The following is a 43,186-nucleotide window of genomic DNA, read 5'->3' as shown; positions in this document are numbered from 1 at the left end:
CTTGCGGGAGGGGAGAAGCATCCACCAGCATCCCTTCCGCATCCGGCGTCGGCCTCGCTGTCAGCGGCAGCACAGTGTGGTGCACATCGATCATCCGGTCGCGCTCTTTGTGGATCAGCGGCGGCAGTTCGTGCATGTGATCGCGGTAATAGGCATCGTCATAGGGGTCAGGCTTTACCCATTCCCAACCGGCTGCGAGCAGCGCCGCCTCAACCTCCGGCAAATCCTGCCGCGCTACCAGAATGTCGAGGTCACCTATCGACCGCCCCTCGCCTGCCTTCAAGCCAGCCGCGACATAGGCGGTGCCCTTGAGCAACACGACCTTGCCGTCATAGCCCGCCAAAGCGCGCCGGGCGCAATCGGCCTCCCACAAAGCAGAACGCCGCTGATAGTCAGAATTGATCCGCGCTTCGGTAAGGATTTCTGAGACCCTTGACGGCACTGACTCAGATTTGAGTCTCACGGCCAGCGTGCCGATCAACTGTTCGGCGCGTGCCATCGAGAGCAATTCGGTCCAGCCCTGCGCATCCAGACCGCGCGTGGTTGCGGGGTCGCGCAGCGCATCGACCAGCAGCATCGCATCGCGGCTCATGCCAGTCGCTCCCACAACTTTTCGACCAGCGCGATCGCCTCTTCGCCCGACTGATAATCAATCGCGCGCGAGGGCACGGATTTGACGAAGCGGGTCAGCGTCGTGAACCCTGCTTCGCCCAGCGCGACATAGTTGGTCGACGCCTGGGTTAGCCGCATGAAGGTCTCGCTCGGGGCCACCTCACGCACCGCACCCGGATAGCCATAGCGCGGGAACAGCAGCAGGGCCGGTGCGCCACCTTGCGCCATTTGCGCAATCGCATCCGGCGGCGGCACCATGTGGCGAATATCGCCCTTCGGCGTGCCTGCGAGCAACGGCCCAAACCGCGCATCGCGCTGTGCCGCCTGCATCGCTGATATGGCGCTGTTCTTCAGACTAATAAGGCGCGGGAATGGGGCGACCTGGCCCGTCACCGGATCGAGCAACACAAATTCGTCACCCATGAAACGCCAGCCTTGCGAGCCCAGCAAGGCCGACAAGGTCGATTTGCCCGATCCCGATTGCCCGGTCATCACGAGCACGCGTCCATCGCGTTCAACCGCACTGGCGTGCAGCAACAAATGCCGTCGCCAGCCGAGCGCCATTTGCAGGTTCATCGCCATTTCGGCAGCCAGCAGGCCCTGCGCCAACGGCAAGGGCGCCGCATCGGGCAGCATATAATCGCCGCCAATCGCGATCGACGGCCGCAGCCAGCGGCGCAACCAAGTCGTCGGTTCCAGCCGGACGGTGAAGTCGGTAAAATCGGGCTTTGGATAGTCGCGATAAAGCTCCGCCATCTGCTCCAGCGGCGCGGACCATGCCGAACCGATGCGAAACGCCGCTGGCCCCACCTGAACGCGAAACTCAGGCATCCGAAATGCGCTCCACCAGCCCGAGTCCGGCCAATTCCTCCAGCCGTTCGGCAATCAAGGCAACCGCATCATCCTGCCCGCCCAGATCAAAACTCGCCGCCAGCCGTTCGGCGAGTGTTGAAGCGTCGACCGCGTCTCTCCCCATCTCCTCAAGCATCTGCGGCACCGGTTCGCCAACCATATGCGTGATGCCCGAACGCCGCTGATAAATCAGCGTCATCATATCGAGCGGTTCGACGATGCGGGCATCGGCGGGTTCAGCTTGGTAGTGGGTTTCGGATGCGGCCACAGCCAAGGCCTAGCGCAATGCTGTTAAATTTCAAACGCTGCAATGGCGGATGAGGCCAATCAAAAACTTCGTCATTCCCGCGAAGGCGGGAATCTATCATCTGAGCGTGATGTTCGAACGCACCTGCCGTTGAAACCTATGTGTCGGGAGATGGGGCCCCGCCTTCGCGGGGGTGACGAACGGGATGGAGATATCAGCGCGGCATTTGCAGAGAAGCGAAACAGGTGAACCCGCTCTGCCCGGCCTGCAGGCGGCGGATATAATTCACATAGGCCTGGCTCTGCTCATAGGTCGTGCCCGGCAGTGTCTGGCCCGAAAGCGCACGCTTCACCTCTTCACCGCTGAATTTCTGGCCCGTCGCGACAAAGGAGCCCGGCGTGTCGGGCGCTACCAGATTGCCGGTCGCGTCGATATTCATCCCCGTGCCATGCGGTCCTGGAACCGGAATTTCGCAGTTGAGCACCGAGCCAGCGGTCTGCGCCAGCGCAGGGCGAACCGAGACGACAGCAGCCACACCTGCGGCGCCCAGCATCAGCGCGCGCCGGCGCGTTGGCATCTGGATCGGATCGTTATTCTCGGATGGTTCGCCGCTCATTCACTGCCTTTAGCAAGATCGGCGGAGGAATCCATAACAGGAATTGTAAAGGCTGACCCGCGTCTTGGAACGGGACAGCCTTTGCGCAAAGGTTAAATGCAGTGCGTCAGAAATCGATCTGCGCGCGCATTCCGAACACATCCGCCGAATAATCACCGCTCCCGCCCGCGAGCACAGCCGCATCTGTCAGCTCAAGATGGCCGTAATTGGCCATGAAGCGCACATATTCCATCGGCGTCCAGACGAGAGACAGGCCGTAGGTTTGCTGCTTGCCGCCGACGATCAATTCATCTGACAGATCGATCCAGTCATAACGCGCATTGACCTGCCATGCGCCCATTCCGCCCTTGCCGAGCGGATTGGACGGCTTCGTGCGGTCAACCACGCCACCCTTATAGGCGAGCGAGTCTTTTGTCAGGAAATAGCCGACCTCGGCATAACCGCCGTTGAAGGTCGGGTCGGCAAAGGCGCCGATACGCTTTGCGGTCAGCCAATGGCTTTCCGCACTGGCGTGAAAGCGGCCATTGCTGACCAAGGCTTCAAGACCAAAGCTGTCCTCTCCGCTCGCCAGGAAACCGCGTGTATCGACAAAGCGGGTATCGGTGGTGCGGGTGAACGGGCGGGCGCGATAGCGCGCGGTGCTCGAAAAATCGTTGAAGCGGCGGCTGTGGCCCGATGCACCGAGGTGCAGCTGGGTATTGCCCAATTTGGGCATGAAGACGATGCGGCCATCAAAGCTGCGGCTGTTGTTGGAGCCATCGCCGTTCAGGTCGGCGGCATTGTCGGCAAAGATACCGCCCTGCAAGACAACATTCTTGCCCGCATAAGCGGCCGACAGGCCCACGCGGCGTTCGAAACCGAATGCACCATGATAGGCGGCACGCTCGTTAAAGCTGGTGAAAAGATCGCTGGTCAGCTCTTCCAAACCCCAGAAGGGCTTGTGCTGGCCGACTGTGATGGTCAGTTCCTTGTTCGCCTTATAACTGATGTACATGTCGGTCAGGTCGACGCTTCCGCTCGCAACATCGGCTTCAAACCGGTAACCGAAGCCGCCCGGTATTGTGCCGTCGAAACCAAACTGAGCGCGGCGAACGCGGGTTGCAGTTCCAAGGCTATTTGTTGCGATCGTGTCGGAAGGATTGACCGACGCTACGTCAAACTGGATGCGTCCACGCGGTTTGAAGCTCCAGCCGCCTTCGCCCTTGATTTCGGGTGCGCCTTTCCAAGAAATTTCGGCAGCGGGCTTCTTTTCAACCGCTGCGACCGCCACAGGCGCGGGAGCGGGCGCAGCGGCCACCTTTTCAACCTTGGCCGAAAGCTCCGCCAGTTGCGCTTTCAGGGCAGCGACTTCGGCGCGCAGCGCCTCCATCTCGGCGTCATTCGATTGCGCCAGCGCCGGATTGGACGCGAGCATGGCGGCTGTAGCGACGCTGCCGAGCAGCAATTTGCGTGCGAATTTCATGTCGGTCCCTTTTCCTTCCCCGAATCGCCATGACAAAAGGATTGCCAATTCGCGTCGCCTTTATGACGGCAATAAGTAGCTTTTGTTACAGTCACCCAATTTTGCCGCTTTACGCTTGCGTAAACGTAAGGGGCGTGCCAATCCGCGCCCCGCAAATTCCCGGGGGTTGGAGTCGCATTTGCGTATCACCAGTCCTCTTAAATCTGGAGCATGACAATGACCATCAACTTCAAGGATAAAGTCGCCATTGTGACCGGAGCCGGCGGCGGACTGGGCCGCGAATATGCGCTCGAACTCGCCCGGCGCGGTGCCAAGGTTGTCGTGAACGACCTTGGCGGTGCGCGCGATGGCACCGGCCATTCGGATGCCGCGCTGAACGTGGTTGAAGAAATCAAGGCCGCTGGCGGCGAAGCGATGTCGAACGGCGGCAGCGTCACCGAATATGAACAGATGGTCGAAATGGTCGCCAAGGCAAAGGAAGCCTGGGGCGGCGTCCACATCCTGATCAACAATGCCGGTATTCTGCGCGACAAGAGCTTCACCAAGATGGAAATGGCCGACTGGAAGCTGGTCGTCGACGTCCACCTCAATGGTTCGGCCAACTGCACCAAGGCAGTATGGGATCTGATGCGCGAACAGAATTATGGCCGCATCCTGATGACCGCGTCGTCGACCGGCCTGTACGGCAATTTCGGCCAGACCAACTATGGTGCCGCGAAACTCGGCCTCGCTGGTTTCACCAAGTCGCTCTATCTCGAAGGCGCCAAGTACAACGTAAAGTGCAACACACTGGCACCGATAGCCGCGACCCGCATGACCGAAGACATTTTGCCGCCTGCGGCTTTCGCAATGTTTGATCCGGTCAATGTCGTTCCAGCCGCCCTTTTCCTCGTTTCGGAAGATGCACCCGCCAATGTCATCATGGGTGCCGGTGCAGGCTTCTTCCACACCGCCAACGTCACCATGACGCAAGGGATGCTGCTGTCGGGTGAAGACCTGTCACCCGAAGGTGTTGCCGCCAATTTCGCGCAGATCAGCGACCGCACCGGCGAAATCGTCCCCCAGTCGGGTGGCGAACAGTCGATGCAGGCGATGAAGCTTCTGCAGGCAAAGGCAGGCTAAGCGAGCAAGGCCCGGATTGCCCGGGCCGCATCCTGCATTATTGACCGGCTATCGAGCTCGGGTTCGTCGAAGACGAGTTCGATAGCCGCATATCCCAGATCGACCGCCAGCCGCGCACGGCGCTCCAGACTGGCTCGATCCTGCCCCGGCTCCAGCGCGAGCGCGCGCTCCACCAATTCCACCGTCAGCGTCCGGTGCGACGCCAATCGCACCTCGGCCAATTGCGGCACTGCACGCAGCATCCGCATCACCCAAGGGCCGCCGGGGCTCTGCCGCGTCAGTTCGACATGATCGAGCAGCGACTTTGCAATCGCGCCCTCATCCTGCCCCGGGTCGAGCGGGACCAGCGCGTTCTGCGCCTCCATCAACCGCATACCCAGCGCCGTCAGCAGCGCATATTTGTCATCGAAATAATGGTAGAGCGTCGGCGGCGTCACCCCAGCCTTCGCCGCGACCAAATTGGTGCTGACGCGCTCCACGCCCACTTCCGCCAGCAACGCACCCGCTGCATCGAGCAGCTTTTCACGCGTTGCGATCGAACGTTTCTGAAGGGGCTTGCGCGGCACTGAGACATCCTGCTTGACGTAATATAGTTATAGCTATATTTCTGCGCATGGGAAGGGAAATTATGCGAAAACTTGCACTGGCGATTCTGGCACTGCCGCTCACGGCCTGTGGCAGCGGGGAAACCCCGCCCAAGCCGCTGACCGAGGCGGAGAGCGCGATGCTGTCGCCATCGGATCCAAAGCTCGCCGAACTTTATGCGGGCTCGTGCAAGGCGTGCCATACGGTCAAGGATTCGCTCGCGCCCTTAACCGGCGACCGCACGCTTTGGGATGCGCGCTGGGAACAGGGCGAAGACGCACTTCTCGCCGCTGCCATTCAGGGCAAGAAGGGCATGCCAGCCGGAGGGCAATGTTTCAGTTGCACGCCCGACGATATGAAAGCTTTGATCCGCTTCATGGCGGGACGGGAGGGCGAACAATGAAACTGGGCCGCCGCGCATTATTGGGAGGGGCCGGTCTGCTGGCGCTGGGTGTCGGTGGGCTGACCGGACGCCGCCTATGGCTGAGCCGTGAGCCTGAGCCGCCCGTCGCTATAGATGCCAAAGGCCGCGCGTTATGGTCGAACTGGGCGGGCAACGAACATGCCTATCCTGCGGCCCGCGCCGCGCCAGCAAACGAGGGGGAACTCGCCGCGCTGTTACCCAAGGCACAGAAACCCGTCCGCCCGGTTGGTTCGGGCCACAGCTTTACCGCGCTGGTGCCGACCGACGGTACTTTGCTCTCGATCGATCGGCTGAACGGGTTGGTCAGCCATGATGCAGCCGGACTGACCGCCACGGTGCGCGCAGGAACCAAGCTCTCCGCGCTTGGCCCGATGCTCGCCGGGATCGCTCAGGAAATGCCCAACCTGCCCGACATCAATAAACAGACGCTGGCAGGTGCATTGGCCACCGGAACCCACGGAACCGGCAAAGGGATAAAGGCGATTCACGGCGATGTCACCGCGATGCGGCTTGTCTTGCCCAGCGGCGAGGTCGCGGAATGCAGCCGCGATGTCCGGCCCGAATTGTTCCACGCCGCGCGCGTCTCGCTGGGCGCGTTCGGCGTGCTCAGCGAAGTGACGCTGCAGAACCGCCCGCTCGAGCGGGTCAAGAAAATCGTGTCGCTGGTCGATACCGAAGACATGCTGCGCCAATGGCCCGCGCTCGCCGAGAAGCATCGCAACGCCGAATTTCTGGTGCTGCCCTTTACCGGCAAATCCGCGCTGATCACCCACGACACCACGACCGAACCCGTCAGCCCGCGCGGCACCGATCAAGACAGCGATACGCTGATGGATCTCAAATCACTGCGCGACCTGTTCGAATTTGCGCCCGAACTGCGCAAAAAAGCGGCGCAATCGGCGATGGCCGATATCCCGCCCGACATCGCCATCGACGAAGGCTGGAAATTGCTTTCGAACGAACGCCCAGTGCGCTTCAAGGAAATGGAATATCACCTGCCGATTGCCGAACAGGTTGGTGTGCTGCGCGACATCATCCGCCGGATCGAAAGCGATGCGCGCGGGGTGTTCTTCCCCATCGAAGCACGCATCATCGCCCCCGACGATGCCTGGCTGTCGCCATTTTACGAACGCGAGAGCGGCTCGATTGCGGTGCATGCTTGGTACAAGGAGGATCATGACTGGATGTACAGCCTCGCCGAACCGCTGTTCCGAGAGGCCGGTGGCAGGCCGCATTGGGGCAAGCTGCACTCGCTGAAGGCAGAGGACTTGAAACGCCTCTATCCGCGCTTTGCCGAGGCAAACGCAGTCCGCCGCGCGGTCGATCCCGATGGCCGGATGCGCAATCCGTTCCTGCAGCGACTGTTCGGATGAAACGCCGGACATTCTTCATCGGCGGCGGTGCCTTGATTGCGGCGGGTGCGGGTGCAATGCTGCTGCGCCCGACAGAGGAGGGAGCGATGCACAGCGACTATTTCCGGAAACTGGCCGACGCGCTTGGCCGAGCGGGGTTGAACCGGCCAACGCTGGTGATTGATCGTCAGCGGCTTAGCGCCAATGTGAAAGCCATTCGGCAGAGTGTCGACAAGGCTGGGCTGCCGTTGCGCGTTGTCGCCAAATCCCTGCCATCGCCCAAATTGCTCGACGCCGTTCTGACGGGAATGGGCAGCGACCGGTTGATGGTGTTCAGCGCAGAAATGCTGCTGCAATTGCTGCCATTACGCCCCGATGCCGACTATCTGATGGGCAAGCCGCTGCCCGTCAGCGAATATGCGCGCGTTGCCGACAAGGCTGGGGCCGATGCCCTCGCCCGCGTGCAATGGCTGATCGATACGCCCTTACGCCTTTCGGAATATATGACGGCGGCCAAATCGCGCGGACTGCCCCTGAATGCCAGTCTGGAAATCGATGTCGGCCTGCACCGGGGAGGCTTTGCTGATCCAGCAGCGCTTTCCGCTGCGGTTGAGGCTGCCAAATCGGGCGGCGCGAAAATTTCCGGGTTGATGGGTTATGACCCGCACGTCCCCAAAATGCCCAGCCCCGAAAAGGCCTATGCGGCAACACAGGTCGCCTACAAAACCGCCATCGACATATTGAAGGCCGCCAATCTCGATGTGTCGGCTATGACCCTCAACGGCGCGGGCAGCCCCACATTCCGCCGCCATTGCAAGGGCACGGTGGCGAACGAAGTGTCGGTCGGCTCCGCCTTCGTCAAACCCGGCGATTTTGATTATGAGGATCTGGCCGACCTGACTCCAGCCGCCTTCATCGCCACGCCTGTGCTAAAGGCCAGCGGCGATCAGGAACTGCCCGGCCTCGAACCGCTGTCAGGTGCATTACAATGGTGGGATCGCAACACCGAGCGCGGTTTCTACATCCATGGCGGCCACTGGCTCGCCAAACCAGCTTCACCCGAAGGCCTGCAATATTCGAAGCTGTTCGGCCGCTCCTCCAATCAGGAATTGCTGACCGGATCGAACAAAATCGCCCTCAACCCCGGCGACACCATCTTCCTGCGCCCCGACCAGAGCGAAGCGCTGTTCCTGCAATTTGGGGATATCGCGGTGTTCGATGGGGGTGAGATAGCGGAAACCTGGCCCACACTGCCAGTGAGTGCTTAGCCCTCAACCAGCTTCAGCAACTTCCGCTCCACCGGTGCCAGCACCGGCACCAGTTCGTGCCCACGTTTGAGCACCGCGCCGCCTTCGCCGATCAGCGCCCACATGCCTTGCTTGTTGCGCAGCGACGGGTCCTTGACGATGCGATATTCGGGGCGCTCTGCGGTTCGGCGAAAGGCGGAGAAGATTGCTACATCGCGGCCAAGATCGATGGCGTAATCGCGCCAGTTGCCTGCCGCGACCATCCGGCCGTAGAGATCCAAAATGCGGGTGAGTTCATCACGTTCAAAGCCGATCTGGCGCGGCAGGCGCGCGGCAACCGGAAAGGGCGTGATGATTGCGCTCAAGCCGACTTGCTGCCCCCGCGCTTGCGTGCCGAACTTTTCGCAGCGGCAGCAGCATCGCGTTCCTCAAGCAGCTGCGCCAGACGCTTCTGCATGGTTTCCATTTCGCATTGCAGGATTTCCAGCCGCTGCGTCGCCGGATCGAAGCGTTCGCTGCATGGCGTACCATAGGGCACAAAATTCTGCGTTTCGGGTTTCACCTCGACCAAAGTCGGCTTGGCGGGAATGCCCACCATCGTTGCACCTTCGGGCACATCCTTGGTCACGACGGCATTGGCACCGATACGGCTGTTCGCGCCCACGGTCAGCGGTCCCAGAATCGCAGCACCCAGACTGACAATCACATTGTCGCCCAAGGTCGGATGGCGCTTGCCGCCCTGCCCGCTGGTGGGGTTGGTGCCACCCAAGGTCGCGCCTTGGTAGATGGTGACATTGTCGCCAATCTCGGCGGTCTCGCCGATCACGACAAAGCCGTGGTCGATGAAGAAATTGCGCCCGATCACCGCACCCGGGTGGATGTCGATAGCGGTCAGGAAGCGCGAGATATGGTTCACCAGCCGTGCGAGGAAATACATCTCGCCCTTGAACAGCCAGTGCGCAACACGGTGCATCCCGAGCGCCCAGACGCCGGGATAAAGCAATATCTCCCAACGCGTGCGCGGCGCCGGATCGCGTGCCTTTATCGAGTCGAGATATTCGACAAAATTTCCCAGCATGGCCTTTTACCTCCCGCAACCCGCAGTGCGAACTTCCCGTCCGCATCGGCCATTCGTTTGTTACGCCTGTAAAGTTAAGCGCTCGTACAAATAATTCCAGACCTGTTGACTTTGGTCAAAGGAAAAACATGGATTTTATCGGATGAGACGATTAATAATCGCATATTAATCGATTGGACCGTTTTATGTCGACCTATTTGCCCACCCTGAAACAGCTGCAATATCTGGTCGCGCTTGAAGAACATGGCCATTTCGGCAAGGCGGCCGATGCCTGTTATGTCACCCAATCGACGCTGTCCGCAGGGATCAGAGAGCTGGAATCGCTGCTCGGGCTGGTGTTGGTAGAGCGCACCCGCCGCGTCGTGCGCTTCACCCCATTAGGTAAGAAAATGGTCGCAAAGGCGCACCGCATCCTGCGCGAGGCGGAGGAACTGGCCGATATGGCGCGTGCGGCGGGCAAGCCGCTGGCCGACGAATTGCGGATGAGCGTAATCCCGACGATCGCGCCTTTCCTGCTACCACGCCTCCTACCAGCGCTGCGCAAGAAATATCCCGACCTCAAACTCTATCTGCGCGAAGAAACCAGTGCGGCGGCTTGCGAGGCGCTGCACCGTGGCCAGGTCGATTGCGTGCTTCTGGCTTTACCCTTCGCCGCTGGCGATGTGGAAAGCGCCAAATTGTTCGACGACCGGCTGTACGTCGCTTTTCCCAAGGGAGAGCCGGATAATCCGCCAAGCACCATCGTGCCCGAAATGATCGATGAATCGCGCCTGCTGCTGCTCGTCGACGGCCATTGCCTGAAGGACCATGCCCTCGCCGCCTGCAACCGACCCGAACTGCGCGCCTCGGCAACGATGTTGGGCACCTCGCTACACACGTTGATCCAGATGGTCGATAATGGCCTGGGCCAGACGCTGATACCCGAAATTGCAGTGAAGAACGGGCTGCTCAACGGCACCGAAGTGCTGGCCCGTCCGCTCGACGCGCCGCATGCCAGCCGCGAGATTGCCCTGGTCTGGCGCACCAACAGCCCGCGTCAGCCGGAATTTGAACTGCTCGCCGAAACCATGCGCGAGCTTGTCGAGCAGAGCTAGTCCCCCGACGGCCCCAGATATCCCGCACCATAGACCGCTTGCCGGATGTCATGGTGCAACGTGCCGTCGAACGGGCGCACTTGCACGAAATAGACCGCCGCCAGATTGTTCACCGGATCGACCCAGAACAAGGTTGTCGCCGCGCCGTCCCAGAAAAACTCGCCGGTAGCGCCGCGATTTTCCTCCGCGGTTTGCGGCGCCGATTTGCGCACGGCAAAGTCGAAGCCAAAGCCGACCGAGCCCTTGCCGGGCAGCCATTGCCGGTCGGTGACACGCGGATCGAGATGGTCGCTCGCCATCAAATCGATCGTTGACGGCTTCAAGAGGCGCACACCTTCCAATTGGCCCTTGCCGAGCAGCATGCGGGCAAACCGCATATAGTCATCGAGCGTCGAGGCGAGACCATAAGCCCCGGGCGTGAGTTTGTTGTCGTTGAAATTGAGCATGCGGGCAACGTCGTCGCTCTCGCGTTCCAGCTTGCCGCCCTTGTTCCAATACATAGCCGCGAAGCGCGCAAAATTGGCCTCGGGCTGGTGCCAGGCGGTGTCGCGCATCTTGAGCGGGGCTAGGATATGTTGCTGCACATAACCGGCATAAGGCTGGCCCGAAAGCTTCTCGACCAGCAGCGCCTGCACATCGACCGAAATGCCGTAAACCCAGCGCTCGCCGGGATCATGAAGCAAGGGCACACGCGCCAATCGCCGCCCCAGCTCCGCTAGATCATGGTCGAGCGCAGAGGGCTTGGCGAGGCTGAAGGCTTCATGCGCAGGCGTTTCATTGCCATCGCCGGCAAAGCCCGCGGTGTGCCGCATCAGATCGCGAATGCTGATCGGGCGCGCCGCTGGTCGATATAGGGCAACGCCATTGGCGTCCCGGCCCGCATAGACCTGCATATTGGCAAATTCGGGCAGATAGCGCGCCACCGGATCGTCGAGGCCGAACTTCCCCTTTTCCCACAATTGCATCAGCGCGACGCCGGTAACCGGCTTGGTCATCGAGAATATCTGCACGATCGTGTCGCGCGCCATCGGCTTGCCATTTTCGCGGTCGGCATGGCCCGATGCGCCGAAATAGACCTCGCGGCCATCCTTCCACACCAGCGCAGAAACGCCTGCCGCACGGCCATCGCGGACCATATCGGCCAGCGCAGCGTCTATGCGCGTCTTGCTGATTGAAAAGCTCGTTGAAGTCGCTTTGCTCTCTGCGGCATGGACAGGAGTATGAACCGTCGCGGCCAGCGCCAACGCAACCGGAATTAGCCTTTGCCGCAATCGCATGAAACTCTCCCTTACTCTGATGGCGTTACGCCAATTCAGCTATCCCAAATGTCGGCGCGTGCAATATCGCCCGACTTCTGTTCAACCCAATTCACAGCATCGCCCCGATATTCTTTCTTCCAGAAAGGGGCATCGGTCTTCAACCGGTCGATCAGGAAGGCGCAAGATTCGAGCGCGGCTGCGCGGTGCGGCGATGCCGTTGCGACCAGAACTATAGGCTCGCCGACCGCCATCCGGCCGACACGGTGTATGATGGTGCAGCCGGCAAGCTGCCACTGTTCCTGCGCCGCATCGCAAATATCGCGCAAGCTTGCCTCGGTCATGCCGGGATAATGCTCTAGCTCGATGGCTGTCACGCCATCATCGCCGCGCACTATTCCGGTGAATGTTGCAACCGCGCCAACGCCCGTTGCCTCCAGCGCCGAAGTTTCGGCGGCGATGTCAAATGCTTCGCGTTGAACCGAAACGCGGATCATCCGCCTGTGACCGGTGGGAAAATGGCAAATTCACTGGCACCCGCAATCGCCGCGTCGGCCTTCACCATGCGCTGGTCGAGCGCGAAACGCAGCTTCGACCGGTCGGCCAGGGCCTCTGCATGGAGCGGCGATTGGGTGGCCAGCCAGTCGAGCGCATCGCCTACCGTCAGCACATTCGCCGGAAAGTCAAAATCTTCATCATTGCGGCCCAGCGCCTCGCGCACACGGGCAAAATAGACCAGCTTCATGCTCAATCCATATGCTTGATGCCGACGCGCAGATAATCCCATCCGGTGATGATCGTCAGCACCGCCGCCACCCACAACAGGAACAGCGCGGCTGTTTTCAGCAATGTCCAATCGGGCAAAGCGCCCGCCAATATCAGCCCGCCAAAGGCGACCAGTTGCGCAGTGGTTTTCCATTTTGCCAGTTGTGACACCGGCACCGACACTTGCAATCCGGCAAGAAATTCGCGCAAGCCCGACACCGTGATTTCGCGCAACAATATGATCAACGCGGCAATCACATGCCAGCCATCGACGTCGCGGGTGAATACCAGCAACAGGATGACCGCGCCGACCATGATCTTGTCGGCGATCGGATCGAGGAACACGCCCAGTTTCGAAACTGTGCCCTGCGTGCGCGCCACATAGCCATCGAAATAATCGGTGATCCCCATCAAGCAATAGAGCGCGAAGGCGAACCAATAATCGATGGGCAGCGGTTGCACGCTATAGGGCTTGGTCCCCGGCCACAGCAGGAAGACAAGGATCGGCACCGCAAAAATGCGCGAGAGCGTCAGGATATTGGGTAAGCTCAGCATGACCATGATGTCCTAACGTTAAATCCTGCCAAAGACATCAGCTTATTTGCCCGCAACAGCAACTTCGGGATAACTCTGCCACAGTCCGCCCAGCGCATCCTTCAACGGATCGAGCCATTGCTCATACGGCTTCCATTGCTCAACCCCGTCGCGGTTGATCGGGCGGCGCACCTGTTCGCTCGATGCGGTACGCACCGCGCGCTTGTTCTGGTGGAAGTTGAGGCAGGCCTCTTCGAACGGCACACCCAGATAGTCGAGCATCGCGCGCACCTGCAATTCAGGCTCCTCGATCACCTGTTCGTGGATCACGCGGTAGACGCGGCCAGGCAGCACGGTATCAAAATGCGCCATCAGCCGGACATAATCGGCATAATAACGCCCCATATCAGACAGGCTGTAGCTGAACGCCTGTCCCTTGGCAAAATGCTGGCGGAAGTTTGAAAAGCAGCAATCGAGTGGGTGCCGCCGCGCATCGATGATCTTCGCATTGGGCAGGATCAGGTGGATCAGGCCGGTATAGATCCAGTTGTTGGGCAGCTTGTCGATATAGAAAGGCTTGTCGGTCTTGCGCTGCACCGCCGTGCGGTGCAGAAATTCCGCGCCCAGTTCCGCCAATCGTTCTGCGGGCATATTTTTGACCGCATCAACCCAGCCGCTGGGCGTCGCCTTGCCCTCGCGCAGCGCAATCGCAGGCAGGTCGGGCAGTTCCATCGTCCCTTCGATCAGCGAATGGCTCGCGAGGATCTGTTCGAGCAGGGTCGAGCCCGCGCGCGGCATGCCGAGGATGAAGATGGGGTCGGGCGTCGCTACGCCCTGCCCCGCCCGGCTCGCGATGAATTCAGGGGTGAAGGTTGCGATAATCTTGTCGACATGCCCCGACACGACCGTCGGATCATAATCGAGTTGGACGTGCCGGATTGCGTTCGCCCGGTCATAATGCCCGAAGGAGGTTTCCGCCTCGCGCCGGTCGTCAAACGCCTTGCCCAGCGCGAAATGCAGGTGCAGCCGATCGTCGTCCGAAAGGTCGGCCGTCCCAAGCGCCGCCTCCATCGCAGCGATATCGGCATCATCGAAGCGGACGGTTTTCAGATTGGCAAGGCTCCACCAGACTTCGCCCAAAGTCGGTTCGACTGCCAGCGCGCGGCGATAAGCAGCGATGCCTTCGTCCTGTTGGCCCACCGTTTTGAGAACATGCCCAAAACTCATCCACAGCTTGGCATGCTGCGGAAAGCGTTGCGTCAGCGCGCCGTAAAGCGCCAGAGCCTCATCATATTCGCCGATCCTGCCCAGTGCCGCCGCCATAAGGGTCTGCCCGCTGGCATCATCAGCCTCAACCTGCAGCACGCTATCAAGCAGCTCAACCGCCTCTTCAAAGCGGTTTTGGCGGTAAAAGATGCCTGCCAGATTGGACTTTGCGGCGATGAAATCAGGCGCGAGTTCCAACGCACGACGCAATAACGCCTCGCTATCCTTCAATCGCCCCAGCCGTGCTGCCAGTTGCGCCATCAGCCGGATCGCAGCAACATCGAAGGGGTTGTCGTGCAAATGCGCCCGCAGAATCGGCTCGGCATCGGGCAGCCGGTCTTCGTTGATTGCCAGCGCCGCCTCGATCAATTGCGGATTGCGCATGCCACGCGCGACATAATGGCTGGCTAGATCAGGGGCGTTCTGCGTCATGATGCTCCGCTTATCGCACTCACAGGTTTCAGCCAAGCGCGCTGTCGGCGATATACAGTCGCAAGGCGTCCGTCCCCGCGCTGTCGAACAGGCTTTCCTCGGTTCCGGTCATCCACACCTGGCTGCCGGTATCGTAGAGCCGCTCGAACAAGGCCTCGCGACGACCGGGATCGAGATGCGCCGCGACCTCATCAAGCAGCAGAATCGGCGACGCTCCACGCAATTCAGCCACCAGCCGCGCATGGGCAAGGATGAGCGAAAGCAACAACGCCTTTTGCTCGCCCGTCGAACAGCTTGCCGCTGGCTGGCCATGTCCGTCATGCCGAACCAGCAAGTCGTTGCGATGCGGGCCTGACAATGTGCGACCTGCCGCGCGTTCGCGTCCGCGGTTGGCTTTCCAACCAGCGGCCAGCGCGTCGGTATCGGGAATGCTTTCATCCTCCAGCGCCAGCAAAGGACGAGCAAAGGGTGAAGGCGGCATCGCAGCCAGTCGTTCGGAAAGCTGCGCCACTGTGCGCGTCCGGCTTTCGACAATCGCTGCGGCATATTGCGCCATGCTTGCCTCAACCGCATCGAACCAGGCGGCGTCGCCCTGCCCTTCGGACAGCATCCGGTTGCGCTGGCGCAGGGCATTTTCGTAACGGCTGCTGTTCAGCGCATGCGAAGGCTCGAGTGCCAGCACCAGCCGGTCGAGAAAGCGCCGCCGCGCGCCCGCCCCGTCCATGAACAGCCTATCCATCGCAGGCGTCAGCCACAGGATCGACAACCACTCGGCCAGATCGTTGATCGCCGCATTTGCACCATTGATATGCACGATACGGCGGCCCGGCGCCTCTACCGACACCGCGGTGCCGAGCGAAGTCTCGTCCAGCTTTGCCGCCACAGCAAAGCCGCCACCTCCGCCTTGCCGCGCCATTTCATGCAAATTGCTCCGGCGAAGTCCCCTGCCGGGCACCAGCAGCGAAACCGCCTCCAATATATTGGTCTTTCCCGCGCCGTTCGCACCATGCAGGATGATAAAGCGCCCCTGCGGATGCACGCTCAAAACCGCATGGTTGCGAAAATCTGTCAGGTCGAGCCTATCGAGCGCCATGCCGTCGCCCTATCCGAGATGCGGCCTGCGTCAATGTCGATTTGGACGTTTCGAACGCACAAGGTGCAATTTTCACCAACTCCATCCCAAATTATTGGTGTATTTTCCCAATATTCAGCTTTGTAAAATCATCTCCTCGAGACCTGCATTATATCAATATGTTGTTTTTATTATGTTTATCAAAACTGGCACGCCCCATGCTTATACCTTGGCATCCCCGGAACGATCCGGAACATGAACAAGGAAGGACTTTTAAAATGACCATTTCGACCCGCAATCAGTTCGCTTCGATCTTCGCAGCTATCGCATGTGCATTCCTGACCATCGGCGTCAGCGTTGCTCCCGCAGTTGCTCCTGTAGCCCCCTATCTCGCGTAACAGCGTCGCCTACGAAAGGAATTTGAAATGAACGCTTCGTCTCGCAACCAGCTCTTCTCGATCGCAGCCGCTCTGCTGTGCGCTTTCGTCACGGTCGGGATGAGCATCGCCCCCGCACTTCAGGGTGGTATGATCTGATGAACCCGAAATTCGATCTTCCTCCCGTCGTCACACCTGTTACTTCAAAGGAAAGCAAAATGACCAAATTGACGCTCGATCGCGCCAACAAGAAAATCTGGGGCGTGTGCGCAGGCCTCGCCAACTGGACCGGCGTCGATGCCACGGTAATCCGCATCGTTTTCGTGCTCGCCACGCTGTTCGGCTTCGGCTCCGCGCTGCTGATTTATGTCGCCTTGGGGTTGATCCTCGATTGACCCCAATCGACTTTGACCAATTTATACAATGTAAACTCTCCTATTTCGACTAAAGCATCTGCCGTTCACGTCGTTATTCCAATTGGACCTTAACTTTTGGCGTGATATACTGCGTTGCATACAAGCAACCGCTTGCAGGAAAGGCATTTTATGCCCGAAGACCCGATCAAACGGGAAGAAGTTGAAGATACTGGCGACGAACATCGCAAATATTCACGCGACGAAGTATATATAACTATTGATGTACGCGAGCATGGCGGGGGTCGGCATAGAGCCCTGATGATGGATCTGTCCCAGTCCGGCTGCCGGATTTCTTCGGTTACCTATATGGGTGAAGGCAAGAATGTCCATGTCACGCTCCCGGGCTTTGCGCCCTTGGAAGCGGTGGTCGTCTGGAAAAAGAATGACGAATATGGCTGTTCCTTTTTGCAGCGCCTGCATCCGGCCATCTACGATCACATCCGCGCCAAATATCCGTCGCTCGGCCATTTGTGACGCCTTTGCGTTTTCCGGCCAGCCGGATCTATCCCACAAGACGCCGCTTGGGCAGAACCTTGATCGCCCTGCTGTTGCTCGGCGCAATGTTTGCCCTTGCTTGGATATATGACCCCAGAGAGTCGATTTCCGCTGGCAGCTCTCTTGTCCGCACAGCCGATGGCGACAGCTTCACCATAGGCGTCAACAAATTGCGTCTCGATGGTATCGACGCTCCCGAATATCGCCAGACCTGCCGGGATGCGGCAGGAAGGGAATGGCTATGCGGCGAAGCTGCACGCGCAGCTCTCGAAAAGCGCCTGCTCGAACCCGGCCTTGTCTGCAAGGCGCAAACGCTTGATCACTACGCGCGGGCGCTGGCAACCTGTTCGACCGCACAAACAGCCGACATTGGCGCAGCACAGGTGCGCGACGGCATGGCGGTCAGCCACGAATATTATGGCGTGCGCGACTATCCGGATGAGGAGGATGCCGCGCGAGGAGCCAAAAGCGGTATCTGGCAGGGCAGCTTCACCCCGCCCGATGAATGGCGCGCTACCCAGTCACGCTAGAGTAGGGTCAAGCGACCTTGCGAACAAATACCGTGCCCGCCGAATAGCCCGCCCCGAACGAGCAGATCAGCCCGGTATCGCCCGCCTTCAAGTCTTCATTATGTTTGTGGAAGGCGATGATCGAACCCGCGCTCGACGTATTGGCATAGGTATCGAGCACGGTCGGGCTTTCATCCTCATTCGCCTCATGCCCCAGCACGCGCTGCGAGATGAGGCGGTTCATCCCCTGATTGGCCTGATGCAGCCACAGGCGGCGCAGCCCGCTGCTCTCAAGCCCCAGATCGGCGGCGTGATCGACGATCATATGGGCAACCATCGGCACCACTTCCTTGAAGACCTTGCGTCCTTCCTGCACGAACAGCTTGTCGGTCTTCGGGCCGCTCTGGTCGACCGGGCCCTTGCCCTCGGCGCGATTGAGGAAGCCAAAATTGTTGCGGATATTGTTGCTATACTGGGTCTTGAGGCGCGTGCCGAGAATTTCCCAATGCTTGGCTGGCGCCAAATCCTTGGCCTCGACGAGGATAGCAGTCGCGACATCGCCGAAGATGAAATGGCTGTCACGATCGCGCCAGTTTAAATGGCCCGAGGTGATTTCGGGGTTCACCACCAGCACCGAACGCGCATTCCCCGAACGGATATAATCAGCGGCAGTCTGGATGCCGAAAGTGGCCGAGGAGCAGGCAACATTCATGTCAAAACCAAAGCCGCGCTCCATCCCCAGTTCATGCTGGATCTCGACCGCCATTGCCGGATAGCCGCGCTGCATATTTGAAGCGGCGCACAGCACAGCATCGACATCAGCGATGTCGCGCCCCGCCTTGGCCAGCGCATCGCGGCAGGCGGCCACGCCGATTTCGGCCATTAGCGAAATCTGGTCATTGGGGCGCTCAGCATAGCGCGGTTCCATGATTGCGGGATCGATAATCGCTCTCTTGTCGATCACATGGCGCGATTTGATCCCGCTCGCTTTCTCGACAAATTCGACCGAGCTGTGCACCAGCGGTTCGGCATCGGGATTCTGCGCATTGTAGAGATCAACATAGGCGTTGAAGCTGGCGACCAGTTCCTCGTTCGAGATGGTATCGCTCGGGGTGTAAAGCCCGGTCGCCGAAATGACCGGAGTGTTGGCGTCTGACATGGCAATCCCGCATATATTATTGTGATGCCCGTCGACTAGCGCCCCCCAATACGGGAAACAAGCTAATTGCTTTTGATAAACCCCGCGTCCAATATCCCAAGCGAGAGGGGACCATAAAAATATGGCATTGGAGACGCGTAAACCCAGTCTGCTGTCGCGCGGCGTGCGGGCGTTATTGATGTGGTTTTACCGGCGACAAGGCTGGACAGCCTATGGCGAAGTGCCCGAACCGCGCCGCTTCATCATCATCGCTGCCCCACACACCTCCAACTGGGATTTCGTCTATTATATCGGCCTGACCCAAAGCTTGGGCGTGACACCACATTTCATGGCGAAAACTGGGCTTTTCCGCTGGCCTATGCGCAATTTCATGCTCGACATGGGCGGCGTTCCGGTCGACCGATCACAGGGCGGAAATTATGTGCAAGCGATGATCGACGAATTTGCCAAGCGCAAGGAATTCATGCTCACCATCGCCCCCGAAGGCACACGCGGCGCGGTGCGCAAATGGAAAACTGGTTTTTACCATATCGCGATGGGCGCCAAAATCCCGCTGGTTGTCGGGATGATGGACTATGCAAAAAAGTCGGGCGGGCTCGGCCCGATGCTTTGGCCCACGGGCGACTATGATGCGGACATGGCCAAACTTGCCGAGATCTACGCCGGGGTGACGCCAAGGCATCCGGGCAAGCAAGCGACCAACATCACAGAGGATAGCAAGACATGAGTGGCGCACTGACGATGCTGGCAATCAACCTTGGGGTGTTGATGGCCGCGATCCTGTTGCTTTGGGCCTATGCGGTCAAAATCCGCGATGTCTCTTTCATCGACGCCTTCTGGGCGTTCGGCATGGTGATCCTGGCATGGGCCAGCTGGTTCCAGATTGACGGCAATGGTCGCCGCGCCGATGTGCTGCTGGCACTGACCACCATCTGGGGCGTGCGGCTCGCCGCGCATCTCGTCACCCGTTGGCGGCGCGAGGGCGAGGACCCGCGCTACAAGAAAATCATGGGCCATGCGATGGAGACCAAAGGCTGGAGCTGGGCCAAGACCGCGCTGCTGATGGTATTCCTGACGCAGGCACCGTTACTGTTCATCACCTCGCTGCCCGCACAACTCGGCATCTGGGCGAGCGAAGGCGGGCGGACGATCATGGGGCCGGTGGCATGGACTGGCATCGCGGTAGCGCTGATCGGAATAGCGTTTGAAACCGTCGGTGATGCGCAGCTCAAGGCCTTCCGCAGCGATCCGGCCAACAAGGGCAAGGTGCTAGACACCGGGCTGTGGCGCTACACCCGCCACCCCAATTATTTCGGCGATGCCTGCACCTGGTGGGGCATCTGGCTGGTCGCGGCGGAAACTGGCCCTGCTGGCTGGGTGAGCATCATCGGCCCGATTTTTCTCACTTTCACGCTGACCAAATGGTCGGGCAAGCCTTTGCTCGAGCGCGGGCTGAAGAAGAGCCGTCCGGGCTATGCCGAATATGTGGAGCGGACGTCAGGGTTCATTCCCTGGCCGCCTAAGTCGTAATATCCTCTCCCATTGGGAGAGGATACGCAGCCTTGGGAGCACAGCGATCTAGGCGAAGTTGGTGAGGGACTCTGCGCTATCTGCAGGACACATCCCCTCACCCAGCTGCGACTAGCAAGCGAGCTTGCAAGTCTGCGCAACCCTCTCCCCATGGGAAAGGGAGAGGAACTACTTCACCAACCACACCTCGCCATAGCCGTTGAACGCAGGTGCAACCTTGTGCTTCACCTCGCGCCCCGGCGCGAAAGCCAAGTTGGGGAAACGCGCAAACAATAAGGGCAAAGCAATCTTCGCCTGCGCCTTGCCTAGCCCCGCGCCGAGGCAATAATGTGCGCCGCCGCCAAAGGCGAAATGCTGCACATTTTTGCGCTCGATATCAAAAGCATGTGGATCGGGGTTCATTTCGGGATCAAAGTGTACGCCAAAGAGCGACATGTGCAGCGTATCGCCCTTTTTGATCGACTTGTCGGCAACCTGCATATCCTCATGCGCGCTGCGCAGCACCTGCGACACCGGCGGTTCGACGCGCAGAATTTCGTCCATGGCATTATCATGCAGATCGGGTCGCGCGCGGAATTTGGCGAGCTGGTCGGGATGCTTCAGCAACTGCACCACACCCGCGCCCAGCATGTCGGTTGTCGTGGAATTGCCGGCAATCAGCAACAGCCGGATCAGCAGCACAATATCCTGCGTCGTCAGGCTGTCGCCCTCCTCCTCGGCTTGGGCAAGGCGGGTGATCAGGTCATCGCTCGGTTGGGTCCGCCGGATGTCCACCTCGCGCGCCAGATAATCGGCGAGCACAGTTGTCGATTCCTCATAAAGCGCTGTCTGTTCAGGTGTGCGAAACGGGTTGAGCGCCTGCATGCAGCCCAGCGACCAGCGGCGGAAATCCTTGCGGTCGGCGGGGTTGATGCCGAGCAGTTCCGCCATCACCGTAGTCGGCAAGGGCGAGCCGAACAGCTGGACGAAATCAAACTCACCTTCCGCAGCCTCAATATCGTCGGCCAGCCCCTTAGCGATCTCCTCGATCCGCGGCAGTAGCGCTTCGACCGAGCGTTTGTTGAACGCCTTCAACACCAGCGTGCGTTGCCGCTTATGCTCGGGATCGTCGAGCATCAGGATCGACAATTCCTTGCTGTTGTTGCCATAGAGCGTCTTCGAAAAGCTGCCCTCATTGGCCTTGCGCGGATCGGCGTTGAGTTCGCGGTTCTTGATAAGCTCCGAAACCTCTTGGCCCCGGGTCAGAAAGTATCGGCCAAGCTGCTGGTCATGATGCACCGGATCAGTCGCCCGCAACCGGTCCAGCGGCACCCACGGCGTTTCGCGATAAGTGGGGTCGAGCGCCGAAAGCTGGTAACCCGTTGGCAATGGCTGTTCTTCGTCGGACATGAAGTCGCTTCCCGCTATAAGTGTATCCACCCGCCGCGACGATACGCAGCAGGGGAGGCTTTACAAGCCCGGTTACCATTTTTCGCTGCAAGTTGTTTGCGCTGCATCAATGGCCACAAGGTTCGCATGCGGCTAATAGGCATCATGCTTCTGCACCTGACCGCGTCGACGATACTCGTCATCATCACTGTGCTGTTCCACGGCACCGGGCTAGCCCTGTTTGCGCGGATATTGCGTAAGGAACTGCGCGAGGAGCGGCTGCACCACATCCCCTCCTTCTCGCTCCGTTCGATGTTTTTCACGCTGGGTTTGGTTTTGGCGCTGTTCGTCCTGCACGGCATCGAAATCTGGCTCTATGCCTTTTTCTATCTGATCGTCGGCGCCATCGGAGACCTTGAAACCGCGGTCTATTTCTCGACGATCAGCTATGCGGGGATCGGCTATGATGACCGCTATATCGTCCCGGCCTGGCGTCTGGTGGCTGCCATCGAAGGGATTAACGGGTTGCTGCTTTTGGGTTGGTCGACTGCCTTCTTCGTCACGATGATCACACGGTTCAGCCGCTGATCAACGCACCGGCATTTCGCGGGTTAACGCCGCCATTGCGCGGTAAAGCGCGATCATCTCCGCAAAATCGAACGCCTGTTTGACGGATTGGCCTTCGGCAAATTTGGTCTCGATCTCGACAGGAACCGGGCCCTTCTGCTGCAGCAAAGCATCGGTGAAGCTCTTCCCTTCCAATATCGCTGTCCAGGCGGTGATATCTTCCGCGTCAGAGAGCGACTGGTTGACCCAGTCGATCGTGACGGCTGCATTCTCTCCGGCACGGAACTGCAGGGGCGCCGATGGTCTGCCCTTATGCTCGGGCCAATCATAGGCGCTGACCGAGAGGCCGAGCTGATATTCCTCATTCTGATTCTGCAGCACCAGCATGCTCGCGCCCTTTGCGCCAAAGCCGGTAGTGCACTGGACAACCGCAGCGGCCCCGCTCCGGTAACAGCGCATTTCACCTTTACGCGTCGGGTAGGTGGCGGCGGGTGTGGTGCCCGACAGCGAGAAGACAATGGTATCGCCCTGATAGAGCGCGCGCACCTTTTCGCCTTCGAGCAGGAAATCCTCAACCAGCGCAATGCCGATTGTTTTGGCAAAGCCGTCGAGCGTTCTCGCGCAACGCAGCCTCCCGCCAAATTGCGGTGTGGTTACCGTCGAAGGCATCAATTCTTCGCGCACATAGCCGAGTTCGCCAGCGCGCTTTGCCATATCGGCGGGCAGCGCATCCGAAATGCTGCAGGTCGGCACCGTCCCACGATCGGCGACCTCAAGTTCGGGATTTGCCAGTGCAGGAACAGCGCCGAACAGAGATGCGGTCACAAGAGCGCGGCCAATCATGGCGGAAATTTTCATCCCCTGCCGATAGCCACCGCGGCAATGCACGGCAAGCTTGCAAATCGCGTGCGCGGGGCGCACAGCGCGGGCAAGAAAGGCGGGATCATGTCCGACGAAGATTATGTCTATGATGAGGAAAGCGGCGAATGGCTGCCCGCCTCAGAGCTTGCGGCGAAGCAGGCGGCGGCCGGTGCGGTCGAAGTGCGCGATGCCGTGGGCAACATATTGCAGGATGGCGATCAGGTGACGCTGATCAAGGACCTGACCGTCAAAGGTGCGGGCCAGACGCTGAAGCAGGGCACGTTGATAAAGTCAATCCGGCTGACAGGCGACGCACAGGAAATCGACTGCAAATTTGAAGGCATCAAAGGTCTGGTGCTGCGCGCCGAATTTGTGCGCAAACGCTAATGCGGCGCTTGGCCATAATCGCTGCGCTTGCGCTTTCGGCTTGCGCGACCACCCCGGCCGCCAATCCGCAAGACGCCTTTTGGGCAAATTTGAGCGCGCATTGCGGCAAGGCGTTTCCGGGCAAGCTGGCCAGTGACGAAGCCGCCGATGCGGACTTCAAGGGCCGCCCAATGATGATGCATGTCCGCAGTTGCACCGACAGCGAAATCCGCATCCCCTTCCATGTCGGGCACAGGGAGGCCGACGGAAAATGGGATCGGTCGCGCACCTGGGTGATCACCCGCACAACAACCGGGTTACGGCTGAAACATGATCACCGGCATGAGGATGGCAGCGAGGACAAACTCACCCAATATGGCGGCGACACCGCAACCCCCGGCAGCGCCAATGCGCAAAGCTTCCCCGTCGACGCCGAAAGCATCGCCCTGTTCCGCCGTGAAGGGCGTGCAGCATCCGTGACCAATGTCTGGGAAGTCGAAATCAGCGACAAAAGCGCGGCAAATCCGCACTTTGCCTATGTGCTGCGCCGCACCGGCGAAAATGCCCGCTTCTTCCGTGTGGAATTCGATCTGACCACGACCGTCGTCGCGCCCCCGCCTTGGGGCGGCTGAGCGGACAATCGCGTCAGCTCAGCCCATCGGCTTGGGTTCCCACAGCTCGATCTTGCGGCCTTCAGGGTCCATGATGTGCGCAAAGCGACCGTTCCCTTCGTCGGGGAAGGTCTTGACCGGTTCCACCCCATGCTCGGCACAGCGGGTGAGAATGCCGTCCAGATCATCAACCATCAGGTTGAACATGAATTCCTTGTCCGAAGGCGCAAAATAGTCGGTGTCGGCCTTGAAGGGGGAAAAGACGGTCGCAGCCCCGGGATGTGCCGCCGCCGCATCAGGGGTGAAAATGATACCCCACGGCTCCACCTTGATGCCGAGAACCCGCGCATACCATTCGTTGGTCGCCGCCGGGTCCGCCGATTTGAAGAACAGCCCGCCCAGCCCGAGAACATTTGCCATATCACTCTCCTTTACCCGTCAATCTAGCTGCAAATAGCGCCTCGTAAAGCATCCGACGCACTCCACATGCGCTTTTCATGCCAGTGCGGCGGCAAAAAGGTGTAGGGCGCAGCCAGCGCTCCGAATGCCTTGGGTCAGTCGCATTTAGGAACCCGCCATGGAAACCCGTTTGATCATCGCCTATTCGCTTATCGCGCTGATGGTGGTCGCGGCTATCGTCGGTGCGGTTGCTATCCGCCGTAACAACGCCCGCAAGCAGCGACGCGACCAGGGCCTCGGGGACTATTGAAGCATTTCCTTATGGGCCTGCTTAACCGTTAAACTGAACCAGGTCCCATAAATTGCCATACAGATCGGCAAAGACCGCGACTTTACCATAGGGCTGAACCGCAGGCGGGCGGATCCATTCGACGCCGGCGGCGGTGAAGGCGGCATGGTCGCGTTCGAAATCGTCGGTCGCCAGAAACAGGAACACCCGGCCTCCAGCTTGATTGCCGATAAACGCCTCTTGCTCCGGCTTCGATGCGCGCGCGAGCAGGATGGTGGTCGCTTCATCAGTCGCGCCGGGCGGGCGGATGAGCACCCAGCGCTTGTCCTGCTCGGCCTGATATTCGTCTGCCACCAGCGTGAAGCCAAGTTTTCCGACATAAAAGGCGATCGCTTCATCATAGTCGCGAACGACAAGTGCGATATGGGCGAGATGCGGCATAGCAGAATTGGTGGCCTATACTGGATTGTATTCAGTTGAATTCAAACTTGCCCGGCAGCCCATCGTCCAACCGCGCTTTGTCGCGGTGGAACCAGCGTCCGGCGAGGAAGAAGGCCGGCAGCGCCAGCAAAGAGACCAGCGACATCGTCAGCGCGGCATGGGTATAAGGCTCTGCACTACCCGCCTGGCGGAACATGTCGATCAGCCAGCCAGTGCCTGTGATCCCGATGCCAAGGCCGATAGCGTTGAGGCAGAGAATGTTGAACGCGATCACCGTCGCGCGTGCCGAAGGCGGCGACAATTCCTGTATCGTCGAAATCGACGGCCCGTAAAATGCGCAGAGGATAAAAATGCCCACACCGATACCCGGCACAAACAACAGCGAATCCGCCGGTAAAATGCGGAAAATGACCGAAAACGGCCCGACAATCAGGAACATCCAAAACAGCAGCATTGCACGGCCCGACTTCCGGTATTTATACCACCAGTCGCCCGCAAAGCCGCCAAACAGGTTCCCTGCAATCCCGGCAACAACAGTGATATAGCCCGTAATCTTGGCGATTTCGGCGCGTTCATAACCGCGTTCCTCGACGAACCAGATCTGGTCAAAAGCCGCCGCCCCAACCGCGATATGCAGCGCAACCCCGCCGCCGATCATCATGCACAAGGCAGGGGATTGCCTGAGCGCGGCGGCCAGCAGCCGCAAATGCCCGCGCCAGCCGGGCCCATGTTTATGGACGTGGGCTGTGGGCACGCGCAAGTCGCGCACAAACAGCATGCAAGCGGCGAACAGCATCCCTGCTCCACCGAGCAGATAGAAGCAATTTCGCCAGCCAATCGTTGGCCCCAGATAGCCCGCAACCAGCAGGCTGAGCCCCGCCCCAATCGGCACGCCGAGATAATAGAGCGCCGCCGCCAGCCCAAGCTGCGACGGGCGGAACCGGTCAGCGAGCAAGGAGGTGGCCGCGGGCGTCAGCGCCGATTCCCCGACGCCGATCAGTGCGCGCGGCAGCGCCATCGAGACAAAGCCCTTTGCAGCGCCGCTGGCAGCGGTCAGCAAACTCCACAGCGCAATCGCCGCCGCGATCAGTTTCCCACGGTGCATCCGATCCGCCAAAACACCCATGAACAAACCGGCGACCGCGTAGAAAATGATGAAGAACAGCCCCGTCAGCAGGCCATATTGGGTATCGGTCAGCCCCAGTTCGGGCTTGATGAAATTGGCAAAGCTGGGGAGCAATTGGCGGTCGACAAAATTCAGGACATTGATGATGGTGAGCAGCATGAGCAGCCCCCATCGCGACGAGGAGTCCTGACCCGCCTTCTCTGCAACCTCGGCGGACATCGGACCTCCTTCCTTATCCCGTTGCACCACCATGGGTGAGCAAGCACGCGATGCCAAGGGCTATTATCGCTTCGAGCAAGTGCCTGACGACATCGCCTTGACAATATCAGTGTAATACTACACCAATACACTAAAGCGACAACGATAGAGATAAAATATGCCAAGCACTTCTGCCTCTCCTTTCCCGCCCGTCGCCACATGGCGGATCAACGCGATGCGTTTCCTGTTTTTGCTGATGGCGGGGATCATGGGTGCAATGTTTGTCTGGCCGCAATTGCTGTTTGAGAGCGCCGACTGGGATGTGATGCGCGGCCTCGCCAAATCGATGCTCGCCGCACTCGCGCTGATGAGCCTGCTTGGCGTGCGCTATCCGCTGCAGATGCTGCCGCTGATGCTTTATGAAATTGCGTGGAAGACGGTCTGGCTTATCCTGATCGCGGGCCGCGCCTGGATGGCGAACAAATGGACGCCCGATATCGAGGGGCTGTTCTACGACTGTATCGGTATCATCATCGCCTATTTCATCGTGCCGTGGCGCTATGTCTGGGCACGCTATTTTGCGCAGCCGATGGAGCCTTTGCGGCAGAAAGCCTAGCTATTTCGCCAGACGTTCCCGGTTGCGGCGCACGCGGCGGGAATAATGGGCGATGCTGCCGCTCATAATCTGTTCGGGGCTGGTACCGAGCTTGCCTGTCATCAAGTCAAAGCCCAGCGCCATATTGGCCGCGACCTTTTCCGAAACCATCCGCTCCGCCTCTTTGGCGGCAGCCGGGCCACCAAAGGCCAGCGCACCCAGCCGCATTGCAATCACCATATTGGACTCAGCAGCAAGCGCCCATGCGTCCATCGCGATGGTGAAATAATTGGGGCGTTTGCGGGAAAGGGATTTTGCAGGGCTGTTCATATGCCCCAGTCCTACCCGGCTGGGGGAGAATGTCACGCAGGGAATCGCTTTCATACGGTGGTTTTAGGCATTACATCTCTGAGAAGTTGAAGCGGCTGGTGGAGAAGTTGGTGCCGGGTAAAGTCTGACCGGGCTGGTGCCGTCGGAATTTCCTGCACATCTATTCTAACGGAAAAGCGCCACTACCCCCACCAGTTTTATCACCAACCGTCGGCAATTTTGCCCAGCAACGCGGTCCAATCGACATCGCCGCCGCTGCTGCCAAGCCGCACGATGACCAGCTTTTTATCAGGATCGACAAATATCCGCTGGCCAAAATGGCCATTGGCATAAAAGCGTTGCGTTTGGCCGGCGCGTCGGGCCGCACCCCACCACAGATTGTGATAATGGCCATCCGCATCGACGAACCGGTTCGGCATACCCTCGGCAGGCACGCTGCGCGATTGCGCCACCCAGTCGGCGGGCACAATCTGCTGGCCACGCGCCACGCCATTGTCGAGATAGAGTTGGCCAAAACGCGCCAGATCCATCGCCCGTGCGACAAATCCGCTTTCAACCTTCTCCATCCCATCACCCTTATGGTCGATATTCCACAGAGCCGGATATTCGGCGCCCAGCGGTTGCCAAAGCCGTTTTGCCGCGAAATCGGAGAGGGTTGCCTTGGGGTCATGCTTGCGCAACGCCGATTCCAGCGCATAGCCGACGAGCAACGGGCTTAAATCCTCCCCCTCAAACTTGCTGCCCGGCGGATGCGCAAACTGTGTCTGGCGCAGATAGCTTCGAATATCGGTGGAGTAATACATGCGGGGCTGTTGCCGCCACGGCATCCCCCCACGAGCATAGGCAAAGCCGCTGACATTATCGAGAAGCTGACCGAGCCGAACATCCGCCAGCTCCTTGTTCGAAAGGCCGGCGATATGGTCGCCAAGGCGGTCCTCGCGTTTGATGATCCCATCGGCGGCGGCGATGCCAAACATTGCCGACAGCACCGACTTTGAAATCGAGAAACTCTTGAACAGGCTGTCGCGCCGCGCACCATAATAATAACGCTCATCAACCAGCTTGCCGTCCGCAAGGATGATGAAGGCCGTGGTGCCGTTCTTTTCCGCAAAAGCATCAAAACCGGCAGGCTCGGCCAATTCACCGCTCAAAGCCCGCCGCATCCAGCCGGCATCCCGCGCTTCAACAAAAGGCGTGGCGCCCGGCGCGTTGGGCATCGATCGTGAGGGCAACTGCGTATAATCCTCGACATCGACACCGCGCAGCGAAAGCATCCGCCCAAGATAGGTGTCGGTGCAGGCCGTAATTCCCAGCATCATTATCAGTGCCGCACCTCCGACAACAGCCTTTCGCATCGCACTTCTCCAAACTTGACAGCGTCAAGATTGATCGGCAATAATCTTGACACTGTCAAGCGGCAACTTACTATTTCATCATGGCGGCGGCGAAACCAACCTATCATCATGACAATCTCGAGCAGAAATTGCTCGATGCGGCGGCGGAAATCGTTGCGTCGCAAGGTGTAGCGGCACTGTCTTTGCGCGCATTGGGTGAGGTGGCGGGCGTATCGCGTTCGGCGCCCTATCATTATTTTGCCGACAAGGATGCGCTGCTCCACAGCCTAGGCGAGCGCGGCTTTACCTTGCTCGCGGAAGCAACCGAAGCGGCGGAAGCGGGGCATGTCGATCCGGTGGCGCGTGGTCGTGCGGGCATGCGCGGCTATTTGCGCTTTGCACAGGCAAATCCGCAGCTTTTCCGACTGATGTTTGCAGGCGTGCTCCCCCGCCGACTTTCTCTGCCCCTTGGCGATGCAGGTTCGCACTACAATTTTTCCAGTAATGCAGCCGCCAAGGCCTTTGCACGAATGCAGTCAGGCGTCGCCGCGCTGCCCGATAGCGCGGGCCTTGATAGCCAAGCACTGATGCTTCGGACAAACACCATCTGGGCGGCGGTCCACGGGGTCGCCATTCTGGCGATTGACGAGAATCTGAAGCTTGTGGCCCCCGAATTGGTGATCGAAGCCTTGCTGGACCGGTTGATTAGCTAGGCTGCGTGGGGGCGGGCAACGGTTATTAGGAGGTGGTCGCGGGATACACGACGCCGAGCGAGTAAAGGCGGAGGCGAGAGAAGTTGGTGCCGCAGGGCTAAATTGGTATAAAGCCCCGAACAGAAATGATGTCCGACAGCCCCGATCCCCTGCCTAATGGCTCGCCCCGCATATTGGTCGATGCCGATGCGTGCCCAGTGAAGGAGGAGATTTACAAGGTCGCCTGGCGCCGCAATGTGCCCGTGGTGTTGGTCAGCAATGCGCGCTTTCGCATTCCCGACCATGTGCTGATTACGCGGCATATCGTATCGGACAGTTTCGATGCCGCCGATGACTGGATTGCGGAGCAAGCGGGTCCGCGCAGCATCGTGATCACCGCCGACATATTGCTGGCGGACCGGTGCCTGAAAGCCGGAGCAGTCGTCATCGGATATGGTGGCAAGCCGTTCACCAACGCCTCCATCGGCAGCGCCATCGCCACCCGAGCCATCATGGCCGACTTGCGCGCCGGGATGGACGGGATAGTGGGAGGGCCAGCGCCATTTGCCAAGGCCGACCGGTCAAGGTTTTTGCAGGCGTTGGATGAGGCTTTGGTTCGGTTGGGGTGACGTCGGCGGCTAATTAGTATCGTGTCCCAGGACTTCAGTGTTCTCGGAATTCAAACGTAACTCACTCGTTGTTATATTCATCTTCGTGATATTCACGAATTAGCTTGTCAATATCGACGTGCTCCTCTGGAACAATGCCGAAAAATTCTATTGGGTCTTCTTCTTCCATTGTGACGAAAGCTTTGCCCATCCCGGCGTGCAAGAGTTCCTGATAGCCATCAAGCTTAAGAGCGCAGACCGCACATCGGAAAGCATTGGGAAGCGCTCTTACTTCTCGTACGATTGTACCGTCATCCTCATCAATTTTGATCGGCCCGCGGTTTAGTGACTCGCCGGACAAGGCTCCCTTAAATCCACAAGAAGGACAATCTATTGCTTCACGAAGCGTGCCTGCTTTTACCCACGATTGAACAACTTCTTTGGCCTTTTCCGTACGTTCAGACTTCGCGTCGCCATCAATTTTATCGAATGCTTTTTTGGCGGATGATATCCGTTCTTTCACTTCTTTTAAAAGGTGTTCGTGCCTGTCCTTCAGCATTCCCTCGGCAACTTTAGCGTGCTGTTTCCCCAAAAAATCTTCGAAGCTAAGCCCCATATGGTTGAGGAGGACACTGAACACCTCGTATGTCTGAGGCAGCCAAGTAGAATTTTCGATACCCTCAAACGCAGCCTCACCGCTATGAAGCTCTTTATTTCGCCTGTCAGCCAATAACAAACAGTGGCCTGACATTTGATCAGTAAAGTCCTCGATAAAAACAGAGCATCGAGCAAATACAGCTTTCGCTGCCACAGATTTCGGATTCGCTTTTGGATTGATGCCAAAAGAATAATGAATATTCCCCTCCTGAGACGGGTCAGCGAGCAGAACAGGATGAATTTTTGCGAGAGCCGCGCGACCGAGTAATTCTATGCATAAGCTCATCCAAAAGCCAAATAATGCAGATTCAAAATCTTCATTATTTGCTCTTTCAGCATACAATTTTGCCTTCCCTAGCAACTCGTCCGTGGACCAACTCATCGTATCCCCCAATAGCTTCGCCGTAGTCGGCGATTTTTTGCAAAGTTTGCGCCATTACCTCTGCCGTGAAGCGCACGCCAATTGTCTACAATAAGCCAATCGCCTGTATTTAGAACAACTGAATTATGTGTTGCACCACTTTCGAGAGCTTCAGCAGCTAGTTCTATCGAATTCTCGATTGAAGGGTTTTTCATACAGCCTGGATCGAAGCGCAAGCGCCATGTGCCCTCGTTAGACTTCGCCAGGATTTGACAGTAAAATCGTCGATTTGGACCACGGTTCGCGATCCAGCCCGGATGAGTGAGCACGCGAGGTGGATTTACTTTCAAACTCTCTAGGTCGGGTATCAGAATTTCAGTGGCGCAGGGATTGTCCCCGCCTTCGAGACATTCGAGAAGTACAAATTGCGCAGGTTTGGCAATGTGCGCTTGATCAGTATGTAGGGGCTGACGATCAAAACCAGTAATGGCAGAAAGTGATCGTCGCGGCGCATCTTCCCGTGATTGAGGCCTTACGATTTGCGGTAAACCTTCGATCTGCAAACTAGACTTTAGAATTTGCAAAGACGTGCAAACATCTAGTGGTGCCAAAAACGTATCCTGAGAACTCAACCACCCCCGCTTAAATAGACGCGGAATGAAATTGTCAGTCGGCGAATAAATAGCCGTTCCCCTAGAATTTGTTATGAAAGCTATTCAAACAACCGAGCTTGTTCACGCTTTGGCACGCCCATCAATCATGCTCCCGATCACCAGCGCCCATATATAGCTCGCGCCCGGTCTCGTCATAGACCTTGCTCATCTCGGCCATGCCAGCCTCGGCTTCGGCTTCGGTCAATACCGTTCGTGCTGAGCCTGTCGAAGCACCGTTCTGAGACCCTTCGACAAGCTCAGGGCGAACGGTGGAGGAGGCGGCGATAAAGCCCTCCGCTGGCTGGTTCTGCAACCGCGCGAATTCCCGCACTTCCTGGCTGATCTTCATCGAGCAGAATTTCGGCCCGCACATCGAACAGAAATGCGCGGTCTTGGCGCCTTCCGCCGGAAGCGTCTGGTCGTGATATTGCTCCGCCGTATCGGGATCGAGTGACAGGTTGAACTGATCGCGCCAGCGGAATTCGAAGCGGGCTTTGCTCAGCGCGTCGTCGCGGACTTGCGCCGCCGGGTGGCCCTTGGCCAGGTCCGCTGCGTGCGCGGCCAGCTTGTACGTCACCACGCCGACCTTCACATCGTCGCGGTCGGGCAGGCCCAAATGCTCCTTGGGCGTGACGTAGCAGAGCATCGCCGTGCCATACCAGCCGATCATCGCCGCACCGATGCCGCTGGTGATATGGTCATATCCCGGCGCGATATCGGTCGTCAGCGGCCCGAGCGTGTAGAAGGGCGCTTCGCCGCACACCTCCAGCTGCTTGTCCATATTCTCCTTGATCTTGTGCATCGGCACATGGCCGGGGCCTTCGATCATCACCTGCACATCCTGTTCCCACGCGCGCTTCGTGAGTTCGCCCAGCGTGTAGAGCTCGGCAAATTGCGCTTCGTCATTGGCGTCGGCGATGCTGCCGGGGCGAAGGCCATCGCCGAGCGAATAGGCGACGTCATAGGCTTTCATGATCTCGGTAATCTCGTCAAAGCGTTCGTAGAGGAAGCTTTCCTTGTGATGCGCGAGGCACCATTTCGCCATGATGCTGCCGCCGCGGCTGACGATGCCGGTCACGCGCTTGGCCGCCAGCGGCACATAGGGCAGGCGGACGCCCGCATGGATGGTGAAATAATCGACGCCCTGCTCGGCCTGTTCGATAAGCGTGTCGCGGAAAATTTCCCAGGTCAGGTCTTCGGCCACGCCGCCGACCTTTTCCAGCGCCTGATAAATCGGCACGGTGCCGATGGGGACGGGCGAGTTGCGGATGATCCATTCGCGGGTGTCGTGGATGTTGCGGCCCGTGGACAGGTCCATGACAGTGTCCGCGCCCCAGCGGATGCTCCACACCATCTTGTCGACTTCGCTCGCGACGTCGGATGCGACCGCGCTGTTGCCGATATTGGCGTTGATCTTGACCAGGAAATTGCGCCCGATCGCCATCGGTTCGCTTTCGGGATGGTTGATGTTCGAAGGGATGATCGCCCTGCCCCGCGCGACTTCATCGCGGACAAATTCGGGCGTCACATAATCGGGGATCGCCGCGCCAAAGCTTTCGCCGTCGCGGATATATTCCTTGAGCCGTGCCCGGCCGAGATTTTCGCGCTCCGCCACATATTCCATTTCGGGGGTGATGATGCCTTTGCGGGCATAATGCATCTGCGACACGTTCGCGCCGGGCTTGGCGCGCAGCACCTGTTTGCGGACATTGGGGAACGGTGCGACGCCGCCGCTGCGGTCGGGGCCAAGCTGGCCATTATCTTCGGGGCGCACTTCGCGCTGGGTCACCTGCTCGACATCGCCGCGCGCGACAATCCAGTCACGGCGCAGTTCGGACAGGCCTTGGGCAATGTCGATCTGCGCCTGCGGGTCGGTATAAGGCCCGCTGGTGTCATAGACGCGCACCGGCGGCTCGCCGCTCGATGGTTCCAGATAAATCTCGCGCATCGCGACCTTCAACGGGCCGACATGGATCTTCTTCGAACCCCGGATCGGTCCGGTGGTGACGGCTGGATTTTCAGTGCGTGCGGGGGCGTCGCCCATGTCTTGTCTCCATATCGACGGGGAAAGGGCGGTATCTGTAACAGGCCGCTCCCTCCCTCCGCCCGTGCTAACGGGTTCAGGTTCAACGGGTCGGATGGAGCTTACCCATCCCTCTCAGCCACAGCAGGCTCCCCGGGGATGTTGCAAGAATAGGGTGTCTGCGCCTAACTGTCCAGCATGGCGAACCCCTCTCCACAGGAAATCCGCGCGCTGGCCGACGCAAAGGGTGAACTGGCGCTGCGTGTGGTGCCGGGGGCCAAAATCGAACGCGCCGCAATCGAAAATGGCGGCCTGAAACTCTGGACGCGCACTGCGCCCGAAGATGGCAAGGCGACCAAGTCTGTGCTGGCGCAACTGGCGAAGCTGCTCGGCATCCCGGCGCGTGATGTGGAGCTAGTCAGCGGCGCGACGTCCCGCGAAAAGCGGGTGCGCAGCAAATCCTAAAATGAAAGACGCTCCGGAAAGCCGCCTAAATCAGGCGGCTTTCCAATCACTTGCCGTGTTGAACGCCGGAATGCCCTGTTTCGGCTTCGGCATATCGAGGTTTTCATAATAGCCGGGTGGCAGGTTAGCCAGCGGCATACCGGCGGCAGCCATCATGTAAGGCGATACGCGGCGGTTGGTGCACAGGCCGCCATTGCCATCGTTGACCAGTCGCTCTTCGAACGCCAGCCCTTGCTGTGTGCCCATCGACCGCACAACCGTTGAAACCGCCAACTGGCCGTCGCCAAAATCGAGCACAAATTTTGTGCCCAGGGGAACATCGATAATCCCCTCGATCATTGCGCCGGAAACCGACAGGTTCCGCAACACCACATTGTAACAATGATCTTCATGGATTGCGCCGATCTTGCGATACATGGACAGGCGGTCGCTGCGCTGTACGGCGGGGCCAGCGGGTGTGATTTCCCAATCCCCTGATTCACACCGTTCCAGCAACTCTTCATTGGCCACCGGCTGGCTATAGACATAGCCCTGCACATGGCTGACATGCAGGCTGCGGATCAGATCGAGCTGGTCGAGCGATTCAATCCCCTCTGCCGTCGTCTCCATACCCAGCGCTTCGGCCAGGGCGACGATGGCTGAAATGATAGCCCCGTTGCGCGATCCGGGTTCAGTCGCCCCACGCACAAAGCTTTGATCGATCTTGATCTTGTCAAACGGCGCGGTCTTCAGATAGCCGAGCGACGAATAGCCGGTGCCGAAATCATCCAGCGCCAGCCGGACGCCAATATCTTTCAGCGCCTGAAACTTCGCGTCGGTATCATCCGAATCCTGCAGAAATACGCTTTCGGTGATCTCCAGTTCCAACCGGCCCGGGGCAAGCCCCGAATGCGACAGCGCTTCCTTTATCACTTTAGGCAGCGTGTCTTTGGCAAACTGGATCGGCGATACGTTGACCGCCACCTTTATCTTGCCTGGCCAGGTTGCGGCCTCTTCACAGGCCTTGCGCAGCGCCCATTCGCCCAGTTCGCCAATCATATTGGCTTCCTCTGCGATCGGGATGAACAAAGCAGGGGAGATACTACCACGTTCCGGGTGGTTCCAGCGCATCAGCGCCTCGAACCCGGTGACGATGTTGGTTTGGGCATTGACCACCGGCTGATAGGCTAGCCAGATTTCATCGCGCGCAAGTGCATCGCGCAAATCTTCTTCCAAAACGCGACGGTCTTCGGCCGCTTGCAATAGATCGCTCGAATAGAAGCGGAAACGACCGCGACCGCCACCCTTGGCCGCATAAAGTGCAAGGTCGGCATTGCGGACCAGTTCTTCGCTCGACTGCCCGTCAAAGGGGCTGACGGCGATGCCCACCGATGCGCCGATGATGCAGCGGCTGCCGTCGATCGAATAGGGGTGCGAAAGGCTGCGGATGATCTTGTCCGCCATGTCGCCCAGATTGCCCCGGTCTTCCTCGTCCTGCAGGATGATCTGGAATTCGTCACCGCCAAGGCGGCTGACCTTTTCCTTGTCGCCCACCACCTTGATCAACCGCTCAGCAACCTGTTTCAGCAGGGCGTCGCCCGCCGGATGGCCCAGCGTATCATTCACTTGCTTGAACCGGTCCAGATCGATCAGCATGATCGAACAGGCGCGTTTTTGCAGCTGGAACGCCGACAAGGTGCTTTCAAGAAGCTTGGCCATGCGGTGGCGGTTGAGCAGCCCGGTCAACGCGTCATAGGTCGCCAGCCGGTCGTTGTCCTTCGATGCGCGGCGCTGATCGGTAATGTCGGTGCCGCTTCCGCGATAGCCGGCGAATTCACCGGCGGAATCGTGATAGGGTCGTCCGGAAACTGCCCACCAAATTTCAGACTCGGTGCCTGCTGCCTGAAGCGCAAGATCATCAAATTTCGATTGCCGCATCAATACCCAGGGCAGGGTCCGCTGGCGGTCTTCACTCGCCTCGGGTTTGAGGAACAGTTCGACAAAATCTTTGCCAAGCAACGCGTCGGTGGCGACGCCCAGCTTTTCTCCAATCGAATTGCTGAGATAGGTGACGCGGCCTTCGGCATCGGTCGACCAGAACCATCCGCGCCCGCTTTCTTCAAAATTCTGAAGCAAAAGCAGTGCATCTCGTGAGCTTGCTGCCGGGGAGGCCGACGGCTGGCGTTGGCCCAGCTTGCCGAGCAAACCGCGCGCAGACGGCTCAGCCGATTTCTCGCCGGATGCTCCCCATGAAAATTTTCTTGCGGCCATATTGTTCTAGTTTCCTGTCGGATTACCAGACGCGTTTATCCATTCGGCGTTTCAGAAGCGTAAACAGCCTTCAGATCGGCAAAAAATGCGAATAAATTTACAACAAGATACTCTAAACCTAGCCAAGTTGGCCGGTTTGGCGTCAATTGGACGGCACCGCTTCCCAAGTGTAAATCCCGGCATCGGCTTGCAGTGCAAGGCTCAGCGTCGTGCCACGAATTGTGTAGCTGCGGATGTACCCAATATCGCGGGCGATCGTGCTATCCATCGCGCCGGGCTGGCACATCGCGCGGGTCATCGCCCCGCCGCTGATCAGCAGGCCGCCGCCAGTTGGCGAACTGGGCTGCGCTTCCCATTTTCCGGCCAGCCGGTTGCAATCGAGCTGCGCCGAGAGCGAGCCGTCGCTGGCAAAGGTCAGCACATATTGTTCCGGATTGGGCGGAATTTTGATCCCGATATTATCGTCCGACGACTGGAACTGCACCAGCCGCCAGCTCGTGCCCGGCAGGCCGCGCGTCACCGGCGGAGCCACCGCTCCGGCGGGCGCCTTGGCGTCATCGGCATAGGGTGCGCAGCCGACCAGCAGCAGCGCGCCCAACAGGGCCAAGGACAGCGACTTCATACGGTGGCTCTAGTTCCTGTAACTCGCGTCGATCCGATCAAGCTTGCGCAGCAAAGCAGGCCAGGCGAGACTTTGCGCGACCATCGCCATGCCACCTGACGGCGTTTGCCCCTCAACCTTGCCCTCGACACCTTGCGGCGGAGTGTGCAGATTTTCGCGCCCTGCCGACAGCATCTTGACCTGTGCATCGCAGGCGCGTTCGAGGAAATAGAGCCGCATGAAACAATCAGCGACGCTCTGCCCCACCGCCAGCGTGCCGTGGTTGCGCAGGATCATCGCATGCTTCTCGCCCAGATCCTCGACCAGCCGTTCGCGCTCGTCCAGATCGGTCGCGATGCCTTCATATTCATGATAGGCGACATTGTGCTTGGCGATCATCGCGGTCTGGGTGTGCGGCAACAGTCCCTCGGCCATCGCGCTCACCGCCTGACCTGCGGGCGTGTGCAGGTGCATCACCGCATGCGCATCGTCGCGCGCCATGTGGATGGCGGAGTGGATGGTGAAACCGGCGGGGTTCACCGGATGCGCGGTCGGCACCACGGGCTGCCCCTCAACGTCAATCTTGACGAGCGACGAAGCGGTAATCTCCTCGAACATCATGTCATAGGGGTTGATCAGGAAATGATGCTCCGGCCCCGGCACGCGTGCGGACAGGTGCGTGAAGATCAAATCGTCCCAACCATAATGCGCGACCAGCCGATAGGCCGCGGCCAGATCGACGCGGACTGCCCATTCCTCTTCACTCACTGTGCTCCGGATATGGTCGTCATTGGCGGCGGTCGCCGTGTTCATCATTACCGACATGGGTCTCTCCTGTAATCGTCAATCTATTCCATCGCGCGCTTGTACACGCTGGTCTTGGGCTTTTCGAACAGCTTCATCACCATCGGCTCGAAAAATTCGAGCGGTAATGTGTCATATTCGGGGTCGAACGCCGGACAGTCATATTTCTCGATGAACTCGGCGGTCGCGGCATAATAGGGATGGTCGGCAAACTGATCGCGCATGTTGCGATCGAGCCCCAGATAATGGAAGAAATTATAGCCCTGGAAAATGCCGTGATGCTGCACAATCCAGAGCAGCTCTTCCGAGACAAAGGGTTTCAGGATCGCGGCGGCGACATCGGGGTGGTTGAAGGCGCCCAGCGTATCGCCGATATCGTGGAGCAGCGCCATCACCACATAGTCGTCGGGCTTTCCATCGCGGTGCGCGCGCGTCGCCGTCTGCAGGCAATGCTCAAGCCGATCGACCGCAAAGCCCCCACAATCGCCCTCCAGCAAGCGCAAATGATCAAGCACCCGCGCCCCGCCATTCTGCGCAAAAGGCTTCATATGCGTCATGATGATATCCCAGTCTTCCTGGGTGCCTTCATCCATCGTGTGGAACTGCGCGGTCTTTTCCATCAGGTCGGTCATCGTCTCTCTCCTCGTCGCGCAAGACGATTCACCGAAATGCCGCGGATTGCAAGGGGGGAGAGTCGACTTACCCCTTCCCGTCGTGCAGTATCTGGTTGGTCACCCCTGCACGCAGGGGAGCCTCACAGCGGATGCACACGCCCTGCCGGTCGGCATCGGTGAACATCCGCTTGCGCATCAGATCGAACTTCGCCTCCAGCCGCGCCTTCGCTTCGTCATAGCTGGGCGGCTTCCACTTGCCGCCATGTTTCTTGAAGATCCAGCCCGCCTTCCATTCCTCATAGGTCAGCACATCCTCCGATTTCTCGGCAAGCTTCGCACCCGACATGTCGCCGCGCTTGATGAGCAGGCCGAGCATCGCATCCGAAGGCTCGATCTTGCGCTGATATTCCTCGCCCTTGCGGATGATCACCGTCTCGCGCCCCTCGACAGCACGTTGGTATGCTATCGCGATCAGCCCCTGTCGCGAGCGATCAAGCGCCTCCTCCCACGCGGCGGCGAAGCGCGGAAAGCGCCGCTGCGCCCGCCGCGCCGCCACGGCAGACATCCCCGCCACCCGCGCCGCATCCTTGACACAGCCGGTATGCGCCAGCGTATCGAAAAAGCGCTGCACCCGCGGCTGGTTCCACCCGTCATGCCGCTTGGGATAGCCGGGCATCAGCTTGGCAAAATCGACCCTGGGGCCGGAGGGTATTTGCTGCGGCGGGTTGGCGGAGGCAGCCGCCAGATCATCCTCCGGCTTGCGGCGGCGCGCCATTACCACTCCTCCTCGGGGCAATCATCGTCGTCGCTATCGTCATCATCCGCGTCATCAAGCCCGGACAGAAATTCAAACGCATCGAAATCCAGCTCGGCAAGCCGATCCGCCACCCACAACATTTCGCGCCGCAGATCATAGAGATAATCGACCAACTGCGTCGTCCGCTCGCTCTTCGCCAATTCGTTGATCATCGCCTGCAACCCCGCCAATTTAGGCGAGAGGGGGAGCACCGGCGCTTTGGGCGCAAGCGGCGGCGCCTTGCGCGGCGGGAGTTTGGGAGCGGGCATATCCGCAATTTCCTTTCCGGGTTAGAGAAACGAATCGCGGATAACCTATATGGTTATGTGTAGGACAGTGTTTTTACCTTTGCCGTATCAACGGATAAGCCAACACGTCTATCTGTCTGGATAGGGGCTTGTCGTCATCCGGAAAATCGCAGGATCGCAAAGCCTGTCATTTGGCGGGCAATACATCGCCTGAACCGATTTCCGGTCACTGTCGGTCAACTTTCCGTCATTGCTATACGGCTCGGTGCAATAGTTCATAACCGATTGCGGATCATATTCGGTCAGATTGGCAACATCGCCATCGCTTCCTGCCTTCGCATGTTTCATACGGCATTCCCCGGGGGTATCGGGCCGGTTATGCTCATGGGCCAGGCTCAAAGCATGGCCGAACTCATGCACCGCGATGGCATCGATATAATATTTGGGCTTTGAACGGCATGCCTGCCCGCACCATTGGTTGAACGTGAAATTCAAAACCATACCTTGCTTCATGCCGTCGATATAGTTGCCCAGACCTTTGACATGCGGTCCATTGTCCGGACTGTCATCCATCACCGAAATGCGAATGCCGCGCGCATTGCCCGAACAATTGCCCCATCCGGTGAAAGCGACACCCGATTCCTGCTCCCATGTGCGTGCAACGGCATCCCTGACCCATTGTTTCTGCTGATCAAAGCCGCCTGTGTCCCAGCATACGGGAATCTGTTTCGGCGTGCCGGTCGCAAAGCGCCAGATATTGGACTTTTTCGGATAGCCCATGATCTGATAATTGCTGTCGATGATGGCATCGACCATTGACGCCAGCTTTGCACCGCCGGGAACGGGTGCAGCATCCTTCGCCTCACCCATTTCGATCTCGACTTCGCTCAGTTGCAGCCCTGCCAACGGATCAGCGGCTTTTTGCGCGGGGTCGCCGCTTTCGCTGCACGCCGAAAGCAACAGCAATGGCGCAGAAACCGACCCTATCAGATGTATCGAACGCATAACCAAAACCTCCGATGCTGCCAATTTCAGTTCGGGACGAAAATGGAATATTTGATAGACGCTGGGTCGGCGCCTGTGTCGCAAGCCGGACCGTCAGGGGTTGGATTATCGCTGGGGTCGCGCGCGCCGTCGGGGGCGGCCGCTGCAGCACCGATGCCCAGCAAAGGCAATACGCTTTTCAGGGCATCGGCGGAGTTCTTGACCAGATCGCCCGAAGACGGTTCGGTGTTGAGCGAAATCTCCGAAAGCCCGCCAACGTCATTGAACTTCATAGAAAAGCCGGTTTTCGCAAACTCGGCTGGATCGACCTGAGCGAAATATTGTTCGCCGGTGGGCAGGGATTCGGTTTCGACAAATGGCGCGGGTATACAGGCGGCAAGCTTTGAATGCTTCTTGTACACACCCGTCTTCAGATAGACCTGCGTTGCCCGGAATGGCACGCCGGCCACCTGATTTCCATTGGCGCCGGTGATATTGAGCGAGCTTGCACAGCCCGAAAGCATCGTCAGCACAATCGCCGCACCAGCCAGATTGATCGTCCGCATTTCTGCCTCCCCTATTGTCGGTTGCAAAACGGATTTAACGCCGGGGCGATAGGCTGTGCGTGACCGACATCACGCTTGCGCAAAAAGGGGATGCGCCTAACAGGGTGGGATGATCCCCTTCGTCACCCTGATCGACACCCGCGGCCAGAAAATCTCGGTCAATGCGGAGATTGTGCAATTTGTGAAGGCCGCCGACAACGCGCATGACGAATGCCTGGTGGTGTTCGGCAAAGACCAACTGCTGCGCGTGCGCGGAACGCTGGAGGATGTGACGCGGGCTTTGAGTGAGGGGTAAGGGACTACTGATATTAATCCGCCGTTTTGTGTGCCGGAAACTTTCCAATGATCGCTCTGCACAATCGGTCGCCAGCTAGTTCTGATCTCAGGGTACCAACTACCTCACCTTTGAACGGCAGCCCAATAAGTAGCACATGCGCAGGATTGGCTAGTTTATCACCTTCTGCCGGGATCGGGTTTTCCACAAATGAGAAATCTTGTTCAAATTCGTCTAACGCATCGAGAGCCTTACCGACATTAAGTTCTGCAAAGCAGGCTGTCCTCCCGAGCGACATGCGGGAAGCGAAAACTTTTCGTATTGAGTCCTTGTCCGCTTCAGAATCAGCGTCAAGGATTCGGCGTTGAGTGAATGAGAGGCCATCGTTGTCTTTTGTCGTCCGATCAAATGCACTACCAGCCACCTGATCCTTTTCCCGATCATAGTGCAGACCGCCTACGTAGCGGACAACATTCTGCTTACGAGGTAGTTTTGCTCCGGTGCCGCCTGCCATGGATTACTGCGCCGAGAGCACATGCCTAAGGCCACACAAAGCGATGAAGTCGGTTATGCTCGCAATAGGCTTATTTGTCCCCATCGTCTCTTCTATCTGGCCTTCGTTATTTTTGAAGAAAACATACTGCACCTTGCCCTTACCTCGAAATTGCAAGCCAACTTGCTCTTTCTTGTCACTGGTCCAAACAAATCGAATATTCCCGTTGCCGACCAAGAAAATTCCCGGACGGGCGGTGTTGTAAAGCGATTGAGCAAATAGTCGCGCGTCTTTTTGTGAGGCTTTCGATATCTCGACACCCTCTTCGGATGCTATTTCTGTCAATTCCGTGAGACGCTCTTCAAAAGCGGTCAGCCAATGGACAGCAACGGACTCGATCTGCTCTTCCGTGTCATCGAAAATACCCGGAAAATTACCAGCGCGGATCAAAACGGGCTGACCGGGATTGATCGAAAGCTCTTGCGCGCCAAACAATTTTGACAGCAAACCGTTATTACCCGAATGTATCACTGACCAGCCGTGATCCGCCAACTCTTGATCGTCATCGATAACAACCGCCTGCAAGGCTCTCCACTTGGGAGCGAAAACCTTGTTCTCTTCGGGAGATCGGGAGGGTGTTTTGACTGGCATTTTCTATTCTACTCTTCGACTTCTGAAAAAGCTTCAATAAGTTTGGCACGGTCAACGAAGCCTTCCTCGACTGCATTAGTCAGAATACCCATTGCAAGATTGAATGCAGCTGCGCGAGATGTCCGAATTCTCGCAACTTCAACCTCAGCCGGGAAAGTCAGGACTTCGGCTACCCCGTCACCGCTTTCTCTTATAGCGCCAATGGTCGGGCTTGATTGAACGCAGGCAATTTCAAAATCTCGCCCTAGATAGGTTACAAAAAAATTATCCGCTACAGCACGAAAGAAGGTGCTATCCCTAACGACAGGCAAATCATCTGCCTCAGTTCTAAGGCTATCTTTTGCTTTTCTCGGCTTGGCTTTGATCAAAACTAAACATCCTTCACCGTGAGAATCGTCCGACTCATAGTCTCAATATAGTAGCAATTTTGCTAAAACCACCATGGGTTGAAATCAAGGG

General features: G+C 58.7%; 54 protein-coding genes and 1 riboswitch. Of the genes, 19 read left to right on the top strand and 35 right to left on the bottom strand.

The window, feature by feature from the left end:
* The 5 genes from ABL922_RS08425 to ABL922_RS08405 all read right to left on the bottom strand — a co-directional run.
* The coding region (locus ABL922_RS08425; RefSeq protein ID WP_349023770.1) for a nucleotidyltransferase family protein at positions 1 to 592 on the bottom strand (592 nt) is incomplete at its 3' end.
* Positions 589 to 1,443, bottom strand: coding sequence for an HprK-related kinase A (locus ABL922_RS08420; protein WP_349023769.1), 855 nt, complete (start codon positions 1,441 to 1,443; stop codon positions 589 to 591). The genes ABL922_RS08425 and ABL922_RS08420, both read right to left, overlap by 4 nt.
* Positions 1,436 to 1,732 (bottom strand): HPr-rel-A system PqqD family peptide chaperone, encoded by a 297-nt coding sequence (locus ABL922_RS08415; RefSeq protein ID WP_349023768.1) that lies wholly within the window; start codon positions 1,730 to 1,732, stop codon positions 1,436 to 1,438. Before ABL922_RS08415 ends, ABL922_RS08420 begins: the two co-directional genes overlap by 8 nt.
* Positions 1,733 to 1,925: 193 nt before the next feature.
* Positions 1,926 to 2,327 (bottom strand): hypothetical protein, encoded by a 402-nt coding sequence (locus ABL922_RS08410; protein ID WP_349023767.1) that lies wholly within the window; start codon positions 2,325 to 2,327, stop codon positions 1,926 to 1,928.
* 106 nt (positions 2,328 to 2,433) lie between these two features.
* Positions 2,434 to 3,789, bottom strand: a complete 1,356-nt coding sequence (locus tag ABL922_RS08405) for a porin (protein WP_349023766.1) — start codon at positions 3,787 to 3,789, stop codon at positions 2,434 to 2,436.
* Positions 3,790 to 4,005: 216 nt separating this feature from the next.
* On the opposite strand from ABL922_RS08405, the gene ABL922_RS08400 reads away from it, so the two are divergent.
* Positions 4,006 to 4,911, top strand: a complete 906-nt coding sequence (locus ABL922_RS08400) for an SDR family NAD(P)-dependent oxidoreductase (RefSeq protein WP_349023771.1) — start codon at positions 4,006 to 4,008, stop codon at positions 4,909 to 4,911.
* Here the strand turns inward: ABL922_RS08400 and ABL922_RS08395 are convergent.
* The gene (locus ABL922_RS08395; protein ID WP_349023765.1) at positions 4,908 to 5,477 is read right to left on the bottom strand and encodes a TetR/AcrR family transcriptional regulator; all 570 of its coding nucleotides are present in this window, start codon (positions 5,475 to 5,477) and stop codon (positions 4,908 to 4,910) included. The two genes, ABL922_RS08400 and ABL922_RS08395, sit on opposite strands and share 4 nt — an antisense overlap.
* 62 nt (positions 5,478 to 5,539) lie before the next feature.
* Here ABL922_RS08395 and ABL922_RS08390 point away from each other — a divergent pair, with 62 nt between their 5' ends.
* The 3 genes from ABL922_RS08390 to ABL922_RS08380 are packed head-to-tail and all read left to right on the top strand — an operon-like array spanning position 5,540 to position 8,540.
* The gene (locus ABL922_RS08390) at positions 5,540 to 5,899 is read left to right on the top strand and encodes a c-type cytochrome (protein ID WP_349023764.1); all 360 of its coding nucleotides are present in this window, start codon (positions 5,540 to 5,542) and stop codon (positions 5,897 to 5,899) included.
* Complete coding sequence (locus tag ABL922_RS08385; protein WP_349023763.1) at positions 5,896 to 7,293, top strand: D-arabinono-1,4-lactone oxidase; 1,398 nt, start codon at positions 5,896 to 5,898, stop codon at positions 7,291 to 7,293. Before ABL922_RS08390 ends, ABL922_RS08385 begins: the two co-directional genes overlap by 4 nt.
* Complete coding sequence (locus tag ABL922_RS08380; protein WP_349023762.1) at positions 7,290 to 8,540, top strand: alanine racemase; 1,251 nt, start codon at positions 7,290 to 7,292, stop codon at positions 8,538 to 8,540. The genes ABL922_RS08385 and ABL922_RS08380 overlap by 4 nt, the downstream gene beginning before the upstream one ends.
* Here ABL922_RS08380 and ABL922_RS08375 read toward each other — a convergent pair.
* Both ABL922_RS08375 and epsC read right to left on the bottom strand, forming a co-directional pair.
* Positions 8,537 to 8,884: a DUF2794 domain-containing protein gene (locus ABL922_RS08375; protein WP_349023761.1), complete on the bottom strand. Its 348-nt coding sequence runs from the start codon at positions 8,882 to 8,884 to the stop codon at positions 8,537 to 8,539. The genes ABL922_RS08380 and ABL922_RS08375 overlap by 4 nt on opposite strands.
* Positions 8,881 to 9,597 (bottom strand): serine O-acetyltransferase EpsC, encoded by a 717-nt coding sequence (epsC, locus tag ABL922_RS08370; protein ID WP_349023760.1) that lies wholly within the window; start codon positions 9,595 to 9,597, stop codon positions 8,881 to 8,883. Before epsC ends, ABL922_RS08375 begins: the two co-directional genes overlap by 4 nt.
* Positions 9,598 to 9,782: 185 nt before the next feature.
* Here epsC and ABL922_RS08365 point away from each other — a divergent pair, with 185 nt between their 5' ends.
* Positions 9,783 to 10,691, top strand: a complete 909-nt coding sequence (locus ABL922_RS08365; RefSeq protein ID WP_349023759.1) for a hydrogen peroxide-inducible genes activator — start codon at positions 9,783 to 9,785, stop codon at positions 10,689 to 10,691.
* Here the strand turns inward: ABL922_RS08365 and ABL922_RS08360 are convergent.
* From ABL922_RS08360 to recF, 6 genes are read right to left on the bottom strand one after another with little or no spacing between them, the layout of a single operon-like run.
* Positions 10,688 to 11,968, bottom strand: a complete 1,281-nt coding sequence (locus tag ABL922_RS08360; protein ID WP_349023758.1) for a serine hydrolase domain-containing protein — start codon at positions 11,966 to 11,968, stop codon at positions 10,688 to 10,690. The two genes, ABL922_RS08365 and ABL922_RS08360, sit on opposite strands and share 4 nt — an antisense overlap.
* Positions 11,969 to 12,003: 35 nt before the next feature.
* Positions 12,004 to 12,444, bottom strand: coding sequence for a molybdenum cofactor biosynthesis protein MoaE (locus tag ABL922_RS08355; RefSeq protein ID WP_349023757.1), 441 nt, complete (start codon positions 12,442 to 12,444; stop codon positions 12,004 to 12,006).
* Positions 12,441 to 12,692 carry a molybdopterin converting factor subunit 1 gene (moaD, locus tag ABL922_RS08350; RefSeq protein ID WP_349023756.1) on the bottom strand — a complete coding sequence of 84 codons (252 nt, stop codon included), beginning with the start codon at positions 12,690 to 12,692 and terminating at the stop codon, positions 12,441 to 12,443. Before moaD ends, ABL922_RS08355 begins: the two co-directional genes overlap by 4 nt.
* A gap of 2 nt (positions 12,693 to 12,694) precedes the next feature.
* Positions 12,695 to 13,267 carry a CDP-diacylglycerol--glycerol-3-phosphate 3-phosphatidyltransferase gene (gene pgsA / locus ABL922_RS08345; RefSeq protein WP_349023755.1) on the bottom strand — a complete coding sequence of 191 codons (573 nt, stop codon included), beginning with the start codon at positions 13,265 to 13,267 and terminating at the stop codon, positions 12,695 to 12,697.
* A 42-nt stretch (positions 13,268 to 13,309) separates the two neighbouring features.
* Positions 13,310 to 14,944, bottom strand: a complete 1,635-nt coding sequence (locus ABL922_RS08340; RefSeq protein WP_349023754.1) for a sulfotransferase — start codon at positions 14,942 to 14,944, stop codon at positions 13,310 to 13,312.
* A 28-nt stretch (positions 14,945 to 14,972) separates the two neighbouring features.
* Positions 14,973 to 16,037, bottom strand: coding sequence for a DNA replication/repair protein RecF (gene recF, locus ABL922_RS08335; RefSeq protein WP_349023753.1), 1,065 nt, complete (start codon positions 16,035 to 16,037; stop codon positions 14,973 to 14,975).
* A 574-nt stretch (positions 16,038 to 16,611) separates the two neighbouring features.
* On the opposite strand from recF, the gene ABL922_RS08330 reads away from it, so the two are divergent.
* The 3 genes from ABL922_RS08330 to ABL922_RS08320 all read left to right on the top strand — a co-directional run bounded on the left by ABL922_RS08330 (position 16,612) and on the right by ABL922_RS08320 (position 17,834).
* Positions 16,612 to 16,788, top strand: a complete 177-nt coding sequence (locus ABL922_RS08330; protein ID WP_349023752.1) for a PspC domain-containing protein — start codon at positions 16,612 to 16,614, stop codon at positions 16,786 to 16,788.
* 150 nt (positions 16,789 to 16,938) lie between these two features.
* A complete protein-coding gene (locus tag ABL922_RS08325; protein WP_349023751.1) occupies positions 16,939 to 17,283 on the top strand; it encodes a PilZ domain-containing protein in 345 nt (114 codons plus the stop codon).
* Between the two features lie 47 nt (positions 17,284 to 17,330).
* Positions 17,331 to 17,834 carry a thermonuclease family protein gene (locus ABL922_RS08320; protein WP_349023750.1) on the top strand — a complete coding sequence of 168 codons (504 nt, stop codon included), beginning with the start codon at positions 17,331 to 17,333 and terminating at the stop codon, positions 17,832 to 17,834.
* A gap of 7 nt (positions 17,835 to 17,841) precedes the next feature.
* Here the strand turns inward: ABL922_RS08320 and ABL922_RS08315 are convergent, their stop codons facing one another.
* Positions 17,842 to 18,972 carry a beta-ketoacyl-ACP synthase III gene (locus ABL922_RS08315; RefSeq protein ID WP_349023749.1) on the bottom strand — a complete coding sequence of 377 codons (1,131 nt, stop codon included), beginning with the start codon at positions 18,970 to 18,972 and terminating at the stop codon, positions 17,842 to 17,844.
* 121 nt (positions 18,973 to 19,093) lie between these two features.
* Here ABL922_RS08315 and ABL922_RS08310 point away from each other — a divergent pair, with 121 nt between their 5' ends.
* Both ABL922_RS08310 and ABL922_RS08305 read left to right on the top strand, forming a co-directional pair.
* Positions 19,094 to 19,699 (top strand): lysophospholipid acyltransferase family protein, encoded by a 606-nt coding sequence (locus ABL922_RS08310; protein WP_349023748.1) that lies wholly within the window; start codon positions 19,094 to 19,096, stop codon positions 19,697 to 19,699.
* A complete protein-coding gene (locus ABL922_RS08305; protein WP_349023747.1) occupies positions 19,696 to 20,502 on the top strand; it encodes a DUF1295 domain-containing protein in 807 nt (268 codons plus the stop codon). The genes ABL922_RS08310 and ABL922_RS08305 overlap by 4 nt, the downstream gene beginning before the upstream one ends.
* Positions 20,503 to 20,670: 168 nt before the next feature.
* Here the strand turns inward: ABL922_RS08305 and ABL922_RS08300 are convergent, their stop codons facing one another.
* The gene (locus tag ABL922_RS08300) at positions 20,671 to 21,921 is read right to left on the bottom strand and encodes a cytochrome P450 (protein WP_349023746.1); all 1,251 of its coding nucleotides are present in this window, start codon (positions 21,919 to 21,921) and stop codon (positions 20,671 to 20,673) included.
* Between the two features lie 96 nt (positions 21,922 to 22,017).
* Between ABL922_RS08300 and ABL922_RS08295 the strand changes: the two genes are divergently transcribed.
* Positions 22,018 to 22,458 carry an ion channel gene (locus tag ABL922_RS08295; RefSeq protein WP_349023745.1) on the top strand — a complete coding sequence of 147 codons (441 nt, stop codon included), beginning with the start codon at positions 22,018 to 22,020 and terminating at the stop codon, positions 22,456 to 22,458.
* Here ABL922_RS08295 and ABL922_RS08290 read toward each other — a convergent pair whose 3' ends face one another.
* Positions 22,459 to 23,295 (bottom strand): hypothetical protein, encoded by an 837-nt coding sequence (locus tag ABL922_RS08290; RefSeq protein ID WP_349023744.1) that lies wholly within the window; start codon positions 23,293 to 23,295, stop codon positions 22,459 to 22,461.
* Between the two features lie 87 nt (positions 23,296 to 23,382).
* Here ABL922_RS08290 and ABL922_RS08285 point away from each other — a divergent pair, with 87 nt between their 5' ends.
* Complete coding sequence (locus ABL922_RS08285) at positions 23,383 to 23,685, top strand: alkylphosphonate utilization protein (RefSeq protein WP_349023743.1); 303 nt, start codon at positions 23,383 to 23,385, stop codon at positions 23,683 to 23,685.
* Positions 23,685 to 24,296, top strand: coding sequence for a hypothetical protein (locus ABL922_RS08280; RefSeq protein ID WP_349023742.1), 612 nt, complete (start codon positions 23,685 to 23,687; stop codon positions 24,294 to 24,296). The genes ABL922_RS08285 and ABL922_RS08280 overlap by 1 nt, the downstream gene beginning before the upstream one ends.
* Before the next feature lie 18 nt (positions 24,297 to 24,314).
* Here the strand turns inward: ABL922_RS08280 and ABL922_RS08275 are convergent, their stop codons facing one another.
* Positions 24,315 to 24,695, bottom strand: a complete 381-nt coding sequence (locus ABL922_RS08275) for a VOC family protein (protein ID WP_349023741.1) — start codon at positions 24,693 to 24,695, stop codon at positions 24,315 to 24,317.
* A gap of 157 nt (positions 24,696 to 24,852) precedes the next feature.
* On the opposite strand from ABL922_RS08275, the gene ABL922_RS08270 reads away from it, so the two are divergent.
* A complete protein-coding gene (locus ABL922_RS08270; RefSeq protein WP_349023740.1) occupies positions 24,853 to 24,984 on the top strand; it encodes a hypothetical protein in 132 nt (43 codons plus the stop codon).
* Positions 24,985 to 25,005: 21 nt separating this feature from the next.
* Here the strand turns inward: ABL922_RS08270 and ABL922_RS08265 are convergent, their stop codons facing one another.
* Both ABL922_RS08265 and ABL922_RS08260 read right to left on the bottom strand, forming a co-directional pair.
* Entirely contained in the window at positions 25,006 to 25,404 is a 399-nt protein-coding gene (locus ABL922_RS08265) for a VOC family protein (protein WP_349023739.1), read from the bottom strand.
* A 31-nt stretch (positions 25,405 to 25,435) separates the two neighbouring features.
* Positions 25,436 to 26,749: an MFS transporter gene (locus tag ABL922_RS08260; RefSeq protein ID WP_349023738.1), complete on the bottom strand. Its 1,314-nt coding sequence runs from the start codon at positions 26,747 to 26,749 to the stop codon at positions 25,436 to 25,438.
* Positions 26,750 to 26,906: 157 nt separating this feature from the next.
* Between ABL922_RS08260 and ABL922_RS08255 the strand changes: the two genes are divergently transcribed.
* Positions 26,907 to 27,344 carry a hypothetical protein gene (locus ABL922_RS08255; protein ID WP_349023737.1) on the top strand — a complete coding sequence of 146 codons (438 nt, stop codon included), beginning with the start codon at positions 26,907 to 26,909 and terminating at the stop codon, positions 27,342 to 27,344.
* On the opposite strand, the gene ABL922_RS08250 is transcribed toward ABL922_RS08255, so the two are convergent.
* Both ABL922_RS08250 and ABL922_RS08245 read right to left on the bottom strand, forming a co-directional pair.
* Positions 27,345 to 27,689 carry a hypothetical protein gene (locus ABL922_RS08250; protein ID WP_349023736.1) on the bottom strand — a complete coding sequence of 115 codons (345 nt, stop codon included), beginning with the start codon at positions 27,687 to 27,689 and terminating at the stop codon, positions 27,345 to 27,347.
* A gap of 164 nt (positions 27,690 to 27,853) precedes the next feature.
* Positions 27,854 to 29,008, bottom strand: coding sequence for a serine hydrolase (locus tag ABL922_RS08245; protein WP_349023735.1), 1,155 nt, complete (start codon positions 29,006 to 29,008; stop codon positions 27,854 to 27,856).
* An 80-nt stretch (positions 29,009 to 29,088) separates the two neighbouring features.
* On the opposite strand from ABL922_RS08245, the gene ABL922_RS08240 reads away from it, so the two are divergent.
* A complete protein-coding gene (locus ABL922_RS08240) occupies positions 29,089 to 29,700 on the top strand; it encodes a TetR/AcrR family transcriptional regulator (RefSeq protein WP_349023734.1) in 612 nt (203 codons plus the stop codon).
* A gap of 125 nt (positions 29,701 to 29,825) precedes the next feature.
* Positions 29,826 to 30,308 (top strand): YaiI/YqxD family protein, encoded by a 483-nt coding sequence (locus ABL922_RS08235; protein WP_349023733.1) that lies wholly within the window; start codon positions 29,826 to 29,828, stop codon positions 30,306 to 30,308.
* Between the two features lie 61 nt (positions 30,309 to 30,369).
* Here the strand turns inward: ABL922_RS08235 and ABL922_RS08230 are convergent, their stop codons facing one another.
* Both ABL922_RS08230 and thiC read right to left on the bottom strand, forming a co-directional pair.
* Positions 30,370 to 31,326, bottom strand: a complete 957-nt coding sequence (locus tag ABL922_RS08230) for a hypothetical protein (protein ID WP_125230586.1) — start codon at positions 31,324 to 31,326, stop codon at positions 30,370 to 30,372.
* A 732-nt stretch (positions 31,327 to 32,058) separates the two neighbouring features.
* Positions 32,059 to 34,002, bottom strand: coding sequence for a phosphomethylpyrimidine synthase ThiC (thiC, locus tag ABL922_RS08225; RefSeq protein WP_349023732.1), 1,944 nt, complete (start codon positions 34,000 to 34,002; stop codon positions 32,059 to 32,061).
* Between the two features lie 36 nt (positions 34,003 to 34,038).
* Positions 34,039 to 34,147: riboswitch (TPP riboswitch) on the bottom strand.
* Positions 34,148 to 34,179: 32 nt separating this feature from the next.
* On the opposite strand from thiC, the gene ABL922_RS08220 reads away from it, so the two are divergent.
* Positions 34,180 to 34,446 (top strand): DUF167 domain-containing protein, encoded by a 267-nt coding sequence (locus ABL922_RS08220; RefSeq protein WP_349023731.1) that lies wholly within the window; start codon positions 34,180 to 34,182, stop codon positions 34,444 to 34,446.
* A 30-nt stretch (positions 34,447 to 34,476) separates the two neighbouring features.
* Here ABL922_RS08220 and ABL922_RS08215 read toward each other — a convergent pair whose 3' ends face one another.
* The 8 genes from ABL922_RS08215 to ABL922_RS08180 form a co-directional block, all read right to left on the bottom strand.
* Complete coding sequence (locus tag ABL922_RS08215) at positions 34,477 to 36,696, bottom strand: EAL domain-containing protein (protein ID WP_349023730.1); 2,220 nt, start codon at positions 36,694 to 36,696, stop codon at positions 34,477 to 34,479.
* A gap of 142 nt (positions 36,697 to 36,838) precedes the next feature.
* Positions 36,839 to 37,318, bottom strand: coding sequence for an META domain-containing protein (locus ABL922_RS08210; RefSeq protein ID WP_349023729.1), 480 nt, complete (start codon positions 37,316 to 37,318; stop codon positions 36,839 to 36,841).
* A 9-nt stretch (positions 37,319 to 37,327) separates the two neighbouring features.
* Positions 37,328 to 38,122, bottom strand: coding sequence for a class II aldolase/adducin family protein (locus tag ABL922_RS08205; protein ID WP_349023728.1), 795 nt, complete (start codon positions 38,120 to 38,122; stop codon positions 37,328 to 37,330).
* A gap of 23 nt (positions 38,123 to 38,145) precedes the next feature.
* Positions 38,146 to 38,733 (bottom strand): HD domain-containing protein, encoded by a 588-nt coding sequence (locus ABL922_RS08200; RefSeq protein WP_349023727.1) that lies wholly within the window; start codon positions 38,731 to 38,733, stop codon positions 38,146 to 38,148.
* A gap of 67 nt (positions 38,734 to 38,800) precedes the next feature.
* Complete coding sequence (locus tag ABL922_RS08195) at positions 38,801 to 39,490, bottom strand: hypothetical protein (protein ID WP_349023726.1); 690 nt, start codon at positions 39,488 to 39,490, stop codon at positions 38,801 to 38,803.
* A complete protein-coding gene (locus ABL922_RS08190; RefSeq protein WP_349023725.1) occupies positions 39,490 to 39,780 on the bottom strand; it encodes a hypothetical protein in 291 nt (96 codons plus the stop codon). Before ABL922_RS08190 ends, ABL922_RS08195 begins: the two co-directional genes overlap by 1 nt.
* Before the next feature lie 108 nt (positions 39,781 to 39,888).
* On the bottom strand, positions 39,889 to 40,764 hold the full coding sequence (locus ABL922_RS08185; protein WP_349023724.1) for a M12 family metallopeptidase: 876 nt from the start codon (positions 40,762 to 40,764) through the stop codon (positions 39,889 to 39,891).
* Positions 40,765 to 40,790: 26 nt separating this feature from the next.
* Positions 40,791 to 41,309, bottom strand: a complete 519-nt coding sequence (locus ABL922_RS08180; RefSeq protein WP_349023723.1) for a hypothetical protein — start codon at positions 41,307 to 41,309, stop codon at positions 40,791 to 40,793.
* A 109-nt stretch (positions 41,310 to 41,418) separates the two neighbouring features.
* Between ABL922_RS08180 and ABL922_RS08175 the strand changes: the two genes are divergently transcribed.
* On the top strand, positions 41,419 to 41,604 hold the full coding sequence (locus tag ABL922_RS08175; protein ID WP_349023722.1) for a hypothetical protein: 186 nt from the start codon (positions 41,419 to 41,421) through the stop codon (positions 41,602 to 41,604).
* 13 nt (positions 41,605 to 41,617) lie between these two features.
* On the opposite strand, the gene ABL922_RS08170 is transcribed toward ABL922_RS08175, so the two are convergent.
* From ABL922_RS08170 to ABL922_RS08160, 3 genes are read right to left on the bottom strand one after another with little or no spacing between them, the layout of a single operon-like run.
* Positions 41,618 to 42,097, bottom strand: coding sequence for a hypothetical protein (locus ABL922_RS08170; RefSeq protein WP_349023721.1), 480 nt, complete (start codon positions 42,095 to 42,097; stop codon positions 41,618 to 41,620).
* Between the two features lie 3 nt (positions 42,098 to 42,100).
* Positions 42,101 to 42,727: a hypothetical protein gene (locus ABL922_RS08165; RefSeq protein WP_349023720.1), complete on the bottom strand. Its 627-nt coding sequence runs from the start codon at positions 42,725 to 42,727 to the stop codon at positions 42,101 to 42,103.
* 8 nt (positions 42,728 to 42,735) lie between these two features.
* The gene (locus tag ABL922_RS08160; RefSeq protein ID WP_349023719.1) at positions 42,736 to 43,095 is read right to left on the bottom strand and encodes a hypothetical protein; all 360 of its coding nucleotides are present in this window, start codon (positions 43,093 to 43,095) and stop codon (positions 42,736 to 42,738) included.
* Positions 43,096 to 43,186: the final 91 nt, after the last annotated feature.

Origin of the sequence: Sphingorhabdus sp. (assembly GCF_040079335.1) — a bacterium.
Classification (GTDB): Bacteria; Pseudomonadota; Alphaproteobacteria; order Sphingomonadales; family Sphingomonadaceae; genus Sphingorhabdus_B.
The sequence above is the reverse complement of the archived record's forward strand: the minus strand, read 5'-3'. Positions and strand labels throughout refer to the sequence as shown.

What these genes read in the sequence shown, in the direction of transcription:
- ABL922_RS08420 (WP_349023769.1), bottom strand. Translation starts at nt 1,443, where the DNA reads ATGCCTGAGTTTCGCGTTCAGGTGGGGCCAGCGGCGTTTCGCATCGGT.
- ABL922_RS08410 (WP_349023767.1), bottom strand. Translation starts at nt 2,327, where the DNA reads ATGAGCGGCGAACCATCCGAGAATAACGATCCGATCCAGATGCCAACG.
- ABL922_RS08405 (WP_349023766.1), bottom strand. Translation starts at nt 3,789, where the DNA reads ATGAAATTCGCACGCAAATTGCTGCTCGGCAGCGTCGCTACAGCCGCC.
- ABL922_RS08400 (WP_349023771.1), top strand. Translation starts at nt 4,006, where the DNA reads ATGACCATCAACTTCAAGGATAAAGTCGCCATTGTGACCGGAGCCGGC.
- ABL922_RS08390 (WP_349023764.1), top strand. Translation starts at nt 5,540, where the DNA reads ATGCGAAAACTTGCACTGGCGATTCTGGCACTGCCGCTCACGGCCTGT.
- ABL922_RS08385 (WP_349023763.1), top strand. Translation starts at nt 5,896, where the DNA reads ATGAAACTGGGCCGCCGCGCATTATTGGGAGGGGCCGGTCTGCTGGCG.
- ABL922_RS08380 (WP_349023762.1), top strand. Translation starts at nt 7,290, where the DNA reads ATGAAACGCCGGACATTCTTCATCGGCGGCGGTGCCTTGATTGCGGCG.
- epsC (WP_349023760.1), bottom strand. Translation starts at nt 9,597, where the DNA reads ATGCTGGGAAATTTTGTCGAATATCTCGACTCGATAAAGGCACGCGAT.
- ABL922_RS08365 (WP_349023759.1), top strand. Translation starts at nt 9,783, where the DNA reads ATGTCGACCTATTTGCCCACCCTGAAACAGCTGCAATATCTGGTCGCG.
- ABL922_RS08360 (WP_349023758.1), bottom strand. Translation starts at nt 11,968, where the DNA reads ATGCGATTGCGGCAAAGGCTAATTCCGGTTGCGTTGGCGCTGGCCGCG.
- ABL922_RS08355 (WP_349023757.1), bottom strand. Translation starts at nt 12,444, where the DNA reads ATGATCCGCGTTTCGGTTCAACGCGAAGCATTTGACATCGCCGCCGAA.
- moaD (WP_349023756.1), bottom strand. Translation starts at nt 12,692, where the DNA reads ATGAAGCTGGTCTATTTTGCCCGTGTGCGCGAGGCGCTGGGCCGCAAT.
- pgsA (WP_349023755.1), bottom strand. Translation starts at nt 13,267, where the DNA reads ATGCTGAGCTTACCCAATATCCTGACGCTCTCGCGCATTTTTGCGGTG.
- ABL922_RS08340 (WP_349023754.1), bottom strand. Translation starts at nt 14,944, where the DNA reads ATGACGCAGAACGCCCCTGATCTAGCCAGCCATTATGTCGCGCGTGGC.
- recF (WP_349023753.1), bottom strand. Translation starts at nt 16,037, where the DNA reads ATGGCGCTCGATAGGCTCGACCTGACAGATTTTCGCAACCATGCGGTT.
- ABL922_RS08330 (WP_349023752.1), top strand. Translation starts at nt 16,612, where the DNA reads ATGACCAAATTGACGCTCGATCGCGCCAACAAGAAAATCTGGGGCGTG.
- ABL922_RS08325 (WP_349023751.1), top strand. Translation starts at nt 16,939, where the DNA reads ATGCCCGAAGACCCGATCAAACGGGAAGAAGTTGAAGATACTGGCGAC.
- ABL922_RS08315 (WP_349023749.1), bottom strand. Translation starts at nt 18,972, where the DNA reads ATGTCAGACGCCAACACTCCGGTCATTTCGGCGACCGGGCTTTACACC.
- ABL922_RS08310 (WP_349023748.1), top strand. Translation starts at nt 19,094, where the DNA reads ATGGCATTGGAGACGCGTAAACCCAGTCTGCTGTCGCGCGGCGTGCGG.
- ABL922_RS08305 (WP_349023747.1), top strand. Translation starts at nt 19,696, where the DNA reads ATGAGTGGCGCACTGACGATGCTGGCAATCAACCTTGGGGTGTTGATG.
- ABL922_RS08295 (WP_349023745.1), top strand. Translation starts at nt 22,018, where the DNA reads ATGCGGCTAATAGGCATCATGCTTCTGCACCTGACCGCGTCGACGATA.
- ABL922_RS08290 (WP_349023744.1), bottom strand. Translation starts at nt 23,295, where the DNA reads ATGAAAATTTCCGCCATGATTGGCCGCGCTCTTGTGACCGCATCTCTG.
- ABL922_RS08285 (WP_349023743.1), top strand. Translation starts at nt 23,383, where the DNA reads ATGTCCGACGAAGATTATGTCTATGATGAGGAAAGCGGCGAATGGCTG.
- ABL922_RS08280 (WP_349023742.1), top strand. Translation starts at nt 23,685, where the DNA reads ATGCGGCGCTTGGCCATAATCGCTGCGCTTGCGCTTTCGGCTTGCGCG.
- ABL922_RS08275 (WP_349023741.1), bottom strand. Translation starts at nt 24,695, where the DNA reads ATGGCAAATGTTCTCGGGCTGGGCGGGCTGTTCTTCAAATCGGCGGAC.
- ABL922_RS08270 (WP_349023740.1), top strand. Translation starts at nt 24,853, where the DNA reads ATGGAAACCCGTTTGATCATCGCCTATTCGCTTATCGCGCTGATGGTG.
- ABL922_RS08265 (WP_349023739.1), bottom strand. Translation starts at nt 25,404, where the DNA reads ATGCCGCATCTCGCCCATATCGCACTTGTCGTTCGCGACTATGATGAA.
- ABL922_RS08260 (WP_349023738.1), bottom strand. Translation starts at nt 26,749, where the DNA reads ATGTCCGCCGAGGTTGCAGAGAAGGCGGGTCAGGACTCCTCGTCGCGA.
- ABL922_RS08255 (WP_349023737.1), top strand. Translation starts at nt 26,907, where the DNA reads ATGCCAAGCACTTCTGCCTCTCCTTTCCCGCCCGTCGCCACATGGCGG.
- ABL922_RS08245 (WP_349023735.1), bottom strand. Translation starts at nt 29,008, where the DNA reads ATGCGAAAGGCTGTTGTCGGAGGTGCGGCACTGATAATGATGCTGGGA.
- ABL922_RS08240 (WP_349023734.1), top strand. Translation starts at nt 29,089, where the DNA reads ATGGCGGCGGCGAAACCAACCTATCATCATGACAATCTCGAGCAGAAA.
- ABL922_RS08235 (WP_349023733.1), top strand. Translation starts at nt 29,826, where the DNA reads ATGATGTCCGACAGCCCCGATCCCCTGCCTAATGGCTCGCCCCGCATA.
- ABL922_RS08230 (WP_125230586.1), bottom strand. Translation starts at nt 31,326, where the DNA reads ATGAGTTGGTCCACGGACGAGTTGCTAGGGAAGGCAAAATTGTATGCT.
- thiC (WP_349023732.1), bottom strand. Translation starts at nt 34,002, where the DNA reads ATGGGCGACGCCCCCGCACGCACTGAAAATCCAGCCGTCACCACCGGA.
- ABL922_RS08220 (WP_349023731.1), top strand. Translation starts at nt 34,180, where the DNA reads ATGGCGAACCCCTCTCCACAGGAAATCCGCGCGCTGGCCGACGCAAAG.
- ABL922_RS08215 (WP_349023730.1), bottom strand. Translation starts at nt 36,696, where the DNA reads ATGGCCGCAAGAAAATTTTCATGGGGAGCATCCGGCGAGAAATCGGCT.
- ABL922_RS08210 (WP_349023729.1), bottom strand. Translation starts at nt 37,318, where the DNA reads ATGAAGTCGCTGTCCTTGGCCCTGTTGGGCGCGCTGCTGCTGGTCGGC.
- ABL922_RS08205 (WP_349023728.1), bottom strand. Translation starts at nt 38,122, where the DNA reads ATGTCGGTAATGATGAACACGGCGACCGCCGCCAATGACGACCATATC.
- ABL922_RS08200 (WP_349023727.1), bottom strand. Translation starts at nt 38,733, where the DNA reads ATGACCGACCTGATGGAAAAGACCGCGCAGTTCCACACGATGGATGAA.
- ABL922_RS08195 (WP_349023726.1), bottom strand. Translation starts at nt 39,490, where the DNA reads ATGGCGCGCCGCCGCAAGCCGGAGGATGATCTGGCGGCTGCCTCCGCC.
- ABL922_RS08190 (WP_349023725.1), bottom strand. Translation starts at nt 39,780, where the DNA reads ATGCCCGCTCCCAAACTCCCGCCGCGCAAGGCGCCGCCGCTTGCGCCC.
- ABL922_RS08185 (WP_349023724.1), bottom strand. Translation starts at nt 40,764, where the DNA reads ATGCGTTCGATACATCTGATAGGGTCGGTTTCTGCGCCATTGCTGTTG.
- ABL922_RS08180 (WP_349023723.1), bottom strand. Translation starts at nt 41,309, where the DNA reads ATGCGGACGATCAATCTGGCTGGTGCGGCGATTGTGCTGACGATGCTT.
- ABL922_RS08175 (WP_349023722.1), top strand. Translation starts at nt 41,419, where the DNA reads ATGATCCCCTTCGTCACCCTGATCGACACCCGCGGCCAGAAAATCTCG.
- ABL922_RS08170 (WP_349023721.1), bottom strand. Translation starts at nt 42,097, where the DNA reads ATGGCAGGCGGCACCGGAGCAAAACTACCTCGTAAGCAGAATGTTGTC.
- ABL922_RS08165 (WP_349023720.1), bottom strand. Translation starts at nt 42,727, where the DNA reads ATGCCAGTCAAAACACCCTCCCGATCTCCCGAAGAGAACAAGGTTTTC.